Genomic DNA, 57,508 nt, shown 5'->3' with positions numbered 1-57,508 from the left:
CCACACGGGGCGCGCACGGCCATGGCGAAACTGCCGGGCACATCGGAGGGGATCACCTCGCCGGTGATCTGGGTGGTCATGGACGCGGCTTCGCGCAGCATGCCGGCGGCCAGCTTGACGTTGAAGCCGTACCAGTTGGCCATGGCCCCGGTCTCGCCGGCGGCGGTGATGAATTCGGCGGTGCGGGCCTGCAAGGCGTCGGCCGCCGCCAGCAGGCGGCTGCGCCGTTCGTTGGGCGCCAGTTGCGCCCAGGCCGGGAATGCAGCGTGGGCAGCGGCGACCGCGGCGTCGGCATCCTCGAGGGTGGCGGCAGCGACCTGCGACACCAGCTCGCCGGTTACCGGATTGCGCCGCTCGAACGTCCGTCCATCACTGGCGGGGCACGACCGCCCGCCTATCAGTAAAGGCACCTGCAACATGCTCATTCCTCTTTCTTGTCGTTATCGGGAATCATCGAAGGCTGGCAGAAACGGGCGGCGTCGCACAAACGCCGCCCATCGGCATCAACGCTTGTAGGCTTGCAGGCCCGGCTTGATGCTCTTGTCGTCGAGGAACTGCTTCATGCCCTGCTCGCGGCCGCCTTCGGTGTCCAGCAGGCGGGACTGGTCGAGCTTGGCGTACAGGTAGTCTTCGTTCTGCTCCCAGGTCAGCTCGCGGCAGCGCTTGAAGCCATGCTTGGCGGCGCGCAGGACCACCGGGTTTTTCTCCAGCAGGTTCAGCGCCAGTTCACGGGTGGTTTCGCGCAGTTGCGCCAGCGGCACGCTTTCGTTGACCAAGCCCATCTCGGCAGCTTTCGGCCCGCCGAAGGTCTTGCCGGTCATGATGTAGTACAGCGACTGGCGATGGCCCACGGTGTCGGCCATGGCCTTGCTCACCAGGTTGCCCGGCGGGATGCCCCAGTTGATTTCCGACAGGCCGAACGTGGCTTCGTCGGCGCAGATCGCCAGGTCACAGGCCACCAGCGGGCTGAAGCCGCCACCGAAGCACCAGCCGTTGACCATGGCGATGGTCGGCTTGGTGTACATGCGCAGCAGTTTCCATTGCCATTGCGAGGCTTCGCGGCGGATTTTTTCCTGGAGGATTTCCGGGCCGGCGTCCACTTCGCGGAAGTATTCCTTGAGGTCCATGCCTGCAGTCCAGGCTTCGCCAGCACCGGTCAGCACCAGCACGCCGGCTTCGGGATCCTGCTCCAGGGTTTCCAGCACGTCGACCATCTCGCGGTTGAGGGTCGGGCTCATGGCGTTGCGCTTTTCCGGGCGGTTCAGGGTGACCCAGGCGATACCGGATTCCAGTTCGACTTTGACGGTGGTCCAGCGGCCTTCGTAGTTGCTCATGTGTTTGCACTCTTGTTGTTCGTGGGCGATGTTCAGCAAGCTAATGGAGCAAATTAGTTATGTCAATTAACTATTATGAAAATTATCTTTCTTGCCGCCACCTCGGGCTCGCCCCTCGACAAATCCTGGCTAGCCAGATGCGGCTCATGCAGGCAGACTAGGTAATTTTCTTATCCATGGTTCAAGGAGTCTGCTTCCCGATGGCAAGGTCCGCCCGCAAAACCGACACCCTCCCCGAGTCCGATGCCCCCGCTGCGGCGCTGGATGCGTCCCTCGAAGACCTGATCGGTTATGCCCTGCGCCGAGCCCAGTTGAAGCTGTTCCAGAACCTGATCAGCCGCCTGGCGGTGCATGATTTGCGCCCGGCGCAGTTTTCCGCGCTGGCGATCATCGAACAGAATCCCGGGCTGATGCAGGCCGACCTGGCCCGCGCCCTGGCCATCGAACCGCCGCAGGTGGTGCCGCTGCTGAACAAGCTGGAAGAACGCGCGCTGGCGGTGCGCATCCGCTGCAAACCGGACAAGCGCTCCTACGGCATCTTCCTGAGCAAGAGCGGCGAGACGCTGCTCAAGGACCTCAAGCAGATCGCCTCCGACAGCGACCACGACGCCACCGCGGCGCTCGACGATGCCGAGCGCGCGGAGCTGTTGCGGTTGTTGAAGAAGGTTTATCAGTAGCAGGAATCCGCTGACTGGCGAGGACTGTGCAGGAGCGGCTTCAGCCGCGATCGACGCCCCCTTACCAGATCGGCAGCGTGTAGGTGACCAGGAAGCGGGTCTGGTTCTCATCGCGGAACGCCGCACCCGTGGGGAAGTCGTTGCGGTAGATCGACTTGCGCGCCAGCAGCCCAACGTTCTTCAACGGCCCGCTCTGGATCACATAACCCAGTTCCATCTGAAACTCGCGCTCCTTGCGATCGTCGGCGTTGAGCGACGCCAGTTCGATATGGTCCCCGCGCACATAGCGCAGCCGCCCCTTCAGCCCCGGCACGCCAACCGCGACAAAGTCGTAGTCGTAGATCGCCTGCCAGGTGCGTTCCTTGGCATTGAGAAAGTCCGAGCTCATGGTCAGCTCGCTCATGCCCATCAACTCGGTGCCCGAGACATAAGGCGTGGCGGTGTCGCCCGTTGAGTGCATGTAACCAATCCCCAGTTTGTGCCCACCCAGGCGGTAACTGAGCAGCGCCGAGAGGTTGCGGTTGTCCACCGCGCCGGCCCGCGCCTGGCCGTCTTCGCGGCTGAAGAAGCTGCGCAGGTCGGCGCTGAACGTGCCGTCGCCAATGCCCTGCTCGTAGAGCGCGGCCAGGGTGTCCTGCTGGTACAGGTCTTCGAGTTCAGCGTGATAAAGGCGCACGCCCAACGCCTTGTTGAGCTGGTAGTCGGCGCCGGCATAGGCCATGTGCGATGAGGTTTGCGCCCCCTTGAAACGGCCATTGGGCGAGGCGATAGCCATGCGCTCGTAGCTGGTGGAGTCGCGCTTGTTGATCCGGTCGAGGTAACCGGCGTTGACCGTCAGGCCGTCGATCTCCTTCGACACCAGGGTGGTGCCGCGGAAGGTCTGCGGCAGCAGGCGCGAGGGACTGGCGAAGGCGAACGGCAGGAAGATCAGGATGTCGCCGCTCTTCACCGTGGTCTGGCTCAAACGCAGCTTGGCGGTCAGCGCCAGCCGCGAATAGTCGTCGGCGGCCACGCCGTCGCTTTTCGAGACCGGCAACAGTTCGGTGCCACTGCGCGATGGCGCCGAGTCCAGTTTCACCCCCAGCAGGCCACGGGCATCCAGGCCGAAGCCCAGCGGCCCTTCGGTAAAGCCCGACTCGATATTCAGGTTGAAACCCTGCGCCCACTCGCGGGCCGCGCTCTTCGCGCCGCCGTCCTTGTAGTCGCGGTCGAGGTAGTAGTTTTTCAGGCCGAGGGTGGCGTGGCTGTCTTCAAAAAAGCCGGCGGCCATGGTGTGGCCGCTGGCCAGGGCGACAGCCAGGGCGAGGCTGCCGGACGCACGGAAGCCGGGCGTAGCGCGGGTGTCACGAACGCATTCATGCATGTTGGGTTGTCCACTCTTGTTGTTGTTTTTTTGGCATCGAGACAGCGTGTCAGGCGCCGTCTCGCAGCGGAGAATGGAAAGCCCTTGAGGCCTCGTCAACGGCCAATGACCGATAATCGAACATTAATTTTATTAACTATCTCGTACAGAGCAGGCTGCTTTCCCCTACCCGGCGCGTCTAGCACAGCGCTTTCAGATGCTAAAAGGCCAGCGAAAAAAAGCGCTGTAAATTTAGTTATATTTGTTAATCTTATTTTCGCGTTGGACATCACCGACGCAGCAAAACAACAACAAGAAATGAGGCCATGCCATGGACACTTCATCGCGTCGTCCGACGCTGACAATCGCTTTGTGTTTCATCGTCGCGCTGATCGAAGGTTTCGATCTGCAATCGGCCGGCACCGCAGCCGCCGGTCTGCGCCAGAGTTTCGAACTCGATCCGAAGATGCTCGGCTGGGTGTTCAGCGCGAGCATCATCGGCCTGTTGCCGGGCGCCTTCTTCGGCGGCTGGCTGGCCGACCGTATCGGGCGCAAGAAAGTGCTGGTGGCCGCGGTCATCCTGTTCGGCGTGTTTTCCCTGTGGACGGCCTATGTCGGCGACTACAGCCAGTTGCTGTTGGCGCGCCTGATGACCGGCCTGGGCCTCGGCGCCGCCCTGCCCAACCTCATCGCCCTGTGCGCCGAGGCGGTGGGTGAAAAACGCCGCAGCACCGCCATCAGCATCATGTATTCCGGTGTCCCCCTGGGCGGCGCCCTGGCCGCAGTGGTGGCAATGTTCGCCCACGACCACTGGCAAATGACGTTCATTATTGGCGGCCTGGCGCCCTTGCTGGCCGTGCCGCTGATGCTGGTGTTGCTGCCGGAATCGAGTGCGTTCCAGCGTGCCGCCGGCCCGGTGGAACGGCCGTCCACCTCGACCGCGCTGTTCGGCGACGGCCGCGGCAGCGCCACGCTGATGTTGTGGCTGAGTTACTTCTTCACCCTGACCGTGATGTACATGCTGCTCAACTGGCTGCCGTCACTGCTGATCGGCCAGGGCTTCAGCAAGCCTGAAGCCGGGCTGGTGCAGATGCTCTTCAACATCGGCGGAGCGGTCGGCTCGCTGCTGGGCGGCGTGCTGCTGGACCGCGGCAACCCGGTGCGGGTCACACTGTGCATCTACGCTGGACTGCTGGCGGCACTGGCCGGCCTGGGCCTGGCGGTGGGCGTGACCGCCATGGCCATCGCCGGCTTCGCCGCCGGGCTGTTCGTGCTGGCGGCGCAACTGGTGCTTTACGCCCTGGCGCCGCCGCTTTACCCGACCGCCGTGCGCGCCACCGGTGTTGGCGCGGCGGTCGCCATCGGTCGCCTGGGTTCAGTCAGCGGGCCGTTGGCGGCCGGGCAGATCCTGGCGGCGGGCGCCGGAACTGCCGGCGTGTTGCTGGCCGCATCGCCGGGCCTGGTGGTCGCGGCGCTGGCGGTGCTGCATGTGCTGCGGCGCTCGGGAGAGGGCGCCGGGTCGGCGGTGCCGGTGCAGAACGCTGGGTCCTGAGACCGCTTCGACGCTGATCGCGAGCAAGCTCGCTCCTACAACATCTCCGTAGGAGCGAGCTTGCTCGCGATTGCCGGGGTGTTGCTGGCGGCCTCGCCGGGCCTGGTGGTCGCGGCGCTGGCGGTGCTGCATGTGCTGCGGCGCTCGGGAGACGGCGCCGGGTCGGCGGTGACGGTGCAGAACGCTGGGTCCTGAGACCGCTTCGGCGCTGATCGCGAGCAAGCTCGCTCCTACAACATCCCCGTAGGAGCGAGCTTGCTCGCGATCCGGCCGCACCTAACCGCCGCCCACCACCTTCATCGCCAACCGCTGCCGCGCGCTGTGCAGCATGTGCAAGGTGATCTTGCGCACTTCCGCCTTGCTCACTTCGATGTGCGCGCGCAGCAACTGGCAAGCCTGTTCGCCGCGACGCTGGAGGATCGCGTCGAGGATGTCGCCATGCTCCTCGTAGGTGGCGGACACCCGCGGCGACTGGGTGAAATCCAGACGCCGGATGATGCGGATCTGCTCGGTCACTTCGCGGTGCACCCGGGCCATTTCCCGGTTGCCGGTGGCGGCCACCAGCGCGCAGTGGAATTCCTCGTCCAGGCGTGACACCGCGCGGCCATCCTGCAAACGCTGGCCCTCTTCGACCAGCCAGATGTTCACCAGATGCTCCAGGTGCCCGGCCAGTTCGACCTCCAGCCCGCACAGATGGCGAACCGAGGCCAGTTCCAGAACGATGCGCAAGTCATACAGTTCCTCAAACCGCGCGAAGTCGAACGGCCGGACCTGCCAGCCGCTGCGAAAATGCACCTCCAGATAACCCTCGCGTTCCAGGTGGTAGAGCGCCTGACGCACCGGCGTGCGGCTGACGGCCAGGCGCTTGGCAACATCGCCTTCGCTGAAGCGATCGCCCGGCAGCAGGCGGAATTCGAAAATGTCCTCCTTGAGCTGCTGGTAGATGCCTTCGGCGAGGTTTTCCGGCCGCTCACGGGCGGCCTTTTTTTCAGGGATGGGTAACATGATCAGACGTCCTCAAGCCACGGGATCCAGCAACAGCAATGCGTCGCCGGGCAGTACCGCCTTGCCCGGCTGGCAGCGGACGGCGCGTACCGTTCCGCTGACCGGCGCGAACACCGACAGCTCCATTTTCATCGCCTCCACGACCATCAACGGCGCCCCCGCCTCCACGGTCTGACCCGGCTGCACAAGGATTTTCCAGACGCTGCCGCACATGTCGGCGCTGACCACATGGGCATCGCCGTAGTCATCGGCGTCGTGCGGTGGGCGGATCGCGGCGGTGGCCTCTTCATCATCCTGCTCATGCCACCGGGCGATTTCCGCATTGAACGCCTGTTTCTGCCGCGCCTGGAAGTCGGTGATAGCCGCTTCATTGGCCTGGAGGAAACGCTGGTACTCAGCGAAGTCGAACACCGCGTCCTCGATGCGGATCTGCGCACGGCCTTCGCGGAAGGCGTCGCGGAAGATGTCCAGTTCAGCCTCGCTGACCGGATAGAAGCGCACCTGGTCGAAGAAGTGCAGCAGCCACGGCTGGCCGTCCTTGAACTGGGCGTTGCGCGAAAAGCGGTTCCAGATCGGCAGGGTCCGTCCCACCAGTTGATAGCCGCCGGGGGAATCCATGCCGTAGATGCACATGTACATGCCGCCGATACCGACGGTGCCCTCGGCGGTGAAGGTCCGCGCCGGGCTGTATTTGGAACTGAGCAGGCGATGGCGCGGGTCGAGCGGCACCGCGCACGGGGCGTCCAGATAAACATCGCCCAGGCCGAGGATCAGGTAACTGGCGTCGAAGAGGATGTCGCGCACCTCCTCGCGGGTCGCCAGGCCGTTGGCGCGCTGGATGAAGTCGACATTGTTCGGCAGCCAGGGCGCTTCGCTGCGCACGGTTTCGCTGTAGCGCTGCACGGCGCCGAGGGTGGCGCTGTCCTCAAAGGCCATCGGCAGGTGGAGGATGCGCGTGGGGATTTTCACCTCGTCGACGTCCGCCAGCCCGGCCTCCAGCTCCAGCAAATGCGCAATCAACGCCGACTGGTGCAGTTGCCGGCTGTTGTAGCGCAGTTGCAGCGAGCGCACCCCCGGCGCCAGCTCTTCCAGACCGCGCAACGGTTTGGCCTTGAGCGCTTCCATCAACAGGTGGATACGCAGGCGCAGGGCCAGGTCGAGCACGTTGTCGCCGTATTCCACCAGCACGTAGGCGTCGCCCGCCTGGCGATAGGTGACGTGCGGGCGCTTGCCGCTGGCGGGCAGCTCGGCGAGCACCGTGGCGGACACCGTGGTGGCCGGTTGCAGGCTGGGCGCCGGCAGGGTCACCGCGGCAATTGCCGCCAGCGCCGCGATGCTGCCCAGTTGCGCCTGCTCCAGGCTCTGCGCCTGCTTGAAGCTGATCGGGTGGAAGCGCACGGTGTCGCCGGGCTTGACCTGGCCGACCTTCCACAGCTCGGCCTTGGCGATGGTCACCGGGCAGACGAAACCGCCCAGGCTCGGGCCATCCTTGGTCAGGATCACCGGGAAGTCGCCGGTGAAGTTGATGGCGCCGATGGCGTATTCGCAATCGTGCACGTTCGACGGGTGCAGCCCCGCCTCGCCACCGTCGGCCCGCGCCCAGCCCGGCTTGGGCCCGGAAAGGCGCACGCCGAGGCGATTGGAGTTGTAGTGCACTTCCCATTCGGCGGCGAAGAATGCCTCGATGGATGCTTCGGTGAAAAAGTCCGGCGCGCCGTGCGGGCCGTAGAGCACGCCGATCTGCCAGGTGCGGCCGTAGGCGGGAATCAGGCTGGCGTCCAGCGCCTGCGGCGGGCTCACCGGCGCCGGCGTGGTGCAGGCGGCCAGCTCGGGACGGGACACGCTGAGGATATCGCCGGGGCGCAGGGTGCGCCCGGCATGACCGCCGAACTGGCCGAGGGCGAAGGTCGAGCGGCTGCCGAGATAGACCGGCACATCGAGGCCGTTGCGCACCGCCAGATAGGTGCGGCAGCCACTGGCGGCGCGACCCAGCCTGAGCACTTGTCCGGCCTTGACCGCGATCGGCGCCCAATAGGCGATGCCCTCGCCGTCCAGGGTCGCCGGGCAATCGGCGCCGGTCAGGGCGATCAGGCAGTCGTAGTGGAAACGCAGGGTCGGCCCCTGCAAGGTGAATTCCAGGCCCGCGGCGCTCTCGTGGTTGCCGACGATGCGGTTGGCCAGGCGAAAGGCAAAATCATCCATCGGCCCGGACGGCGGCACGCCGATGTCCCAGTAGCCGAGCCGGCCGGGAAAGTCCTGCACGCTGGAATAGGTGCCCGGCTCCAGCACTTCGATGGCCTGGGGCTGATAGTCGAAGCTGTCGAGCAGGCGGGTCCAGACGTCGCCGCTGTGGAAACGCGGCGCGGCCACCACCTGGCGCAGGTAGTCGAGGTTGGTGGCGATGCCGTGCAGGCGGGTCGCGGCCAGCGCCGCGGTCATCGCGGCGATCGCCTGCTCGCGGGTATCGGCGTGAACGATCAGCTTGGCGATCATCGGGTCATAGAAGGCCGAGACCTCACTGCCGGTGCTGACCCAGGTATCGATCCGCACGTCCGCCGGAAAATGCACGTCGGTCAACACACCCGGGCTCGGCTGGAAGTTCTTCAGCGGATCTTCGGCGTACAGGCGCACCTCGATCGCCGCGCCTTGCGGTTGCCGCTGCAGCGCCGGCCAGTCCAGCGCCTCGCCGGCGGCGACCTGGAGCATGCATTCGATCAGGTCCAGGCCGGTGACCATTTCGGTCACCGGGTGCTCGACCTGCAGGCGCGTATTGACCTCCAGGAAGTAGAAATCGTCGCGGGCGGCGTCATAAATGAACTCGACCGTGCCGGCGCTGCGGTAGGCCACCGACTCGCCGAGCTTCACCGCGGCGGCATGCAGGCGCTCGCGGGTCGCCTGTGGCAGGTTCGGCGCCGGGGTTTCTTCCACCACTTTCTGATTGCGCCGCTGCAACGAGCAGTCGCGCTCGCCGAGGGCCACCACGCGGCCCTGGCCGTCGCCGAAAATCTGCACCTCGACATGCCGCGCCTGATCGACAAAGCACTCCAGAAACACCCCGGCATCACTGAAGAACTGCTCGCCCATGCGCTTGACGCTGTCGTAGGCGCTGGCCAGCGCGGCGGCGTCGGCGCAACGGGTCAGGCCGATGCCGCCTCCGCCAGCGGTGGTTTTCAGCATCACCGGGTAACCGATGCGCTGCGCGGCCTGCAAAGCGTCGTCGAGGCTGTCGAGCAACCCAGTGCCGGGCGCCATCGGTACGCCGGCCAGCGCCGCCAGTTCACGGGCACGGTGCTTGAGGCCGAACTCGCGAATCTGCAACGCGGTCGGGCCGATAAAGGCGATGCCCTCGGCCTCGCAGGCCTCGGCGAACTCGGCGCTTTCCGAAAGAAAGCCATAGCCCGGATAGATGGCCTGGGCGCCGCTTTCACGGGCGGCTTCAAGAATGCGTTCGGCACGCAGGTAACTGTCGGCGGCTTTCTCGCCGCCCAGGGCGATGGCGAGGTCGGCATCGCGGACATGCTGGGCGTTGCGGTCGGCCTCGGAATACACCGCGACACTGCGCACCCCGAGTTTTTTCAAGGTGCGAATGGCACGGACGGCGATTTCGCCACGGTTGGCGATCAGGACGGTATGGAACATTGCGCTCTCTCCTTAAGCGGGTTTGCGGCTGGCGACAAAAGCGCGCCATCCGGCAAAGGCAGTGATGTCCTCGGCGCTTTCCAGCGCCCAGGCCTCGCAGATGAATCCTTTCACCCAGCGACCGTCGTTCAGTTGCACATTGCCGATGCCCAAGGGTAGTGGAATCTCCGCGACGAACTCACCGAAGCGCGCCAGCGGGATATCCCAGACCTCGACGATGATCGGGCTGCCGCTGCCGTCGGCGCTGCGCGCCAGGCCCGGCTTGGGCGGCACGGTGCCGGGCAGCGCGTACAGGCGGTAGTCGGCGCTGGTCAGGGTTTGCTCCACCAGCACCGCGTCGCGGGTCAGCAACTGGAAGTTCAGCGGCATGCCGGTGAGGTGCGCGCCCACTACCGCGAGACGCACGCAACCCGGCGCCTGCACGGCCGGCGCGGCAGGCGGCAGGGCGCGGCCGGTGGCGCCGAGCGGCAGCGCCAACGCCTGTTGCCAGCGCTTGCCCAACGAAGCCAGGGCGTGGTCGTGCCAGGCCGGCGCGATCAAGGTGATGCCCGCGGGCAAGCCGTCGTCGCGCAGGCCGGCGGGCAGCGCCAGGGCGCTGAGGTCGGCGAGGTTGGTGAAATTGGTGTAGGTGCCGAACTGGCTGTTGAACAGCACCGGCTCGGCCTGCATCTCGTCCAGCGTGCGCAGGGTCGGCGAGGTCGGCACCACCAGCGCATCGAAGCCGTCCAGGGCCAGTTCGATGGCGCGGCTCAGCTCGGCCCGCGCGTACTCGGCACGGAAGGCATCACAGGCGCTGAAGCCGAGGCCACTCTCGACGATGCCGCGCACCACCGGGTTGATCGCCTCGGGCGCCGCTGCCAGCATCGCCGACACCGCCACCGTGCGTTCCGCGACCCAAGGGCCTTGGTAAAGCTGGCTGGCCAGTTCACGGAACGGCGCGAAATCGACGGTCACCAGTTCCGCACCGAGTTCGCGCAGGCGCTCCAGCGACTGCTGGTAGACCGCCTCGTTGCCGTGGTCGCCAAAGAATTCCAGGCTATCCGGCACCGCCAGACGTGGCGTCGCGCCGATCGCCACGGGCGCCGTGCCGGGGTTGCGCCGGGAGTAGGCGTCACCCGCGTCAAAGCCGCCGGCGACGGTCAGCACCCGCTCGGCATCCGCCACGGTCAGGGCGAAGATCGAGATGCAGTCCAGGGTGCGGCAGGCCGGCACCAGTCCCTTGTTCGACAGCAGGCCCTTGGTCGGCTTCAGTCCGACGATATTGTTGAACCCCGCCGGCACCCGGCCCGAGCCCGCGGTGTCGGTGCCCAGCGAAAACGCCACCAGCCCGCGCGCCACCACCGACGCCGAGCCGGAACTGGACCCGCCGCTGACATAGGCCGGATCGAAGCTGTTGGGCACGGCGCCGTAGGGCGAGCGGGTGCCCACCAGGCCGGTGGCGAACTGGTCCAGGTTGGTCTTGCCCAGCAACACCGCGCCGGCCGCCTGCAGACGGGCGACCACCGTGGCGTCTTCGCCGGCGACATAAGCGAATTCCGGGCACGCGGCGGTGGTCGGCCAACCGGCGGCATCGATGTTGTCCTTGACCGCAAACGGCACCCCGTACAGCGGCAGCTTCGCCAGGTCGCCGTCCACCGCCGCCCGTTGCGCGGCCAGGCCCGCGAGGCGCGCGTTCAACTGTTCCGGCGACACCCGGGTGATCCACGCCGGGTCGCTGTCGGGGAACTGTTGCAGCAGTTCGAAAAGATAGTCCGGGGTCAGGTCGCCGCTTGCGTAGGCGTGCTGCCAATCACCGAGAGTCCAGCCGAGGGTTCGCAGAGGAAGGGATTGCATGGGGGTACTCCATCTTGTATCCAAGTTTGGATTCGGCTGGAGCAAAGGTCGGGCCAAGTGAAGGAATAGCTTGCAGATCAAGAGGTTATCGGAGCACTGGCTGTAGGAAAGATCACCACCCTGCTGCAGGGTGGTGCGGGGTGCTTGGTTGTGGTGCTGACAGGACCGCCGCGCGGTCCTTGCCGACGGTTCGGTGCGAAGAGCCGCAAAACGGTGCCGAACCCGCACTACCCCAAACCGCCCCGCCCCCGTAGAATGCGCTCCTTTTTTTCCTGGGGCAGAACGTCCATGAGCTCAATCGAACAAGGTCCCGGCGCACCGGCGCAGGCCAATGAACTGGTGCTTGGCCTGGAAGACCGGCCCCGCCTGTTGATCGGCCTGCTGGCCGCGTTGCAGCACCTGCTGGCGATCATCGTGCCGATCGTCACCCCGGGGCTGCTGATCTGCCAGGCGCTGGGCGTGTCGGCCCGCGATACCAACCTGATCGTGTCCATGTCGCTGGTCATCTCCGGCATCGCCACCTTCGTCCAGTGCCGCCGCTTCGGGCCGTTCGGCGCCGGGCTGCTGATCGTCCAGGGCACCAGCTTCAACTTCGTCGGCCCGCTGATCGCCGGCGGCGCACTGATGGTCAAGCAAGGCACGCCGGTGGAAGCGGTGATGGCGGCGATCTTCGGCGTGGTCATCGCCGGTTCGTTCGTGGAAATGGGCATCTCGCGCATCCTGCCGTTCGTCAAACGCCTGATCACCCCGCTGGTCACCGGCATCGTCGTGCTGATGATCGGCCTGACCCTGATCAAGGTCGGCCTGATCAGCATGGGCGGCGGTTTCGCCGCGATGGGCAACGGCACCTTCGCCAACGGCGAGAACCTGCTGCTGTCCGGCGTGGTGCTGGCGATCATCGTCGTACTCAACCGCATTCCGCTGGTGTGGATGCGCAGTTGCGCCATCGTCATCGCCCTGGCCGTCGGCTATGCCCTGGCCGGCTACATGGGCCGCCTGGACTTCACCGGCATGCACGAAGCGGCGCTGTTCCAGGTGCCGGTCCCGCTGCATTTCGGCCTCGGCTTCTCCTGGGCGCTGTTCATCCCGATGCTGGTGATCTACCTGGTCACGTCGCTGGAAGCCATCGGTGACGTCACCGCCACCAGCAAGGTCTCGCGCCAACCGGTGGAAGGCCCGTTGTGGATGCAGCGGATCAAGGGCGGCGTGCTGGTCAACGGCGCCAACTCGCTGCTGGCGGGCGTGTTCAACACCTTCCCCAGCTCGATCTTCGCGCAGAACAACGGCGTGATTCAGCTCACCGGCATCGCCAGCCGCCATATCGGCGTGTGGATTGCCCTGATGCTGGTGGTGCTGGGCCTGTTCCCGGCAGTCGCCGGGGTGATCCAGGCCGTGCCGGAACCCGTGCTCGGCGGCGCCGCCATGGTGATGTTCGGCGCGGTCGCGGCCTCGGGGATCAATATCCTCGCCAGCACCAGCCTCGACCGCCGCGCCCTGCTGATCATCGCCGTGTCCCTGGCGCTGGGCCTGGGCGTGGCGCAGGTGCCGGAGTTCCTCGCGCACATGCCGTCGGCGCTGCGCAACGTGCTGGAATCCGGCGTCGCCACCGGCGGTATCTGCGCGCTGGTGCTGAACTGGTTCCTCCCGGAAGCCCGTCGCGAAGACTGAAGCACGCGTCCGCGACGCCAAAGCCCGCAGCCTGCTGCGGGCTTTTTGTTTTATCATTCCCGCAGTTTTTTCCCACAGAGCCTGCCATGAAGTTCGCCATCGCAGTTTTTTCCCCAGGCCACGCGCCCTCCTCGCGCCGGGCCCTGCTCTTCGCCCAGGCGGCCCTGGCCGGCGGGCACGAGATTGTCCGGTTGTTCTTCTACCAGGACGGCGTGCACAGCGCCTCGGCCAACGTGGTCACGCCGCAGGACGAAGCCGATATCCCCGCGCAGTGGCGCGCCTTCGTCAGCGACCACCAACTCGACGCCGTGGTCTGCATCGCCGCCGCCCTGCGCCGTGGCGTGCTGAATGAAGAAGAAGCCACGCGCTACCAGCGCCCGGCGGTGAACCTGCCAGCGCCGTGGGAACTGTCCGGCCTCGGCCAGTTGCACGAAGCCGCGCAAACCGCCGACCGTCTGGTCTGCTTCGGAGGTGATTGAAATGGCCAAGTCCCTGTTGATCATCAGCCGCCAGGCGCCGTGGAGTGGCCCATCGGCCCGCGAAGCGCTGGATATCGCCCTGGCCGGCGGCGCCTTCGACCTGCCGCTGGGCATGCTGTTTCTCGATGACGGCGTGTTCCAGCTCGCCGCCGCTCAACAACCGGCGTTGCTGCAACAGAAGAACCTCGCGGCCAACCTCCAGGCGCTGCCGATGTTCGGCGTCGAAGAACTGTTCGCCGCCGCCAGCAGCCTGCGCGAGCGCGGCCTGGCCGCCGAGGGCCTGAGCCTGCCGGTGGAGGTGCTGGATGACATGGCCCTCGCCGCGCTGATCGACCGTTTTGACCAGGTGGTAACCCTCTGATGAGCACCCTGCACGTCATTTCCCATTCGCCCTTCAGCGACAACCGTCTCTACAGTTGCCTGCGCCTGCTGGGCCCCCACGATGGCCTGCTGCTGTGCGGCGACGCGGTCTACGCCCTGCAACCCGGCAGCGCGCCCCTCGCCGGGTTGCGCACCCTCGGCCCGCGCCTCTACGCCCTCGAAGAAGACCTGCAGGCCCGCGCCATCACCGAGAGTCCGGCCACCGCCGTCGACTACCCGGGTTTTGTGGCGCTGTCCTTGAACTACGACAAGGTCAATAGCTGGTTATGAGCACCCTTACCGTCAACGGCCGCGACATCGCCCTGGACAAGGACGGCTACCTGGTCGAGCTGAGCGACTGGTCCGAAGACGTCGCCCGGGCCCTGGCCGCCCGCGAGTCGCTGGAACTGAGCGCCGATCACTGGGAAGTGCTGACGCTGCTGCGCCAGTTCTACCAGGAGTTCGAGCTGTCGCCAGCGACCCGCCCGCTGATCAAGTACACCGCCCTCAAGCTCGGCGTGGAAAAAGGCAACAGCCTGCACCTCAACCGCCTCTTCAACGGCACTCCCGCCAAACTCGCCGCCAAGCTGGCGGGCCTGCCCAAGCCGACCAATTGCATATGAATTCACCACTCCCGCTCGTTACCGAAACCCCGGAAGAACACCCCTTCGCCCAGTTCGTGCGCATCCTCGGCAAGGGCAAGCGCGGCGCCCGCGGCCTGACCCGCGAGGAAGCCCGCGAGGCCATGGGCCTGCTGCTCGACGGCAAGGTCGAGGACACCCAGCTCGGCGCCTTCCTGATGCTGCTGCGGCACAAGGAAGAAAGCCCGGAAGAACTCGCCGGCTTCACCGAAGCCCTGCGCCAGCGCCTGAATGCCCCGACCATCGCCGTCGATATCGACTGGCCAAGCTACGCCGGCAAGAAGCGTCACCTGCCCTGGTACCTGCTGGCAGCGCGCTGCCTGGCGATCAATGACGTGCGCATCCTGATGCACGGCGGCGGCGCACATACCGCCGGGCGCCTGTATACCGAGCAGGTGCTGGATCTGGTCGGTATTCCGTTGTGCCGCAACTGGCGCGAAGTCGAGACGGCCCTTGAACAGCACAACCTTGCCTTCTTCCCGTTGCAGGACTGGGCGCCGGGCCTGCAACGCATGATCGACCTGCGCAACACCCTCGGCCTGCGCTCGCCGATCCACTCTCTGGCGCGGGTGCTCAATCCGCTGGGTGCGCGCTGCGGCCTGCAGAGCATCTTCCATCCCGGTTACCAGGCGGTGCACCGCGAAGCCAGTCGCTTGCTCGGTGACCGCGCCATAGTGGTCAAGGGCGACGGCGGCGAGATCGAGATCAACCCGGATGCCACCAGCCATCTCTACGGCACTGCCGACAGCTTGGACTGGGACGAGGAATGGCCGCAGATGTCGGAGCAGCGCCATGTGAAGCCGGCCAGCCTGGAGCCGGATCATTTGCTTCGGGTCTGGTGTGGTGAGGCCAGCGACAGTTATGGCGAGATGGCGGTGGTCGCGACCATGGCCCTGGCCCTGCGTGGCCTGGGCCACAGCCGGGACGACGCCTTCGCCAAAGCCCGTGAATACTGGGCAACGCGCCTGGCCTGATAACAACCCATCGAATCCATCGATCAAAAACCCGGGATCTTTGCGCTATTTGTTCGAACTGAAGTCCGTAGACTGGGCTCCAACTTCTATACGAATTGCCAAGGAGCCCCCTCATGGGCCTGTTGATCGACGGACGCTGGCACGACCAGTGGTACAAAAGCAGCAAGGACGGTGCCTTCGAACGGGAAAACGCCCAACGCCGCAACGCCCTGCCCGCCGCCGAGGCCGGGCGTTATCACCTCTATGTTTCGCTGGCCTGTCCGTGGGCGCATGGCACCCTGATCCTGCGCAAGCTCAAGGGCCTGGAAAGCCTGATCGACGTCTCGGTGGTCAGTTGGCTGATGGGCGAACAGGGCTGGACCTTCGACCAGAGCCAGGGCTCCACCGGCGACAAACTCGACGGCCTCGACTTCCTGCACCAGCGTTACACCCGCGACGACCCGAACTACACCGGCCGCGTCACCGTGCCGGTGCTGTGGGACAAGCAGGAGCAGCGCATCGTCAACAACGAGTCGTCGCAGATCATCCGCATCTTCAACAGCGACTTCGATGAACTCACCGGCAATCGCCTGGACCTCTACCCCGAACCGCTGCGGGCGAAGATCGACGCGCTCAACGAGCGGATTTACCCGGCGGTCAACAACGGCGTCTACCGCGCAGGCTTCGCCACCTCGCAGGCGGCCTACGAAGAAGCGTTCGATGCCTTGTTCGCGGAGCTGGATGCGTTGGAGCAGCTACTGGACGGGCAGCGTTACCTGGCCGGGGAATACCTGACCGAGGCTGATGTGCGCCTTTTCACCACCATCGTCCGCTTCGACGCGGTGTACCACGGCCACTTCAAATGCAACCTGCGGCGCATCGAGGATTATCCGAACCTGAGCAACTGGCTGCGAGAGCTGTATCAATGGCCGGGCGTGGCCGAGACGGTGGACATGGAGCATATCCAGCGCCACTACTACATGAGCCACAAGACGATTAACCCAAACGGCATCGTGCCCAAGGGGCCGCTGCAAGACTTTGGGCGGGCGCATGATCGGGAAAGGCTGGTTGGGCGGGGGATCTGGAGGAAGACCGGCGTCTGAATGATATTTGGGTCGCTGTGCGGCCTTCGCGAGCAAGCTCGCTCCTACACGGTCGGCGTAGGAGCGAGCTTGCTCGCGATGGCCCAAAAACGACTAGCCCTGAGCCCCTTCGAACCACTTCAGCTTGTCCCGCAACTGCACCACCTCCCCAACGATCACCAGCGTCGGCGCATGAACCTCATGCTCCGCCACCAGTTGCGGCAGGTCAGCCAGGGTGCCGGTGAAGACCCGCTGGTTCTTGGTGGTGCCCTGCTGGACCAGCGCCGCCGGCGTATCCGCCGCGCGACCGTGACGAATCAGCTCGGCGCAAATGGTCGGCAAGCCGACCAGCCCCATGTAGAACACCAGGGTCTGGGCCGGCGCGACCAGATCATCCCAAGGCAGATTGCTGGTGCCGTCCTTGAGGTGGCCGGTCACGAAACGCACCGATTGGGCATAGTCGCGATGGGTCAGCGGAATCCCGGCATACGCCGAGCAACCACTGGCCGCCGTGATCCCGGGCACCACCTGGAACGGAATGCCCTGCTCCGCCAACTCCTCGATTTCCTCGCCTCCGCGACCGAAGATGAACGGGTCGCCGCCTTTCAAGCGCAGCACCCGCTTGCCCTGACGGGCCAGGTCCACCAGTTGCTGGTTGATCTGGTCCTGCGGTACGGAGTGATCGGCGCGGCGCTTGCCGACATAGATACGCTCGGCATCACGCCGGCACATCTCGATGATCGCCGGAGCGACCAGGCGGTCGTAAAGCACCACGTCGGCCTGCTGCATCAGGCGCAGCGCGCGGAAGGTCAGCAGGTCCGGATCACCGGGACCGGCGCCGACCAGATAGACCTCGCCAGCATTCTGCTGGGTAGCGCCATCCACCTTGGCCTGCAACAGGCGTTCGGCTTCGGCGCCCTGCCCGGCCAGTTGCCGCTCGGCGATCGGGCCCTGGAACACTTCTTCCCAGAAACCGCGACGCTGATTGACGTCCAGGTAGAGCCCCTTGACCCGCTCGCGAAAACGCGCGGCCAGACCGGCAAGCTCACCATAGGCGGCAGGAATCCAGGTCTCCAGACGGGCGCGGATCAACCGCGCCAGCACCGGGGCGTCGCCGCCACTGGACACCGCGACCACCAGCGGCGAACGGTCGACGATAGCCGGGAAAATCACCGAGCACAGCGCCGGCGCGTCCACCACGTTGACCGGTACGCAACGACGCCGCGCATCCGCTGAAACCTGGGCGTTGAGCGCCGGGTCGTCGGTGGCGGCGATGATCAGTTGGCAGTCATCCAGATCGCTTTCCTGATAGCCGCGGTCCAGGGTCTGGCCTCCACTGTGCCGAGCCAGCTCGGCCAGTTGCCCTTCGATCTCGGGCGCGACCACGCGCAGCTTGGCCCCGGCATCGGCCAGCAGGCGAGATTTGCGCAAGGCAATCTCGCCGCCACCCACCACCAGCACCTGACTGCCACGCAAATTGTGGAACAGCGGCAAAAACTCCATTTAGCCGATGACCTCGAGGCCACCCATGTACGGCTTGAGGACTTCTGGCACACGGATGGTGCCGTCGGCCTGCTGGTAATTCTCCAGCACCGCGACCAGGGTACGGCCAACCGCCAGGCCCGAGCCGTTGAGGGTGTGCACCAGCTCCGGCTTGCCGGTTTCCGGGTTGCGCCAGCGGGCCTGCATACGGCGCGCCTGGAAGTCGCCACAGTTGGAGCACGAGGAAATCTCGCGGTACTTGTCCTGGCTCGGCACCCAGACTTCCAGGTCGTAGGTCTTCACCGCACTGAAGCCCATGTCGCCGGTGCACAGCGCCAGCACGCGGTACGGCAGCTCCAGCGCCTGCAGCACGCGCTCGGCATTGCGGGTCAGGCCTTCCAGGGCTTCCATCGACGTGCTCGGCTCGACGATCTGGACCATCTCGACCTTGTCGAACTGGTGCTGGCGGATCATGCCGCGGGTGTCACGGCCCGATGCACCGGCTTCGCTGCGGAAGCACGGGGTGTGGGCGACGAACTTGATCGGCAGTTGCTTGGCGTCGACGATTTCACCAGCGACGATGTTGGTCAGCGACACTTCAGCGGTCGGGATCAGGTAGAAATCGGCCTCGCCTTCACGGCTGATCTTGAACAGGTCTTCCTCGAACTTCGGCAACTGGCCGGTGCCTTGCAGCGCCGGCGCCTGGACCAGGTACGGGGTGTAGGCCTCTTCGTAACCGTGCTCGTTGATGTGCAGGTTGATCATGAACTGCGCGAGGGCGCGGTGCAGGCGGGCAATCGGGCCACGCAGCAGGGCGAAGCGCGCGCCGGACAGCTTGGCGGCGGTCTCGAAGTCCAGGTAGCCGTCGCGCTCGCCGAGGGCAACGTGGTCCTGGATCGGGAAGTCGAACGCGCGCGGAGTACCCCAGCGGCGCACTTCGACGTTGCCGTCTTCATCCGCGCCCACCGGGACGCTGGCGTCCGGCAGGTTGGGCAGGGTCAGCAGGATCTGGTCCAGCTCGGACTGGATCGCGTCCAGCTCGACCTTGCCGGCGGCCAGTTCGCCCGCCATGCGCTCGACGTCCGCCATCAGCGGCGCGATGTCCTCGCCCTTGGCCTTGGCCTGGCCGATGGACTTGGAACGGGCGTTACGCTCGGCCTGCAGTTGTTCGGTCCGGGTCTGCACCGTCTTGCGGCGCTCTTCCAGGGACTCGATGCGCGCGACATCCAGGCTGAAGCCACGGGAGGCCAGGCGGTCCGCCACTTCCTGAAGTTGGCCGCGTAACAGTTTGGAATCGAGCATATCGTTCTCTCGTTATGTAGGTGTGGTTCAGATTCGGGTCAATGCCAGGCCGGCCCATGTCGCGAGCAGGCCGCCCAGCACGCTGGCCGCGGCATAGCCGAAGGCCAACGGCGCCTGCCCGCTTTCGAGCAGGCGCACGGTATCCAGTGAAAAAGATGAAAACGTGGTCAGGCCGCCGAGGAACCCGACGATCAGGCCGGCACGCAGCTCGACCGGCACGAACGGGCGGTGCAGGAAAAGCCCGTAGAGCAGGCCGATCAGCAGACAGCCGATCAGATTGACCGCCAGCGTACCGAGATAAAAGTGGCGAGGCCAGTGGGCGTTGACCCAGTTGGCAGCGGCAAAACGCAGCAGTGTACCGGCAATCCCCCCGGCGCTGACGGCGGCAACGAGTGCAATCACGGTTTTCTCCGCTGCCGGGGACTGGTCCGGTCAAGCTCGGCCAGGTGCTTGAGCTTCTCGCCGATCTTCAGTTCCAGGCCCCGCGGCACCGGCTGGTAATACTGGCGCGGCTCGAGTTCGTCGGGGAAATAGTCTTCGCCGGCGGCATAAGCGTCCGGCTCGTCATGGGCGTAGCGGTACTCCTCGCCGTAGCCCAGTTGTTTCATCAGCTTGGTCGGGGCGTTGCGCAGGTGCAGCGGCACTTCCAGCGAACCGTGCTCGGCGGCTTCGCGCAGCGCAGTCTTGAAGCCCATGTACACGGCGTTGCTCTTCGGCGCGCAGGCGAGGTAGGTGATGGCCTGGGCCACCGCCAGCTCGCCTTCCGGGCTGCCGAGCCGCTCCTGCACGTCCCAGGCCGACAGGCACAGGCTCAGGGCACGCGGGTCGGCGTTGCCGATGTCTTCGCTGGCCATGCGCACCACGCGCCGGGCCAGGTACAGCGGGTCGCAGCCGCCGTCGAGCATCCGCGCAAACCAGTACAACGCCGCATCCGGGTTGGAGCCGCGGATGGATTTGTGCAAGGCCGAGATCTGGTCGTAGAACGCTTCGCCGCCCTTGTCGAAACGCCGACGGCTGTCACCCAGCAGGCTTTGCAGCAGATCGACGCCAATCTCGCCGCCGTCTTCGGCCAGGTCCGAGGCGTTTTCGAGGAAGTTGAGCAGGCGCCGGCCATCACCATCGGCGGCGGCAAGCAGCATCTTGAACGCCTCATCGCCGAGGCTCAGGTTGCGCTTGCCCAGTCCGCGCTCCTCGGTCAACGCACGCTGCGCCAGACGGCGCAGGGCTTCTTCATCGAGGCTTTTGAGCACATACACCCGTGCCCGCGACAGCAGCGCGTTGTTCAGCTCGAAAGAGGGGTTTTCGGTGGTCGCGCCGATGAAAATCAGCGTGCCATCTTCGACATAGGGCAGGAACGCATCCTGCTGGGACTTGTTGAAACGGTGCACTTCATCGACGAAGAGGATGGTCCGTCGCCCGTACTGGGCCGCCTGCTGCTTGGCGATTTCCACCGCATGGCGGATTTCCTTGACCCCGGCGAGGACCGCCGACACCGTTTCGAAATGCGCATCGCAGAACTGCGCCAGCAACCGCGCCAGGGTCGTCTTGCCGACGCCGGGCGGGCCCCAGAAAATCATCGAATGCAGCGCGCCCTGCTCCAGTGCCTCGCGCAGCGGCTTGCCGCGCGCCAGCAGGTGCTGCTGACCGACGTATTCATCCAGATTGAGCGCGCGCATGCGCGCGGCCAAGGGCTGGGATACCGGTTCACTGCGAAACAGGTCCATGGACGGCTGTACGACCTCTTACTCTTTGATCACATCCGCGCCAGCGGGGATGTCGAACTTGAACTTGCTGGCCGGTACCGGCTCGTTGGCCTTGACGCCGTTGAACAGGATATTGGTGCGCGAGCCGGTGGTGTCGACCAGTTGCATGTCATTCACCAGGCCGCGACGGAAGGACAGGCGCAGGGAATCGAACAGGCTGTCCTTGGTTTTCGGCTTGAGGGTGAAATCCATGACGTCGCCCTGCTCCTTCGAGGTGATATCGAAGCTCTGGCTGATCTTGGAAATATCACCGGAAAGCAACAGGGCCGGGGTCTGGGTCAGGCGTTCGTCGAGCTTCTTGACGGTGGCCTGCTCCAGGTCCGGGTCCCACAGGGTAACGTTCTTGCCATCGGACACCACCACCTGCTCCTGCGGCGCGTCGGTGTGCCAGTAGAACAGGCCCGGACGCTGGACCACCATCTGCCCGGCGGTTTCCTGCAACTGGGTGCCGCCGGCATCGAGGGTCAGCTGGGAGAAACGAGCTTCGATGGTCTTCGAGTTGTTCAACAACTGGCTCAGGCGAGCCACATCCGCCTCGGCGGCAAAGGCCGAAACGCTGGACAGGCTCAAAGCGGAAACCAACATCATGCGAATCAGGCGCATGGCAATCCTCGTTGCAGAATGAATGAACCGGCGGGCATCGCTGCCCGCCGGCTGAATGGGGTATCAGTCCCGCGAAGGTCCCGGTGCGAGGACTTCACGTGAGCCGTTGGTGTTCATGGCGGTGACCACACCGGCCATTTCCATCGCCTCGATCATCCGCGCGGCGCGGTTGTAGCCGATCTTCAGCTTGCGCTGTACTGCGGAAATCGACGCGCGGCGGCTCTCCAGAACGAACTGCACGGCTTCGTCGTAGAGCGCATCGGTCTCGGCGTCGTCGCCGCCATCGCCACCGCCGCCGCCATCGAAGCCGCTGCCGGCCTCCTCGACGCCGCTGAGAATGTCTTCGTTGTAGTCCGGCGCGCCACGCAGTTTCCAGGCTTCAACCACGCGATGCACCTCGTCGTCGGAGACGAAGGCGCCGTGCACGCGAATCGGCAGGCTGGTGCCGGGGGGCATGTAGAGCATGTCACCGTGACCGAGCAGTTGCTCGGCGCCACCCTGGTCGATGATGGTCCGCGAGTCGATCTTGCTGGAGACCTGGAACGCCATGCGGGTCGGGATGTTGGCCTTGATCAGACCGGTGATGACGTCCACCGACGGCCGCTGGGTCGCGAGAATCAGGTGGATACCCGCAGCACGCGCCTTCTGTGCGATCCGGGCGATCAGCTCTTCGACCTTCTTGCCGACGATCATCATCATGTCGGCGAACTCGTCCACCACCACCACGATGGTCGGCAGCGTCTTCAGCAGCGGCGGCACGTCGTCCATGCTCTCGCGGCGGAACATCGGGTCGTAGATCGGCTCGCCGGCTTCCTCGGCGTCCTTCACCTTGCGGTTGAAGCCCGCGAGGTTACGCACGCCCATGGCCGCCATCAGCTTGTAGCGCCGTTCCATCTCGGCAACGCTCCAGCGCAGGGCGTTGGCGGCGTCCTTCATGTCGGTGACCACCGGGCACAGCAGGTGCGGAATGCCTTCGTAGATCGACAGTTCGAGCATCTTCGGGTCGATCATGATCAGCTTGGCGTCTTCCGGGCCCGACTTGAACAAGATCGACAGGATCATCGCGTTCACACCGACCGACTTACCGGAACCGGTGGTACCGGCTACCAGCAGGTGCGGCATCTTCGCCAGGTCAGTGATCACCGGCTTGCCGCCGATGTCGTGCCCCAGGGCCATGGTGACCGGCGACTTGGCCTCGTCGTACTGCGGCGACGACAGCACTTCGGAGAAGCGCACGATCTGCCGGTCTTCGTTGGGGATTTCGATACCGACGGTGGTCTTGCCGGGAATCACCTCGACCACCCGCACACTGGTTACCGCCAGCGAGCGCGCAAGGTCCTTGGCGAGGTTAGCGATACGGCTGACCTTGACCCCGGCCGCCGGCTGGATTTCGTAACGGGTGATCACCGGCCCCGGATGAATCGAGTCCACCGAGACTTCCACACCGAATTCCTTCAGCTTGATTTCCAGCAGATGACCGACGGCCGCCAGGGATTCGGGCGAGCGGTTGACCTGCTTCTTCTCGGCGGGATCGAGAATGGAGATCGGCGGCAGCGTACCTTCCACGGCGCTGTCGACGAACAACGGCGCCTGCTTCTCTTTCTGCACGCGCTTGCTCGGTTCCGGCGCCGGAGCTGCGGCCGGCATGATGATTGGCGGGGCTTTCTGCTCGCGCTCGGCCACATGTTTGGTAAGGGCCTGATCGCGCTCAATGATGCGTTCGCGGGCTTTTACCTGCTCGCGGCGATCGGGGACGGAGGGGGCAACCACGTCATGGACCTGCTCGTCGACCTCGCGCAGTTGCGCAACCAGTTGCTTGCGTTCGTTGCGGGCGGTCCACCAGCGATTGGCGGCGCCCTGGATCAACTCGAAGAGATCGAGGGTGATCTTGCCGGTGATGTCCATCACCTTGAACCACGACAGGTCGGTGAACACCGTCAGGCCAAACAGGAACAGGGCGATGAACATCAGGGTGCTGCCCTGCACGTTCAGCGCGTTCTTGGCCAGGTCACCGAGGCTTTCGCCCAGCGCACCGCCCGCCGAGGCCGGCAGGCTGGGTGCGGAATGGAAATGAATGTGCGCCAGCGCGGCGCCGGACAGCACCAGGAACACCAGGCCGATCAGCCGCCAGGAGAACAGCCAGCCGCTCCACTGCCAGGGCTGGTGGCGCTCGCGGAAGATCTGCCAGGTCTTGATCGCCAGCAGCAGCGGGAAGATGTAGGCGAAATAACCCAGCACCATGAACAGGACGTCGGCAAAGAAGGCGCCTGCACGGCCAGCGGCGTTCTGCACCTGATCGACGTTGCTGGTATGGCTGAAGCCCGGGTCGGCCTGGTCGTAGGTCAGCAAAGCCATCCACAGGTAAAGGCACAAGGCGCCCATGGCAATCAGGGCACCTTCCTTGAGCCTGTAATGCAACTGCTGGCGCCAGAGCGGCTCGGGATTGGGTGTTGCTGTGGGTTTCTTCAAAACTGGTCTATTCCTGCGCTTTTTGCGCGTCCAACCGTGATTGACCAACGGGCGCGGTCAACAAATCACTACTTTTAACATTACTGCCGACCTATCGCTATCGCGGCTCGGCGGATCGAACAGTCAGGCGGGTCAATTTCCCATGCAACAATTTGAGCACGCATTTTCTTTTGTGACAAAGGCTTATGCGGGGTTTTTGCGTAGTTGGGACAACTGCCCCCTGGTTAAGTTGCGCAAGAAGCAATTCGCCATCAGTTGCGCCGGACAAAAGCCTCTGCCGCGCGGATTCCGCCAAGCGCCGGCAGGCTTGTCCCGCGGGGCTTTTTCGGGTCATGCTGGGCGCCCTCCCCTTCCCTCGGCGGCGTGACCGAATAACGATGCTGACCTGGCTCAACCGCAACACCCTGGACTTTCCACCTCTGGAAAAAGCCCTGCGGGAACCCAACGGCCTGCTCGCCGCCGGCGGCGACCTGCGCCCCGAACGCCTGGTGCAAGCCTATCGCCACGGCTGCTTTCCCTGGTATCAGGATGGCCAGCCGATCCTCTGGTGGTCGCCGGACCCTCGCACCGTGCTGTTTCCCGACGAGTTGCACGTGTCCCGCTCGCTGCGCAAGTTCATGCGCCAGGCGCGCTATGAGGTCAGTTTCGATCAGGACTTCAGCGCAGTAATCCAGGCCTGCGCCGCGCCGCGCAGCTACGCCGACGGCACCTGGATCACCGACAACATGCAGGCGGCTTATGTCGAGTTGCATCGCCAGGGCCTCGCGCACTCCGTGGAGGTGCGCCAGGACAGCGAACTGGTGGGCGGCCTCTATGGCCTGGCGATGGGCCGGTTGTTCTTCGGCGAATCCATGTTCAGTCGGGCCGATAACGCTTCCAAGGTCGGCTTCGTGACACTGGTCGAGCACTTGCGCGAGGCGGGGTTCGTTCTCATCGACTGCCAGATGCCGACCGAGCACCTGCACAGCCTCGGCGCCCGCGCTATCGCCCGCGCCACCTTCGCCGACTACCTGCGCCAATACCTGGACCAGCCCAATCGCGCCACCTGGATCTGCCAGCGAGCCGTTTGCTAGGCGAGTTTTCAGAGCTGGCTTACACTTAGAAAAAACACCTGCCGAGGGGTTGATCATGACTGAGTTGGCGCGGTTGAAGTTCTATGCCACTCAACCCCATGCCTGCAGCTACCTGCCTGACGAGCAAGCCACCACGCTGTTTCTCGATCCGAGCCAGCCGATGGACGCCAACGTCTACGCGGACCTGTCGGAAATGGGCTTTCGCCGCAGCGGCGACCACCTGTACCGGCCCCATTGCCAGAATTGCAATGCCTGCGTACCGGCACGCATCCCGGCTGCGCGCTTTACCCCCAATCGCCAGCAGAAACGCATCATCAAGCGCAACGCCGACCTGATGGTGAGCCCCGCCCGCCCTTCGTTCAACGAAGAGTACTTCGACCTCTACCGACGCTACATCGAGCAGCGCCATGCTGACGGTGACATGTACCCTCCCAGTCGCGACCAGTTCTCGACCTTTCTGGTCCGGGACCTGCCATTCTCCCGTTTCTACGAGTTCCGCCTGGACGGCAAACTGGTCGCTATCGCGGTGACCGACCTGCTGCCCAACGGACTTTCGGCGGTCTACACCTTCTACGAACCTACAGAAGAACGCCGCAGCCTCGGCCGTTATGCCATCCTGTGGCAGATCGGCGAAACCCTGCGCCTTGGTCTCGATGCCGTTTACCTTGGCTACTGGATCAAGAACTGCAAAAAAATGAACTACAAGACCCAATACCGCCCTATTGAACTGCTGATCAACCAGCGCTGGGTCACCCTGAACTGAAAACCTTGGCTTGACCTCCATTTTTCGGGCACAATGCACGCCACTTTTTGTAGCTGGGTACTTCTGTGCCGGGCCATAACTGAACACCGAGGGCTTTACTGCATGTCGAAAGAAGACAGCTTCGAAATGGAAGGCACTGTCGTCGACACCCTGCCCAACACCATGTTCCGCGTGGAGTTGGAAAACGGGCACGTCGTAACCGCGCACATCTCCGGAAAGATGCGCAAGAACTACATTCGTATCCTTACTGGTGACAAGGTCCGCGTCGAGCTGACGCCTTACGACCTCAGCAAAGGCCGCATCACCTACCGCGCCCGCTAAAGTCGATACGAAAAAAGCCCGGCAATCGCCGGGCTTTTTTTCGTGTCGAACAAAGCAGTGAACCTGCTGCGGGGGCGACCCCCCCGCGAGCAAGCCATCAGGCCATTTCGGCCGTGGTCTCGAAATCGAAGACCAGTTCGCCGTCGCGGATGTCGATGTGCACCACACCGCCATGGTCGGCCAGTTCCCCGAACAGGATTTCCTCGGCCAGTGGCCGCTTGATCTTGTCCTGGATAAGCCGCGCCATTGGACGAGCCCCCATCTGCGCATCGTAGCCGCCAACCGCCAGCCAGTTGCGTGCTGCATCGGACACTTCCAGCAGGACACGCTTGTCCTCCAGTTGCGCCTGCAGCTCGGTGAGGAACTTGTCCACCACGCTCTTGATCGTCTCGTGAGTCAGGCGACCAAACTGGATGATGGTGTCCAGACGGTTGCGGAACTCCGGCGTGAAGCTCTTCTTGATCACTTCCATCGCATCGGACGAGTGGTCCTGATGCGTGAAACCGATGGAAGCACGCGCCGCAGTTTCGGCGCCGGCGTTGGTGGTCATGATGACGATCACGTTGCGGAAGTCCGCCTTGCGCCCGTTGTTGTCCGTCAAGGTGCCGTGGTCCATGACCTGCAGCAGCAGGTTGAAGACTTCCGGATGCGCCTTTTCGATCTCGTCGAGCAACAGCACGCAATGCGGCTGCTTGGTGATGGCTTCGGTCAGCAGACCACCCTGGTCGAAGCCGACATAGCCCGGAGGCGCACCGATCAGGCGCGACACGGTATGCCGTTCCATGTACTCCGACATGTCGAAGCGAACCAGCTCGACACCCAGCGCCTTGGCCAGTTGCCGTGCCACCTCGGTCTTGCCCACCCCGGTCGGACCGGAGAACAGGAAGGAACCGACAGGCTTGTCAGGCGCTTTCAGACCCGCACGAGAGAGCTTGATAGCAGTGGCCAGCGAATCGATCGCCGCATCCTGACCGAACACGGTCAGTTTCAGGTCGCGCTCCAGGTTGCGCAGCAGTTCCTTGTCGGAGCTGCTGACATGCTTCGGCGGAATACGGGCGATCTTCGCCACGATGTCTTCGACCTGCTGCACCTCGATGCGCTTGACCCGAGCCTCGACCGGCTGCAGACGCTGATAGGCACCCGCCTCGTCGATCACATCAATGGCTTTGTCCGGCATGTGCCGGTCATTGATGTAGCGCGCTGCCAACTCGGCCGCTGCACGCAGGGCCTCGTCGCTGTACTCGATGCTGTGGTGGGACTCGAAACGCCCCTTCAGCCCGCGCAGGATGCCCACGGTGTCTTCGACCGACGGCTCGCTGACATCGACCTTCTGGAAGCGCCGCGCCAAGGCACGGTCCTTCTCGAAGATGCCACGGAACTCCTGGAAGGTCGTGGAACCGATGCAGCGGATGTCGCCAGAGGACAACAGCGGCTTGAGCAGGTTGGAGGCATCCATGACACCGCCGGATGCCGCGCCGGCACCGATGATGGTGTGGATTTCATCGATGAACAAAATTGCCTGCGGACGTTTGCGCAGTTCACCCAGGAGCGCCTTGAAGCGCTTCTCGAAGTCGCCGCGGTACTTGGTGCCGGCCAGCAAAGCGCCGAGGTCTAGCGAATAGACCACGCTCTGGGACAGCAGATCAGGCACTTGGCCGTCGACGATGCGCTTGGCCAGGCCTTCGGCGATCGCCGTCTTGCCGACACCGGCCTCGCCCACCAGCAGCGGGTTGTTCTTGCGCCGACGCGCGAGAATCTGTGCCACGCGCTCGACTTCGCTCTCACGCCCGACCAGCGGATCGATACGGCCCTGACGAGCGAGTTCGTTGAGGTTGCTGGCGTAGGCATCCAGGGGATTACTCGACGACGAGGTTTCGCCGCCGTCTTCGTCCTGCATTTCCTGCTCGCCTTCGGGGTGTTCGCCGTGGCCGGGCACTTTGGAAATGCCGTGCGCGATGTAGTTGACTACATCGATGCGAGCCACGCTTTGTTGCTTGAGAAGGAATACCGCCTGGCTTTCCTGCTCACTGAAAATGGCCACCAGTACGTTGGCGCCGGTCACTTCACGCTTGCCCGAGCTCTGTACATGGAAGACGGCACGCTGCAGCACACGCTGGAAGCCCAGGGTTGGCTGGGTTTCACGGTCCTCGTCATGGACGGGGATCAGTGGCGTGGTGGAGTCGATGAACTCCTGCAGATCGTGTTTGAGTTTGTCGAGATTCGCACCGCACGCGCGCAAAACAGTCGCGGCGGCCTCGTTATCCAGCAATGCCAGCAGAAGGTGTTCAACCGTCATGAACTCATGACGCTTGGAACGGGCCTCCTTGAAGGCCAGATTGAGGGTGACTTCGAGCTCGCGGTTTAACATAGCTTCACCTCATACCCAAGTGGTCGGCGATTAACCGTCCTTCTCGATTTCACAGAGTAGCGGATGCTGGCTTTCCCTTGCGTATTGGTTGACCTGCATGGCCTTGGTCTCGGCGATGTCACGGGTAAACAATCCGCACACTGCCCGTCCCTCGGTGTGGACGGCCAGCATGACCTTGGTCGCCAGCTCGCGGTTCAGGTTAAAAAACACCTCGAGCACTTCGACGACGAAATCCATCGGCGTGTAGTCATCGTTGAACAAAACCACCTTGTACATCGGTGGCGCCTGCAGCGCCGGCTTGGCTTCCTGTACGGCCAGGCCAGCACCATCGTCCTCATGCGATTGCGGGCGATCCTGATTGAATGTTAGTCGAATCTGGCTATGTGCATGCATGGAAAGAATTTCATCATTTCGACAGGTTAGGGTTGAGGGTTGACCGCTTGAACCGACGCCAGGCAACGGCCGTCGCCTGACCTTGACTATCAGCAAAACGGTGTTACAACCAATAAGAACCCACCGTGGTCAATAAAGGTCCGCGCAGTCAACCAGAATTTTCGCAGGTTATATGCGGATGGAGTGGATGATACTCCAGTGATGGAGTCCTTTGCAGAGGGATATGAGGATGGCAAGCGGTAAAGTCAAGTGGTTCAACAATGCCAAGGGCTATGGCTTCATCAATGAAGAAGGCAAGACCGAGGATCTGTTCGCTCACTATTCGGCAATCAAGATGGACGGTTATAAAACACTGAAAGCCGGACAAGCCGTGACTTTCGACATCATCCAGGGCCCCAAGGGACTTCATGCCGTGAACATCGGTGACAGCACCAGCACGACAGAGGTCAAGACCACAAACCCGATCACCGCCGACGCCTGACCTTCAACGCGGCGAAAAAAAACCGGCCAACCTCGTCATACGGGGCTGGCCGGTTTTTCATGCCGCTTACATGTGCTTGATCAGCGCTTCACCGAAGCCCGACGACGAAACCAGGGTCGCGCCTTCCATCAGACGTTCGAAGTCATAAGTCACCGTCTTGGCCCGGATGGCGCCGTTGGTGCCCTTGATGATCAGGTCGGCCGCTTCGGTCCAGCCGAGGTGGCGCAGCATCATTTCAGCGGAGAGGATCACCGAACCCGGGTTCACCTGGTCCTTGCCCGCGTATTTCGGCGCGGTGCCGTGGGTGGCTTCGAACATCGCCACGGTGTCGGACAGGTTGGCACCCGGCGCAATGCCGATACCACCGACCTCGGCCGCCAGGGCGTCGGACAGGTAGTCACCGTTGAGGTTGAGGGTCGCGATCACGTCGTACTCGGCCGGGCGCAGCAGGATCTGCTGCAGCATGGCGTCGGCAATGGCGTCCTTGACGATCACTTCACGGCCGGTGTTCGGGTTCTTGAACTTCATCCACGGGCCGCCATCGAGCAGCTCGGCGCCGAATTCGTTCTTCGCCACCTCGTAGCCCCAATCCTTGAAGGCACCTTCGGTGAACTTCATGATGTTGCCTTTATGGACGATGGTCAGCGACTTGCGGTCGTTGTCCACGACGTATTGCAGGGCTTTGCGCACCAGGCGCTGGGTGCCTTCCTTGGAGACCGGCTTGATGCCGATGCCGCAATCCTGGTCGAAACGGATCTTGGTGACACCCATTTCTTCCTTGAGGAATTTGATGACCTTGTTGGCCTCAGGCGAACCGGCTTTCCATTCGATACCGGCGTAGATGTCTTCAGAGTTCTCGCGGAAGATCACCATGTCGACGTCGCCCGGCTTCTTCACAGGGCTCGGGACACCGTCGAACCAGACGACAGGACGCAGACAGACATACAGGTCAAGTTGCTGGCGCAGCGCTACGTTCAGCGAGCGGATGCCGCCACCGACCGGCGTGGTCAGCGGGCCCTTGATGGAAACCACGTAATCCTTCACCGCGTCGAGGGTTTCCTGGGGCAGCCAGGTGTCCTGGTCATAGACCTGGGTGGCCTTTTCGCCGGCGTAGACTTCCATCCAGGAAATCTTGCGCTTGCCGCCGTAAGCCTTCTCGACCGCAGCGTCGACCACCTTGATCATGACCGGGGAAACGTCTACCCCGATACCGTCGCCTTCAATGAACGGGATGATCGGATTGTCTGGAACATTGAGAGAATGGTCTGCGTTGACGGTGATTTTGTCGCCGACTGCCGGAACCTCGATTTTCTGGTATCCCATGCTGCACTCCGCTTTTTTTGGTTTGTAGTCTTCATGCAATCCCCAGAGCCTAACCCAGTTGACGGCGAACGGAAACCTTGCCCACAAAACCGTCACAAAGCCGAAAAAAGCTCTACATCTTTCGTCTATAAATGGTCATCCGACATCTTCGTCTTGATGATTAGGACCAAGGAATTGGTATACTGCGCCGGTGACTCAAGGGTCACTTGGGGGCGAGATGTCCGCTACAGGTCCCGCTGCCCCGACAAGACTGAGCTGTTACCGCGGTTCAGCCGTTTGACACTCGACTGATGCAATCCACCATCACAGCCCTGGATCCTCGACTTTCCGCTCATGGATGTGTCTGAGCGAAGCGCTTACCCTGCGCGCCCTACCGAGATCCCGAGCACGCTCAGCAAAACAGAGAGTTAACCCGAATATGTCCACCCGATCCAAGATCATCTACACCTTCACCGACGAAGCCCCGGCACTCGCCACCTACTCGCTGCTCCCCATCGTCGAAGCCTTCACCGCTACTGCCGACATCGCAGTAGAAACCCGGGACATCTCTCTCGCTGCCCGCCTCCTCTCCGCCTTCCCAGAACAACTCGGCGCCGAAAAGCAAGTGGCCGACCATCTGGCGGAACTGGGACAACTGGCGACGACCCCGGAAGCCAACATCATCAAGCTGCCGAACATCAGCGCCTCGGTTCCACAACTGAAGGCCGCGATCAAGGAGCTGCAAGCCAAGGGCTTCAACATTCCGGACTACCCGGAAGCACCGGCCAACGACGCTGAGAAAGAAGCCAAGGCACGCTACGACCGCATCAAGGGCAGCGCCGTGAACCCGGTTCTGCGCGAGGGCAACTCTGACCGCCGCGCACCACTGTCGGTCAAGAACTACGCCCGCAAACACCCGCACAAGATGGGTGCCTGGGCCGCTGACTCGAAGTCCCATGTCGCTCACATGAGCAACGGCGACTTCTACGGCAGCGAAAAAGCCGCCCTCATCGAAGCCGATGACAGCCTGCGTATCGAATTGCTGAGCAAAGACGGTTCCACCACCGTCCTGAAAGAAAAAACCTCGGTCAAGGCCGGCGAAATCATCGATTGCGCCGTACTGAGCACCAAGGCCCTGCGCGCCTTCATCGCCGCTGAAATCGAAGACGCCAAGGCTCAGGGCGTGCTGCTGTCGGTTCACCTGAAAGCCACCATGATGAAAGTCTCCGACCCAATCATGTTCGGCCAGATCGTTGCCGAGTACTACGCGGACGCGCTGAACAAGAACGCCGCCATCCTTGAGCAGATCGGTTTCAACCTGAACAACGGCATCGGCGACCTGTACGCCCGCATCAAGAACCTGCCAGCCGAGCAGCAGGCGCAGATCGAAGCCGACATCCAGGCTGTCTATGCCATCCGCCCTGCGCTGGCCATGGTCAACTCCGACAAGGGCATCACCAACCTGCACGTGCCGAGCGACGTTATCGTCGACGCCTCGATGCCGGCGATGATCCGTGACTCGGGCAAGATGTGGAACACCGAAGGCCAGCTGCAAGATACCAAGGCTGTCATTCCTGACCGCTGCTACGCGACCATCTACCAGGCCGTGATCGAAGACTGCAAGAAACACGGCGCCTTCGACCCGACCACCATGGGCAGCGTACCGAACGTCGGCCTGATGGCGCAGAAAGCCGAAGAGTACGGTTCTCACGACAAGACCTTCCAGGCCAAGGCCGATGGCGTCATCCGCGTACTGGACGGCCAGGGCAACCTGCTGCTGCAACAGGACGTCGAAGCCGGCGACATCTTCCGCATGTGCCAGACCAAGGACGCGCCGATCCAGGATTGGGTCAAGCTCGCCGTCAACCGCGCTCGCGCCAGCAACACCCCGGCGCTGTTCTGGCTCGACCCGCAACGCGCCCACGACGGCGTGCTGATCGAGAAAGTCCAGAAGTACCTGAAAGACCACGACACCGCTGGCCTGGACATCCGCGTCCTGTCGCCGGTCGAGGCAATGAAGGTCTCGCTGCAGCGTATCCGCGCCGGCCAGGACACCATCTCGGTGACCGGTAACGTGCTGCGCGACTACCTGACCGACCTGTTCCCGATCATGGAACTGGGCACCAGCGCCAAGATGCTGTCGATCGTTCCGCTGATGAACAACGGCGGCCTATTCGAAACCGGCGCCGGTGGTTCGGCTCCGAAACACGTACAGCAACTGGTCGAAGAGAACTTCCTGCGCTGGGACTCGCTGGGCGAATTCCTGGCACTGGCTGCTTCCCTGGAACACCTGGGCAACACCTACGCCAACCCGAAAGCCAAGGTACTGGCTGCCACCCTGGACCAGGCCACCGGCCAGTTCCTGGACAGCAACAAGTCCCCTGCGCGCAAGGTCGGCAGCATCGACAACCGCGGCAGCCACTTCTACCTGACCCTGTACTGGGCCCAGGCACTGGCTGCACAGACTGAAGATGCCGCACTGCAGGCACGCTTCGCCCCGCTGGCCAAAGCCCTGGCTGAGAACGAAGCGACCATCGTCGCCGAGCTCAACGCCGTTCAAGGCAAGCCCGTCGAAATCGGTGGCTACTACTTCCCCGACGCCGAGCTGACCAGCAAGGTGATGCGCCCAAGCCAGACCCTGAACAGCGCGATTGCCGCACTCTAAGGTTCGCTTGACGTAACATCGGAAGCCCCGGCCACGCACCGGGGCTTCTGCTTTCTGCGCTCGCCACACAGGAACCTTTCATGACCTGGCAACCCCATATCACCGTCGCCACCATCGTCGAAGACCAGGGCCGCTTCCTGCTGGTCGAAGAATTCAAGGCCGGCAAGCACGTGTTCAACCAGCCCGCCGGCCACCTCGAAGCCAACGAAACCCTGCTTGAAGCCGCCCTGCGCGAAACCCTCGAAGAGACCGCCTGGGACGTCGAGCTGACCGGACTGGTCGGCATCTACCTCTATACCGCCCCCAGCAACGGCGTGACCTACCAGCGAATCTGCTTCGCCGCCCGCCCTGTCAAGCACCATGCCGATCGCGCCCTGGACAGCGATATCGTCCGCGCAGTGTGGATGACCCCGGAAGAACTGGCCGCGGACCCCGAGCGCTGGCGCAGCGAGCTGGTCCCGCGCTGCATCGAGGACTACCTGGCGGGGCCTTTGCACAGCCTTGAGCTGATCCGCAACTGAGCAGGTTTTCGCCTTGAAGGACGCAGCCTGATAGAATCGTCGTCTTTTTCCAGATACGCACCCATACCTATGTCCGAACCAGCTCTCCAAAAGGCACGCGTCATCGTCGGCATGTCCGGCGGCGTGGACTCTTCCGTTTCCGCCCTCCTGCTGATGGAGCAGGGCTACCAGGTGGAAGGCCTGTTCATGAAGAACTGGGAAGAGGACGATGGCACCGAGTACTGCACCGCCCGCGAAGACCTGGCCGACGCCCAGGCCGTGTGCGACCGCATCGGCATCAAGCTGCACACCGCCAACTTCGCCGCAGAGTACTGGGACAACGTCTTCGAGCACTTCCTTGAGGAATACAAGGCCGGCCGCACGCCGAACCCGGACATACTCTGCAACCGCGAAATCAAGTTCAAAGCCTTTCTGGACTACGCCCTGGCCCTCGGCGCCGACCTGATCGCCACCGGCCACTACGTGCGCCGCCGCGATATCGACGGACGCACCGAACTGCTCAAGGGCCTGGACCCGAACAAGGACCAGAGCTACTTCCTCCACGCCGTCGGCGGCGAGCAGATCGCCCGCACCCTGTTCCCGGTCGGCGAACTGGAAAAACCCGAAGTCCGTGCAATTGCCGAAAAACACGGCCTGGCCACGGCCAAGAAGAAAGATTCCACCGGTATCTGCTTCATCGGCGAACGTCGCTTCAGCGATTTTCTCAAGCAATACCTGCCGGCCCAGCCCGGCGAGATCCAGACCACCGACGGCGAAGTCATCGGCCAGCACCACGGCCTGATGTACCACACCATCGGCCAGCGCCAGGGTCTCGGCATCGGCGGCCTGAAAGACGCCGGCGACGAGCCTTGGTACGTGCTGGAAAAAGACCTCGGCCGCAACGTGCTGGTGGTCGGCCAAGGCAATGAACACCCATGGCTGTTCTCCCGCGCCCTGCTCGCCTCGGAAATCTTCTGGGTCAATCCGATCGATCTGTCCGCGCCACGCCGCCTGACCGCCAAGGTCCGTTACCGCCAGAGCGATCAGGACTGCACCCTGGAGCGCACCGAGAACGGCTACCGCGCCGTGTTCGACGAACCTCAGCGCGCCGTGACGCCCGGCCAGTCCGTGGTGTTCTACGACGGCGAAATCTGCCTCGGCGGCGGCGTGATCGAAACCGCCGAGCCGTGGAGCGCCCGCGGATGAGCCCGACCCAGGAGCAACTGATCGCCCTTGGCGGAGTTTTCCAGGCCGCAGTGCTGGTTGACCGCATCGCCCGCACCGGTTCGGCCAGCGAGGCCAATATCGGCTGCATGCTCGGCAGCCTGCTGGTGCGCGACCCGAAGGACACCCTGGAGGTGTTCGGCGGCGATGACATCAATCTGCGCGATGGCTACCGCGCCCTCGCCAGCGCCCTGGAACGCGATCCCGGCAGCCTGCAGCGCGAACCGCTGCGCTATGCCCTGTCGATGCTCGGCCTGGAGCGGCAACTGGCCAAGCGCGGCGACATGCTGGAAACCATCGGCAACCGCTTGCCGCAGATCCAGTCCCAGGCCGAGCATTTCGGCCTGGTTCACGAAAACGTCATCGCCTCCAGCGGCGCGCTGTATCAGGATACGTTGAGTACCCTGCGCCAACGCATCCAGGTGCATGGCGACATGCGCCACCTGCAACAACCGAACAATGCGTCGAAAATTCGCGCCCTGCTGCTCGCCGGCATTCGCGCCGCGCGCCTCTGGCGTCAGCTTGGCGGCCATCGCTGGCAGCTGGTTTTCAGCCGGCGCAAGCTGCTCAGCGAGCTGTACCCGATGCTGCGCGGCTAAGACGTAAAAGGTCGGCGCGAAGCCCGCGCCGACCCAGCGAAATACACGATCCGGCCGGCAATACCTTTTGTCAGCCACCCGACCCGGGGGCATTTTTCATGTATGATATGCGCCCTTTTCAAAGCCTGACTGTCCGAGAACACCCCATGCAGCTCTCCTCGCTCACTGCGGTTTCCCCTGTAGACGGCCGCTACGCCGGCAAAACCCAGGCCCTGCGCCCCATTTTCAGCGAATACGGCCTGGTCCGTTTCCGCGCCCTGGTCGAAGTTCGCTGGTTGCAGCGCCTGGCCGCCCACCCGCAAATCGCCGAGGTTCCAGCGTTCTCCGCCGAAGCCAACGCCGTACTCAATGGCCTGGCCGATGAGTTCGCCCTTGAGCACGCCGAGCGCGTCAAAGAGATCGAGCGCACCACCAACCACGACGTCAAGGCCATCGAATACCTGCTCAAAGAGCAGGCGGCCAAGCTGCCGGAACTGGCCAAGGTCAGCGAGTTCATCCACTTCGCCTGCACCAGCGAGGACATCAACAACCTGTCCCACGCCCTGATGCTGCGCGAAGGCCGCGATACCGTGCTGCTGCCGCTGATGCGCCAGATCGCCGAATCCCTGCGTGAACTGGCCCACCGCTTCGCCGACGTGCCGATGCTGTCGCGCACCCACGGCCAACCGGCCTCGCCGACCACCCTGGGCAAAGAGCTGGCCAACGTCGTCTACCGCCTCGAGCGGCAGATCGCGCAAGTTGCCGCCGTCCCGCTGATGGGCAAGATCAACGGCGCCGTGGGCAACTACAACGCCCACCTGTCGGCCTACCCGCAGATCGACTGGGAAGCCAACGCCCGCGCCTTCATCGAAGACGAGCTGGGCCTGGTGTTCAACCCTTACACCACCCAGATCGAGCCGCACGACTACATCGCCGAGCTGTTCGACGCCATCGCGCGCTTCAACACCATCCTGATCGACTTCGACCGTGACATCTGGGGCTACATCTCGCTGGGCTACTTCAAACAGAAGACCATCGCAGGTGAAATCGGCTCCTCGACCATGCCGCACAAGGTCAACCCAATCGACTTCGAGAACTCCGAAGGCAACCTGGGCATCGCCAACGCGCTGTTCCAGCACCTGGCCAGCAAACTGCCAATTTCCCGCTGGCAGCGCGACCTGACCGACTCCACCGTACTGCGCAACCTCGGTGTCGGCTTTGCCCACAGCGTGATCGCCTACGAAGCCAGTCTCAAAGGCATCAGCAAGCTGGAGATCAACACCGCGCGCATCGCCGAAGACCTGGACGCCTGCTGGGAAGTCCTGGCCGAGCCAATCCAGACCGTGATGCGCCGCTACAACATCGAGAACCCCTACGAGAAGCTCAAAGAGCTGACCCGTGGCAAAGGCATCAGCCCAGAGGCGCTGCTGACCTTCATCGATGGCCTGGACATGCCAGCCGAAGCTCGCGAAGAGCTGAAGAAGCTGACCCCTGCCAACTACATCGGCAACGCTGCGGCGCAAGCCAAACGCATCTGATCCATTTCCCGCGTTTTAACGCCCGGCCGAGCCGGGCGTTTTTATTGCTGAAAGAAATTTACTTTTTTTCAATAGGTTAACCATGAATTCTGATACTCCACTGCAACTGTTGGGCGGCTTGACTGCTCGCGAATTCATGCGCGATTACTGGCAGAAGAAACCGCTGCTGGTGCGCCAGGCGTTCACCGACTTCGAAAGCCCGATCGACGCTGACGAACTGGCCGGCCTCGCACTGGAAGAAGAAGTCGAATCGCGCATTGTCATCGAGCATGGCGAGACCCCGTGGGAACTGCGCCGCGGCCCGTTTACCGAAGAAACCTTCGGCACCCTGCCCGAGCGCGACTGGACCCTGCTCGTGCAATCCGTCGACCAGTTCGTCCCGGAAGTCGCCGAGCTGCTGGAGCACTTCCGCTTCCTGCCGAGCTGGCGCATCGACGATGTGATGATCAGCTTCGCCACGCCTGGCGGCAGCGTCGGCCCGCACTTCGACAACTACGATGTGTTCCTGCTGCAAGGGCACGGCAAGCGCAACTGGAAAGTCGGCCAGATGTGCAACAGCGACAGCCCGCTGCTGGAACACCCCGACCTGCGCATCCTCGCCGACTTCGAGCAAAGCGACGAATGGAGCCTTGAGCCGGGCGACATGCTTTACCTGCCGCCGCGCCTGGCCCACTACGGCGTCGCCGAAGACAACTGCCTGACGTACTCGGTAGGCTTCCGCGCCCCGAGCGCCGCTGAAGTGCTGACTCACTTCACCGACTTCCTCAGCCAGTTCCTGACCGACGAAGAACGCTACAGCGACGCCGATGCCCAGCCAGTCAGCGACCCGCATCAGATCCAGCACGACGCACTCGGTCGCCTGAAGAGCCTGCTCAACGAGCACATGGGCGACGAGCGCCTGCTGCTGACCTGGTTCGGCCAGTTCATGACCGAACCGCGCTACCCGGAAATGGTCGCCGGCGAAGCGCTGAGCGAAGAAGAACTGATCGACAGCCTGGAACAGGGCGCGATCATTATCCGCAACCCAAGCGCACGCATGGCCTGGTCGGAAGTCGACGACAACCTGCTGCTGTTCGCCAGCGGCCAGAGCCGCCTGCTGCCGGGCGAATTGCGCGAGCTGCTGAAGCTGATCTGCTCGGCCGACGCCCTGCACGCCGAGAACCTGGCGCAATGGCTCGGTGACGAAGCCAGCCTGGAACTGATCTGCGAGCTGATCAAGCAAGGAAGCCTGGGGTTTGCCAATGAATAAGATCAAGGTGCGGCTTGCCGACTGGAACAAGGACAACGCTGATATCCGCAGGATTCGCGAAGCCGTGTTCATTGCCGAGCAGAACGTTCCGCCAGAGCTGGAATGGGATTCGGACGACAACGATGCCATCCATTTCCTCGCCGTCGAAGACGACTACGCCATCGGCACCGCCCGCCTGCTGCTGGACGGGCAGATCGGTCGCGTGTCGGTGCTCAAGGACTGGCGCGGACTGAAAGTCGGCGACGCGCTGATGCAAGCCGCCATCGTCGAAGCGCAGGACCGCGACCTGAGCCAGCAGATGCTGACCGCCCAGGTCCATGCCACGGCGTTCTATGAGCGCCTGGGTTTCCGCGTGGTCAGTGAAGAGTTCCTGGAAGCGGGAATTCCTCACGTTGACATGGTTCGCGATTCGAAAGCGGTGTAACTCACGGGTCCATCGCGACAGTTCGGCGCGATGGACCCGCACACAACCCCCGGAAACTTTGCCATCATGTCCACTCCACCCGCGGAGATCATGGACATGCCGCTACGCCCCCTGCTCGCCTCCCTGCTTCTGTCGCTCAGCCTGAATGCGCTGGCTGCCACCGAAGTCCTGCCCCTGAACCACCGCACCAGCGCGGAAATGCTGCCCGCCGCGCAAGCCTTTCTCGGCAAGGACGGCACCGTCAGCAGTTTCGAGAACAAGCTGATCGTCAAAGCCGAACCCGGCAAGATCGACGAACTTCGCACCCTTCTTCGCGATCTGGACACCGCGCCGAAACGCCTGCTGATCAGCGTCGACAACAACGACAGCAATTTCCAGGACAACCGCGGCAATGCGCGGATCATCCGCTATGGCACCGCCAACCGCGAAGGCGGACTGCAGCAGATCCAGGCCAGCGAAGGCACCCCCGCACTGATCCAGGTCGGCCAGAGCATCCCCATCACCAGCACGCAGACCGACAATTACGGTCGCGTACAAAGCCAGACCGAGTACCGCAACGTCACGCAAGGCTTCTACGTCACCGCCAGCGTCTCCGGCGACACCGTTCACCTGAACATCAGCACCAACAATGACCGGATGAGCCAGGAACGCCCGGATGTAGTGAAAGTACAAAGTACCGACACGAAGGTCACCGGCAAGCTGGGTGAGTGGATCACGTTGGCGGGTGTGAATGCTCAAAGTCAGGCCGACCGCTCTGCCTCGACCCTGAGCTACTCGACTCAACGGGGTGAAAACATGACTTTGCGGGTAAAAGTCGACGCATTGGACTGAAGCCACGGAAATCAAGGCCTCGACCAACGGCCTTGAAACTGACTGATGAGTCGTATTAGACCAAAGATGTAGTGGAGTGAAAAAACCACTACAAAACATTTGACGACCTCAAATCGCAGAGGCATGATGGCCCCGCTCCCGCTAATCAGGGGCCCTGGCAAGGGCCTTCGGATCGCGCTCTAACCTACCCACCTGAGCCGAGTCCGTGTCTGTACAGCCCACAAGGCGGTTTGACGAGATTGCGACTGGAACGAAGTTGTCCCGAGGGACGGAAGCGCATCAACGGTACATGGCAAAACCTGATCGACGTAGCACGGCAACCACGAGCCAACCTGCCCGACAGTCCGCCAGCACCTGCTCACTTCCCCTTTTCGAGCACCATCGTTCAACGTCGTAACTTCGCCAGACTAGACTGAGTCGCCAGCGTCCTCTGACCAGCGAGCATTCGGTGCTGCCCCTGTATCAACAGCGCAGCCGACAGAGCGAACATTTTTCACAAGACCTATGCGACGAGGCTTATTTCCATGGCACTGACACGCGAACAGCAAATTGCAGCCCTCGAAAAAGACTGGGCCGAGAACCCGCGCTGGAAAGGCGTGACCCGTACCTACACCGCTGCCGATGTCGTCCGTCTGCGTGGTTCCGTTCAGCCAGAGCACACCCTGGCCCGCATGGGTGCGGAAAAACTGTGGAACCTGGTCACCAAGGGCGCCCACCCGTCCTTCCGCCCTGAAAAAGATTTCGTCAACTGCATGGGCGCCCTGACCGGCGGCCAGGCTGTTCAACAGGTCAAGGCCGGCATCCAGGCTATCTACCTGTCCGGCTGGCAAGTGGCTGCCGATAACAACTCGGCCGAGTCCATGTACCCAGACCAGTCGCTGTACCCGGTGGATTCGGTTCCAACTGTGGTCAAGCGCATCAACAACTCGTTCCGTCGCGCCGACCAGATCCAGTGGAAAGCCGGCAAGAACCCAGGCGATGACGGCTACATCGATTACTTCGCACCAATCGTGGCTGACGCTGAAGCCGGTTTCGGCGGCGTACTGAACGCCTACGAACTGATGAAGAACATGATCGAAGCAGGCGCTGCCGGCGTTCACTTCGAAGACCAACTGGCTTCCGTGAAGAAATGCGGCCACATGGGCGGCAAGGTTCTGGTTCCGACCCAGGAAGCCGTTCAAAAGCTGAGCGCTGCCCGTCTGGCGGCCGACGTTGCCGGCGTACCGACCATCATCCTGGCCCGTACCGACGCCAACGCCGCTGACCTGCTGACCAGCGACTGCGACCCGTACGACCAACCGTTCGTGATCGGCGAGCGTACCCAGGAAGGCTTCTACAAAGTACGTGCCGGCCTGGACCAAGCCATCGCTCGCGGCCTGGCCTATGCGCCTTACGCCGACCTGATCTGGTGCGAAACCGCCAAGCCAGACCTGGACGAGGCTCGTCGCTTCGCCGAAGCGATCAAGAAGGAATACCCGGACCAGATCCTGTCCTACAACTGCTCGCCTTCCTTCAACTGGAAGAAGAACCTGGACGACGCAACCATCGCCAAGTTCCAGCGCGAACTGTCGGCAATGGGCTACAAGCACCAGTTCATCACCCTGGCCGGCATCCACAACATGTGGCACGGCATGTTCAACCTGGCGCACGACTACGCCCGCAACGACATGACCGCCTACGTGAAGCTGCAAGAGCAGGAATTCGCTGACGCATCGAAAGGCTACACCTTCGTTGCGCACCAGCAGGAAGTGGGCACCGGCTACTTCGACGACATGACCACTGTGATCCAGGGTGGCAAGTCTTCGGTTACCGCGCTGACCGGTTCCACCGAAGAAGAGCAGTTCCACTGATCTGATCGGCTGTTGATGTTCGGGTGACACGCAAGGCCCGGGACCTGTGATGGGGTTCCGGGCCTTGTTCTTTGCGTATCCGGCAACCGGATGCCCAGCGATCCTTCGACTATGCTTGGACGCACGCCAACAACAAGGACCGGCCATGCCCCGCTCCGTGACCCTTTGCGCCCTCGCGCTGCTCAGCGGCGCCTTCTATTTATATGCAGTGTCCAGCGCCGACCTCTGGCTCGCCCTGGCGGCCAAGCCGATTCCGGTACTGATACTGCTGCTCTGGTTGACCACCGCGCCAGCCACACCCTATCGCCAGCGAATCATGCTCGGCCTGGGCTTCTCGATCATCGGCGACATAGCCCTGGCGTGGCCGGGCGATCTGTTCGTTGCAGGCCTGGCGGCGTTTCTCTGCGCGCACCTGGCCTACCTCTGGGCCTATCTCCACAGAACCCGCGCGCCGGCCTTCGGCGCCCTGCTGCTGGCGGCCCTCTGCGGCGCAGGTTTGTTCGGCCTGCTGGCCTATCACGGCCTGGGCGCGCTGCTCATCCCGGTGGCGCTCTACGCCCTGACCATCAGCGCCATGCTTTGGCGGGCGCTGGCCTGTGGCGGCGTCGCAGCGTTTGGCGCCATGAGCTTCGTGCTGTCGGACAGCCTGATCGGCATCGATCGCTTCGTCAGCGCCTTCGCCGCCGCGCCGTACCTGATCATCCTGTTCTACTGGCTTGGCCAGTGGGCCATTGCACTGTCGGCGCAACACGCGCAATCGGCACAATCTAGTGAAGCGTTGACCCAAGCCCCGACCCCGGTCGGAAAAAGCGTCTAGAACAAGGGATACCAATAACTTGCAGGCAAACAGTCGATGAACTTTGTAGTTGACTTGAACAGTAGGAATAACAACAGACCTTCAAATGATATTAATTATCATTACGAAACTTGCAATTCATTACGCCGTGAAAGAAACATAATTAACGAAACAAGGGACAATCCCCGTATTACGGGGCCTGCAGCGAGTCGGGAAAGATTTTTGTTCTTAATGCTACGAATAAATTTGCAGCAGAAATTTTACTTGCACCAGGTTTACCCATAAAATCAGCGCGATAGATTTCGCTGCGACATATCGTCACTGCTCTACTTCTTTTCAAGCTCAGAGACTACGTGCTCTGTTAAGGATTTTCAGCATGCCCGATTCGACTGGACTCATCGCCCACAACTGGGGCTTTGCCATTTTCCTTTTGGGTGTCGTCGGCCTCTGCGCCTTCATGCTCGGTCTGTCCAGCCTGCTCGGTAGCAAGGCATGGGGCCGTAGCAAGAACGAACCCTTCGAGTCCGGCATGCTGCCCACTGGCGGTGCCCGCCTGCGCCTTTCGGCAAAATTCTATCTGGTCGCGATGCTGTTCGTGATCTTCGATATCGAAGCCCTCTTTCTCTTTGCATGGTCTGTGTCGATTCGCGAAAGCGGCTGGACCGGATTCGTCGAAGCTCTCGTTTTCATAGCAATTCTGTTGGCAGGTCTTGTCTACCTTTGGCGGGTCGGGGCGCTCGATTGGGCTCCCGTGGGTCGTCGCAAGCGGCAAGCGAAGCTGAAACAATGAGGCTTTGGCAATGCAATACAATCTCACCAGAATCGATCCGGATGCGCCCAACGAGCAGTATCCAATCGGAGACCGGGAAACCGTCTCCGATTCGCTGCTAGAGGACCAGGTCCACAAGAACATCTTCATGGGCAAGCTCGAAGATGTACTCAGTGGTGCGGTCAACTGGGGTCGCAAGAACTCCCTGTGGCCCTACAACTTCGGCCTGTCCTGCTGCTACGTGGAGATGACCACGGCGTTTACCGCGCCGCACGACATCGCCCGTTTCGGCGCTGAAGTTATCCGGGCATCACCGCGCCAGGCCGACTTCATGGTCATCGCTGGCACCTGCTTCATCAAGATGGCACCCATCATCCAGCGTCTTTACGAGCAGATGCTCGAGCCGAAATGGGTCATTTCCATGGGTTCGTGTGCCAACTCCGGTGGCATGTACGACATTTACTCGGTCGTTCAGGGGGTCGACAAGTTCCTCCCCGTGGATGTCTACGTGCCTGGCTGCCCGCCTCGCCCTGAAGCATTCCTGCAAGGCTTGATGCTGTTGCAGGAATCGATTGGCAAGGAGCGTCGCCCTCTTTCCTGGGTCGTTGGCGACCAAGGCGTGTATCGCGCCGAAATGCCAGCGCAGAAAGAGCTGCGTCGTGAACAGCGCATGCAGGTCACCAACCTGCGCAGCCCCGACGAAGTCTGATCCAGCGAACCGCTGCCTGTTCACAAGACCAGGCGGCCTGGCTTCATTCTCTACGTTGACCGAAAGCGACCGAGACCATGACCGCGGACACCGCTATTTATATTCCGCCTTACAAGGCTGACGACCAGGATGTGGTCGTCGAACTGAACAATCGTTTTGGCCCCGAGGCGTTCACCGCCCAGGAGACCCGTACCGGCATGCCGGTGCTGTGGGTTGCCCGCGCCAAACTGATCGAAGTACTCACCTTCCTGCGCAACGTGCCCAAGCCGTACAGCATGCTGTATGACCTGCACGGCGTGGACGAGCGCCTGCGCACCCAGCGTCGCGGCCTGCCTGGCGCCGACTTCAGCGTTTTCTACCACTTGCTCTCGGTAGAACGAAACAGCGACGTGATGATCAAGGTCGCGCTGAACGAAAATGACCTGAACCTTCCGACCGTGACCGGCATCTGGCCAAACGCCAACTGGTACGAGCGTGAAGTCTGGGACATGTTCGGCATCGACTTCGCCGGCCACCCGCACCTGACCCGCATCATGATGCCGCCGACCTGGGAAGGTCACCCGCTGCGCAAGGACTTCCCGGCGCGCGCCACCGAGTTCGACCCGTTCACCCTGAACCTCGCCAAGCAACAGCTCGAGGAAGAAGCCGCGCGCTTCAACCCGGAAGCCTGGGGCATGAAACGTCAGGGCGCGAACGAGGACTACATGTTCCTCAACCTCGGCCCCAACCACCCGTCCGCCCACGGTGCGTTCCGTATCGTCCTGCAACTGGACGGTGAAGAGATCGTCGACTGCGTCCCGGACATCGGCTACCACCACCGTGGTGCCGAGAAGATGGCCGAGCGCCAGTCCTGGCACAGCTTCATTCCCTACACCGACCGTATCGACTACCTCGGCGGGGTGATGAACAACCTGCCGTACGTACTGGCCGTCGAGAAGCTGGCGGGCATCCAGGTGCCGCAAAAGGTCGACACCATCCGCATCATGCTGGCCGAGTTCTTCCGGATCACCAGCCACCTGCTGTTCCTGGGTACCTATATCCAGGACGTCGGCGCCATGACCCCGGTGTTCTTCACCTTCACCGACCGCCAGCGCGCCTACACCGTGATCGAAGCCATCACCGGTTTCCGTCTGCACCCGGCCTGGTACCGCATCGGTGGCGTCGCCCATGACCTGCCGCGCGGCTGGGACAAACTGGTGAAAGACTTCGTCGAATGGCTGCCAAAGCGCCTCGACGAGTACACCAAGGCTGCCCTGCAGAACAGTATCCTCAAAGGCCGTACCATCGGTGTTGCCCAGTACAACACCAAGGAAGCGCTGGAATGGGGCGTCACCGGCGCCGGCCTGCGTTCCACCGGCCTGGACTTCGACCTGCGCAAGGCCCGTCCTTACTCCGGCTACGAGAACTTCGAGTTCGAAGTACCGCTGGCCCACAACGGCGATGCCTACGATCGCTGCATGGTCCGTGTCGAAGAGATGCGCCAGAGTATCCGCATCATCGACCAGTGCATGCGCAACATGCCGGAAGGCCCGTACAAGGCGGATCACCCGCTGACCACGCCGCCGCCGAAAGAGCGCACCCTGCAGCACATCGAAACCCTGATCACCCACTTCCTGCAGGTTTCGTGGGGCCCGGTCATGCCGGCCAACGAGTCCTTCCAGATGATCGAGGCGACCAAGGGCATCAACAGTTATTACCTGACGAGCGATGGCGGCACCATGAGCTACCGCACCCGGATTCGTACCCCGAGCTATCCGCACCTGCAGCAGATCCCGTCGGTGATCCGCGGCAGCATGGTCGCGGACCTGATCGCGTACCTGGGCAGTATCGACTTCGTTATGGCTGACGTGGACCGCTAAGCATGAACAGCACGCTTATCCAGACTGACCGTTTCGCCCTGAGCGAAACCGAGCGCTCGGCCATCGAGCACGAAATGCATCACTACGAGGACCCGCGCGCGGCGTCCATCGAAGCCCTGAAGATCGTCCAGAAACAACGTGGCTGGGTGCCGGACGGCGCCATCTATGCCATCGGCGAAATCCTCGGCATCCCGGCCAGCGACGTCGAAGGCGTGGCCACCTTCTACAGCCAGATCTTCCGCCAACCTGTTGGGCGCCACATCATCCGCGTCTGCGACAGCATGGTCTGCTACATCGGTGGCCACGAGTCCGTGGTCGGCCAGATTCAGAGCGAACTAGGCATCGGCCTCGGCCAGACTACCCCGGACGGTCGTTTCACCCTGCTGCCGGTGTGCTGCCTGGGCAACTGCGACAAGGCCCCGGCCCTGATGATCGATGACGACACCTTCGGCGACGTTCAGCCGACCGGTGTAGCCAAACTGCTGGAGGGTTACGCATGACCATCACTTCCTTCGGCCCGGCCAACCGCATCGCGCGCAGCGCCGAGACCCACCCACTGACCTGGCGCCTGCGTGACGACGGCGAACCGGTCTGGCTTGACGAGTACCAGGCCAAGAACGGCTATGCCGCTGCCCGCAAGGCACTGGCGCAGATGTCCCAGGACGATATCGTCCAGACCGTGAAGGACTCCGGCCTCAAGGGCCGTGGCGGTGCGGGCTTCCCCACCGGCGTCAAATGGGGCCTGATGCCCAAAGACGAATCCATGAACATCCGCTACCTGCTGTGCAACGCGGATGAAATGGAGCCGAACACCTGGAAGGACCGCATGCTGATGGAGCAGCAGCCCCATCTGCTGGTCGAGGGCATGCTGATCAGCGCCCGCGCCCTCAAGGCCTACCGTGGCTACATCTTCCTGCGCGGCGAATACACCACCGCCGCACGCAACCTGAACCGCGCCATCGATGAAGCCAAGGCCGCTGGCCTGCTGGGCAAGAACATCCTCGGCAGCGGCTTCGATTTCGAGCTGTTCGTCCACACCGGCGCCGGTCGCTACATCTGTGGCGAAGAGACCGCGCTGATCAACTCGCTGGAAGGCCGTCGCGCCAACCCGCGCTCCAAGCCGCCCTTCCCTGCCGCCGTTGGCGTCTGGGGCAAGCCGACTTGCGTGAACAACGTCGAGACCCTGTGCAACGTGCCGGCCATCGTTGGCAACGGCGTTGACTGGTACAAGGCGCTGGCACGCGAAGGCAGCGAAGACCACGGCACCAAGCTGATGGGCTTCTCCGGCAAGGTGAAGAACCCGGGTCTGTGGGAACTGCCATTCGGCGTCACCGCCCGCGAGCTGTTCGAAGACTACGCCGGTGGCATGCGCGATGGCTTCAAGCTCAAGTGCTGGCAGCCAGGCGGCGCAGGTACCGGCTTCCTGCTTCCCGAGCACCTGGATGCGCAGATGTATGCCGGCGGCATCGCCAAGGTGGGCACCCGGATGGGTACTGGCCTGGCCATGGCGGTGGACGACAGCGTCAACATGGTTTCGCTGCTGCGCAACATGGAAGAGTTCTTCGCCCGCGAATCCTGCGGCTGGTGCACTCCGTGCCGCGACGGCCTGCCATGGAGCGTGAAGATGCTGCGCGCCCTCGAGAAGGGCCAGGGCCAGCAGAGCGATATCGAGACCCTGCTGGGCCTGGTCAACTTCCTCGGCCCTGGCCGCACCTTCTGCGCCCACGCACCGGGCGCCGTCGAGCCGCTGGGCAGTGCCATCAAATACTTCCGCCACGAGTTCGAGGCCGGTGTCGCCGCCCCTGGCAGCGCCGCCCTGAGCCCGAACCTGGCCAAGCCAATCCCGGCCCCGATCGTGGTTGGCGCATAACAAGATGAAACGCGGATGGTCCGTGCCATCCGCCAGCCTCGCAGGCTCGCCCGGCAATTGTCGCGCGAGCCGCGGGCACACCGATTTCCATTAGCCACGCCCGCACACGCGGGCCAACGAAGAACTTTGAACCATGGCCACTATCCACGTAGACGGCAAAGCGCTCGAAGTCAACGGTGCGGACAACCTGTTACAGGCTTGTCTGTCGCTCGGCCTCGACATCCCTTATTTCTGCTGGCACCCGGCGCTCGGCAGCGTCGGCGCCTGCCGGCAGTGTGCGGTCAAGCAGTACAACGACGAGAACGACACCCGTGGTCGTATCGTCATGTCCTGCATGACCCCCGCCTCCGACGGCACCTGGATTTCCATCGAAGACGATGAGTCCAAGGCGTTCCGCGCCAGCGTCGTCGAATGGCTGATGACCAACCACCCGCACGACTGCCCGGTCTGCGAGGAAGGCGGTCACTGCCACCTGCAAGACATGACGGTCATGACCGGCCACAACGAGCGCCGCTACCGTTTCACCAAGCGTACCCACCAGAACCAGGAACTCGGCCCGTTCATCGCTCACGAGATGAACCGCTGCATCGCCTGCTATCGCTGCGTGCGTTACTACAAGGACTACGCCGGCGGCACCGATCTGGGCGTCTATGGCGCGCACGACAACGTGTACTTCGGCCGTGTCGAAGACGGTACCCTGGAGAGCGAATTCTCCGGCAACCTGACCGAGGTCTGCCCTACCGGTGTATTCACCGACAAGACCCACTCCGAGCGCTACAACCGCAAATGGGACATGCAGTTCGCCCCGAGCATCTGCCATGGCTGCTCCAGCGGTTGCAACATCAGCCCGGGTGAGCGCTACGGCGAACTGCGCCGGATCGAGAACCGCTTCAACGGTTCGGTCAACCAGTATTTCCTCTGCGACCGCGGCCGCTTCGGCTACGGCTATGTCAACCGTACCGATCGCCCACGCCAGCCACTGCTGGCCGACGGCTCCAAGCTGAGCGTGGACGCTGCCCTCGACCAGGCCGCCGATCTGTTGCGCGGCCGCACCATCGTCGGTATCGGCTCGCCACGCGCCAGCCTGGAAAGCAACTACGGCCTGCGCGAGCTGGTCGGTGCCGAGTACTTCTATTCGGGTATGGAAGCCGCTGAACTGGAGCGCGTGCGCCTGGTTCTGCAAGTGCTCAACGACAGCCCGCTGCCAGTGCCGACCCTGCGCGAGATCGAAGATCACGACGCCGTGTTCGTGCTTGGCGAAGACCTGACCCAGACCGCTGCCCGCGTCGCCCTGTCCGTGCGTCAGGCTACCAAGGGCAAGGCCGAGGCCATGGCCGAGTCGATGAAAGTCCAGCCATGGCTCGACGCCGCGGTGAAGAACATCGGCCAGCACGCCCTGTACCCGCTGTTCATCGCCAGCCTGGCCGAAACCAAGCTGGATGACGTCGCCGAAGAATGCGTTCACGCAGCGCCCGCCGACCTGGCGCGCCTCGGCTTCGCCGTGGCCCACGCCATCGATCCAAGCGCCCCGGCCGTCGAAGGCCTGGACGCCGACGCACTGGAACTGGCCAAGCGCATCGCCGATGCCCTGGTCGCCGCCAAGCGTCCGCTGATCGTTTCCGGTGGTTCGCTGGGTTCCAAGGCGCTGATCGAAGCTGCCGCCAACATCGCCAAGGCCCTCAAGCTGCGCGACAAGGCCGGCTCCCTGAGCCTGGTGGTGCCGGAAGCCAACAGCATCGGCATGGCCATGTTCGGTGGTGACTCGGTGGATGCCGCGCTGGACGCGGTGATCTCGGGCAAGGCCGACGCCATCGTCGTGCTGGAAAACGACCTGTACAGCCGCGTCCCGGCCGCCAAGGTCGACGCCGCGTTCGCCGCTGCCAAAGTGATCATCGTTGCCGATCACTCCAAGACCCCGACCACCGACCGCGCCCACCTGGTGCTGCCAGCCGCCTCCTTCGCCGAAGGCGACGGTACTCTGGTCAGCCAGGAAGGCCGTGCCCAGCGCTTCTTCCAGGTCTTCGATCCGACTTACCTGGACAGCAGCATCCTGGTTCACGAAGGCTGGCGCTGGATGCACGCCCTGCGTGCGACCCTGCTGAACCAGCCGGTGGACTGGACCCAACTGGACCACGTCACCAGCGCCTGCGCCAGTGTCACCCCGCAACTGGCCGGCATCGTCAACGCCGCACCGTCCGCCGCGTTCCGCATCAAGGGCATGAAACTCGCCCGCGAACCGCTGCGCTACTCCGGTCGTACCGCCATGCGCGCCAACATCAGCGTGCACGAACCGCGTACCCCGCAGGACAAGGACACCGCCTTCGCCTTCTCCATGGAAGGTTACTCGGGCTCCGCCGAACCGCGTTCGCAAGTGCCGTTCGCCTGGTCGCCGGGCTGGAACTCGCCGCAAGCCTGGAACAAGTTCCAGGACGAGGTCGGTGGCCACCTGCGCGCCGGTGACCCGGGCACTCGCCTGATCGAGTCCCAGGGTGATCGCCTGAACTGGTTCGCCAGCGTTCCGGGCGCCTTCGCCCCGGCCCGCGGCACCTGGCAGGTCGTGCCGTTCTACCACCTGTTCGGCAGCGAGGAGAGTTCGTCCCGTGCAGCACCGGTGCAAGAGCGCATCCCGCAAGCCTACGTCGCACTGGCCAAGGCCGAAGCCGACCGCCTGGGTGTCAACGAAGGCGCCCTGCTCAGCCTGAACGTCGCGGGTCAGACCCTGCGTCTGCCGCTGCGCATCAATGAAGAACTGGGCGTTGGCCTGGTTGCGCTGCCGAAAGGCCTGGCCGGTATCCCGCCAGCCATCTTCGGTGCATCCGTCGAAGGCCTGCAGGAGGCAGCACAATGACCTGGTTCACCCCCGAAGTGATCGATGTGATCATTACCGTCGTCAAGGCCGTCGTGGTCTTGCTGGCGGTGGTGGTCTGCGGTGCGCTGCTCAGCTTCGTCGAGCGGCGCCTGCTGGGCTGGTGGCAGGACCGCTACGGTCCGAACCGCGTCGGCCCGTTCGGCATGTTCCAGATCGCTGCCGACATGCTGAAGATGTTCTTCAAGGAAGACTGGAATCCGCCCTTCGTCGACAAGATGATCTTCACCCTGGCGCCGGTCGTGGCCATGAGCGCGCTGCTGATTGCCTTCGCGATCATCCCGATCACCCCGACCTGGGGTGTCGCGGACCTGAACATCGGCCTGCTGTTCTTCTTCGCCATGGCCGGTCTGTCGGTGTACGCCGTACTGTTCGCCGGCTGGTCGTCGAACAACAAGTACGCCTTGCTCGGCAGCCTGCGCGCCTCGGCCCAGACCGTGTCCTATGAAGTGTTCATGGGCCTGGCGCTGATGGGCATCGTGGCCCAGGTCGGCTCGTTCAACATGCGCGACATCGTCGACTACCAGGCGCAGAACCTGTGGTTCATCATTCCGCAGTTCTTCGGCTTCTGTACCTTCTTCATCGCTGGCGTCGCCGTGACTCACCGTCACCCGTTCGACCAGCCGGAAGCGGAACAGGAACTGGCCGACGGTTACCACATTGAATACGCCGGCATGAAATGGGGCATGTTCTTCGTGGGCGAGTACATCGGCATCATCCTGATCTCGGCGCTGCTGGTAACCCTGTTCTTCGGTGGCTGGCACGGTCCGTTCGGCATCCTGCCGCAGATCCCGTTCATCTGGTTCGCCCTGAAAACCGGCTTCTTCATCATGCTGTTCATCCTGCTGCGCGCCTCCATCCCGCGCCCACGCTATGACCAGGTGATGGACTTCAGCTGGAAGTTCTGCCTGCCGCTGACCTTGATCAATTTGCTGGTGACCGCTGCGCTCGTGTTGCTCAACACGCCAGCTGTTGCGGCCCAGTGAGGATTTGACCCATGTTCAAATATATTGGCGACATCGTTAAGGGCACCGGCACCCAGCTGCGCAGCCTGGTAATGGTGTTCTCCCACGGGTTCCGCAAACGCGACACCCTGCAATACCCGGAAGAAGCGGTCTACCTGCCGCCACGCTACCGTGGCCGTATCGTGCTGACCCGCGACCCCGATGGCGAAGAGCGCTGCGTAGCGTGCAACCTGTGTGCCGTGGCCTGCCCGGTCGGTTGCATCTCGCTGCAGAAAGCCGAAACGGAAGACGGACGCTGGTATCCGGAGTTCTTCCGCATCAACTTCTCGCGCTGCATTTTCTGCGGCCTCTGCGAGGAAGCCTGCCCGACCACCGCGATCCAGCTCACGCCGGATTTCGAAATGGCCGAGTTCAAACGTCAGGACCTGGTGTACGAGAAGGAAGATCTGCTGATCGCCGGACCAGGCAAGAACCCTGATTACAACTTCTACCGTGTTGCAGGTATGGCGGTTGCCGGCAAGCCGAAAGGCTCCGCGCAGAACGAAGCCGAGCCGATCAACGTGAAGAGCTTGCTCCCTTAAGGAAGAAAGATGGAATTCGCTTTCTATTTCGCATCCGGTGTCGCTGTGGTGTCCACCCTTCGGGTGATCACCAACACCAACCCCGTGCACGCCCTGCTCTACCTGATCATTTCGCTGATCTCCGTGGCGATGACCTTCTTCGCCCTCGGCGCTCCGTTTGCCGGCGCGCTGGAAGTGATCGCCTACGCTGGCGCCATTATGGTGCTGTTCGTCTTCGTGGTGATGATGCTCAACCTGGGTCCGGCTTCGGTCGCCCAGGAACGCGGCTGGCTCAAGCCCGGCATCTGGACCGGCCCCGTGGTCCTCGGCACGCTGCTGTTGCTCGAACTGCTGTATGTGCTGTTCAGCCACCAGAGCGGTGCTGCCATCGGTCATACCACCGTCGACGCCAAGGCGGTCGGCATCAGCCTGTTTGGTCCTTACCTGCTGGTAGTGGAACTGGCCTCCATGCTGCTGCTCGCCGCGGCGGTAACGGCTTTCCATCTCGGCCGCAACGAGGCGAAGGAGTAATCACATGCCTGCTATCCCACTCGAACACGGCCTGGCCGTCGCCGGCATCTTGTTCTGCCTCGGTCTGGTCGGCCTGATGGTCCGCCGCAACATTCTCTTCGTGCTGATGAGTCTGGAAATCATGATGAACGCCTCGGCACTGGCCTTCATCGTCGCTGGCGCCCGCTGGGCGCAGCCGGATGGACAGATCATGTTCATCCTGGTGATCAGCCTGGCAGCCGCCGAGGCCAGTATCGGCCTGGCGATCCTGCTGCAGCTGTATCGCCGCTTCCACACTCTCGATATCGATGCAGCCAGTGAGATGCGCGGATGAATCTTCTCTTTCTGACTTTCGTATTCCCCCTGATCGGCTTCCTGCTGCTGTCGTTCTCCCGTGGTCGTTTCTCGGAGAACCTGTCGGCGCTGATCGGTGTCGGCTCGGTCGGTCTGTCGGCGATCGTCGCAGCCTGGGTGATCTGGCAATTCAACGTCGCGCCACCGGAAGGCGGCGTGTACAGCCAACTGCTATGGCAGTGGATGTCGGTTGACGGCTTCGCACCTACCTTCACCCTGCACCTGGATGGCCTGTCGGTCACCATGCTGGGCGTGGTGGTCGGCGTCGGCTTCCTGATCCACCTGTTCGCGTCCTGGTACATGCGCGGTGAAGCCGGTTACTCGCGCTTCTTCTCCTACACCAACCTGTTCATTGCCAGCATGTTGTTCCTGATCCTGGGCGACAACCTGCTGTTCATCTACTTCGGTTGGGAAGGCGTGGGCCTGTGCTCGTACCTGTTGATCGGTTTCTACTACAGCAACCGCAACAACGGTAACGCGGCACTCAAGGCGTTCATCGTCACCCGTATCGGCGACGTGTTCATGGCCATCGGCCTGTTCATCCTGTTCCAGCAGCTCGGCACCCTGAACGTGCAGGAACTGCTGGTGCTCGCGCCGCAGAAGTTCCAGGCGGGCGACACCTGGATGGTCCTGGCGACCCTGATGCTGCTCGGTGGTGCCGTCGGTAAATCCGCGCAACTGCCGCTGCAGACCTGGCTGGCGGACGCGATGGCCGGTCCTACCCCGGTTTCGGCACTGATCCACGCCGCGACCATGGTGACCGCAGGCGTCTACCTGATCGCCCGTACCCACGGCCTGTTCGCCCTGGCGCCGGATGTACTGCACCTGGTTGGCGTGGTCGGCGGTGTGACCCTGGTCCTGGCCGGTTTCGCCGCGCTGGTCCAGACCGACATCAAACGTATCCTCGCCTACTCCACCATGAGCCAGATCGGCTACATGTTCCTGGCCCTGGGCGTCGGTGCCTGGGACGCGGCGATCTTCCACCTGATGACCCACGCCTTCTTCAAGGCCCTGCTGTTCCTCGCCTCCGGTGCGGTGATCGTTGCCTGCCACCACGAGCAGAACATCTTCAAGATGGGCGGCCTGTGGAAGAAACTACCTCTGGCCTACACCAGCTTCGTGGTCGGTGGCGCTGCGCTGGCTGCCTTGCCGCTGATCACCGTTGGCTTCTACTCCAAGGACGAGATCCTCTGGGAAGCCTTCGCCAGCGGTAACACCGGTCTGCTGTACGCTGGCCTGGTGGGTGCGTTCATGACCTCGCTGTACACCTTCCGCCTGATCTTCATCGCCTTCCACGGCGAAGCCAAGACCGAAGCCCATGCCGGCCACGGCATTTCGCACTGGCTGCCACTGAGCGTGCTGATCGTCCTGTCGACCTTCGTCGGTGCCTGGATCCATCCACCACTGGCCGGCGTTCTGCCGGAAAGCGCTGGCCATGCCGGCGGCGAAGCCAAGCACAGCCTGGAAATCGCCTCGGGCGCCATCGCCATCGCGGGTATCCTGCTGGCCGCGGTGCTGTTCCTGGGCAAGCGTCGCCTGGTCACCGCCATCGCCAACAGCGGCATCGGCCGCGTCCTCTCGGCCTGGTGGTTCGCCGCCTGGGGCTTCGACTGGATCTACGACAAGCTGTTCGTCAAACCTTACCTGTTGATCAGCCACATCCTGCGCAAGGATCCGGTTGACCGCGGCATTGGCCTGATTCCGCGTATGGCTCGGGGCGGTCACGCCGCCATGAGCAAAACCGAAACCGGTCAGCTGCGCTGGTACACCGCTTCGATCGCCGTGGGTGCCGTCCTTGTACTCGGCGCCGTTTTGATGGCTGCGGTCTGATATGAACCTTGCGACTTTGCGAAAGGAATTGATCCCGTCATGATTTTGCCTTGGCTGATCCTGATCCCCTTTATCGGCGGCCTGCTGTGCTGGCTGGGTGAGCGCTTCGGCGCCACCCTGCCGCGCTGGATCGCGCTGCTGACCATGTCCCTCCTGCTTGGTATCGGCCTCTGGCTGTGGGCCAACGGGGACTACACCCTCGCCCCCGCTCCCGGCGCCGCGCCGCAGTGGGCGGTTGAATTCAAAGTGCTGTGGATCGAGCGCTTCGGCATCAGCCTGCACCTGGCCCTCGACGGCCTGTCGCTGCTGATGATCCTGCTCACCGGCCTGCTCGGTGTGCTTTCGGTGCTCTGCTCGTGGAAAGAGATCCAGCGCCACGTCGGCTTCTTCCACCTCAACCTGATGTGGATCCTCGGCGGCGTGGTCGGGGTGTTCCTGGCCCTGGACCTGTTCCTGTTCTTCTTCTTCTGGGAAATGATGCTGGTGCCGATGTATTTCCTCATCGCGCTCTGGGGTCACAGCTCCTCCGACGGCAAGAAGACCCGGATCTACGCAGCAACCAAGTTCTTCATCTTCACCCAGGCCAGCGGCCTGATCATGCTGGTGGCGATCCTTGGCCTGGTACTGGTCAACTTCAACAACACCGGGGTGATCACCTTCGATTACACCCAGTTGCTGAAAGCCGACCTGCCGGCCGGCACCGAATACCTGCTGATGCTCGGCTTCTTCATCGCCTTCGCGGTCAAGCTGCCGGTGGTGCCGTTCCACTCCTGGCTGCCTGACGCTCACGCTCAGGCACCGACCGCCGGTTCCGTGGACCTCGCCGGTATCCTGCTGAAGACTGCGGCCTACGGCCTGCTGCGTTTCGCCCTGCCGCTGTTCCCGAACGCCTCGGCCGAGTTCGCGCCGATCGCCATGACCCTGGGTCTGATCGGGATCTTCTACGGTGCGTTCCTGGCGTTCGCCCAGACTGACATCAAGCGTCTGATCGCCTTCTCCAGCGTTTCGCACATGGGCTTCGTGCTGATCGGTATCTACTCCGGCAGCCAGCAAGCCCTGCAAGGCGCGGTGATCCAGATGCTGGCCCACGGTGTTTCGGCTGCCGCACTGTTTATCCTCAGCGGTCAACTCTACGAGCGCCTGCACACCCGTGACATGCGTCAGATGGGTGGCCTGTGGCACCGCATCGCCTACCTGCCGGCCATCAGCCTGTTCTTCGCGGCCGCGTCGCTGGGTCTGCCGGGCACCGGTAACTTCGTCGGTGAGTTCCTGATCCTGATCGGCAGCTTCGTCAGTGCCCCGTGGGTCACCGTCATCGCCACCTCCGGCCTGGTGTTCGGCTCGGTCTACTCGCTGATCATGATCCACCGCGCCTACTTCGGCCCGTCGAAATCCGACGAGGTCCTGGCCGGCATGGACAACCGCGAACTGATCATGGTGCTGGGCCTGGCTGGCCTGCTGATCCTGCTGGGCGTGTACCCGCAACCGTTCCTCGACACTTCTGCCGCCACCATGAGCGGTGTGCAGCAGTGGCTCGGTACCGCTTTCACTCAACTCGCTTCGGCCCGGTAAGAGCGCTATGGACCTGACGATTCAACACTTTATCGCGCTTGCGCCGCTGCTGATTACCACCATCACCGTTGTCGTGGTGATGCTGGCAATCGCCTGGCGCCGCAATCACTCGCAAACCTTCCTGCTGTCGACCGTGGGCCTTAACCTGGCCCTGCTGTCGATCCTGCCGGTCCTGAAGATCGTTCCTCTGGCGGTCACCCCGCTGCTGACCATCGACAAGTTCGCCTGCCTGTACATGGCGCTGATCCTGATCGCCACCCTGGCCTGCGTCACCCTCGCCCACGCTTATCTGGGTGATGGCGGCAAAGGCTACCCGGGCAACCGCGAAGAACTGTACCTGCTGATCCTCATGGCAGCGCTCGGCGGTCTGGTTCTGGTCAGCGCGCAACACCTGGCGGGCCTGTTCATCGGCCTGGAACTGCTGTCGGTGCCGGTCTACGGCCTGGTCGCCTATGCCTTCTTCAACAAGCGCTCGCTGGAAGCCGGCATCAAGTACATGGTGCTCTCGGCCGCAGGCTCCGCGTTCCTGTTGTTCGGTATGGCGCTGCTGTACAGCGATGCCGGCAGCCTGAGCTTCGACGGCATCGGCAAGGCGCTGGCCGCCACCAACATGCCTAGCCTGCTCGCGCAACTGGGCCTGGGCATGATGCTGGTCGGTCTGGCATTCAAGCTGTCGCTGGTGCCGTTCCACCTGTGGACCCCGGACGTCTACGAAGGGGCTCCGGCACCAGTCGCGGCCTTCCTGGCCACCGCGTCGAAGGTTGCCGTGTTCGCTGTCGTGGTGCGTCTGTTCATGCTCTCCCCTGCTGCCAGCAGCGGCGTGCTGACCACCGTACTGTCGGTGATCGCGGTCGCCTCGATTCTGGTCGGTAACCTGCTGGCCCTGACCCAGAGCAACCTCAAGCGTCTGCTCGGTTACTCGTCGATCGCCCACTTCGGTTACCTGCTGATCGCCCTGGTGGCCAGCAAGGGCCTGGCGGTGGAAGCCATCGGCGTCTACCTGGTCACCTACGTGATCACCAGCCTCGGCGCCTTCGGCGTGATCACCCTGATGTCCTCGCCGTACAACGGCCGTGACGCGGACGCCCTGTACGAGTACCGCGG

52 protein-coding genes (2 of these 52 only partly in view) are annotated in these 57,508 nt (G+C 63.2%); 37 read left to right on the top strand and 15 right to left on the bottom strand.

The features are described from left to right. Positions 1–419 carry the 5' end (the start) of an aldehyde dehydrogenase gene (locus CKW37_RS19175; protein WP_095157540.1) on the bottom strand. 1,030 nt of this gene lie to the left of the window's left edge, so only the first 419 of its 1,449 coding nucleotides appear in the window; the start codon lies at positions 417–419; the stop codon falls past the left edge of the window. An 84-nt stretch (positions 420–503) separates the two neighbouring features. Beyond that, positions 504–1,334 (bottom strand): p-hydroxycinnamoyl CoA hydratase/lyase, encoded by an 831-nt coding sequence (locus CKW37_RS19170; protein ID WP_095157332.1) that lies wholly within the window; start codon positions 1,332–1,334, stop codon positions 504–506. Between the two features lie 200 nt (positions 1,335–1,534). Between CKW37_RS19170 and CKW37_RS19165 the strand changes: the two genes are divergently transcribed. Further along, a complete protein-coding gene (locus CKW37_RS19165) occupies positions 1,535–2,011 on the top strand; it encodes a MarR family winged helix-turn-helix transcriptional regulator (RefSeq protein ID WP_095157330.1) in 477 nt (158 codons plus the stop codon). A 61-nt stretch (positions 2,012–2,072) separates the two neighbouring features. Here the strand turns inward: CKW37_RS19165 and CKW37_RS19160 are convergent, their stop codons facing one another. Next, positions 2,073–3,281, bottom strand: coding sequence for an OprD family porin (locus tag CKW37_RS19160; protein ID WP_256587813.1), 1,209 nt, complete (start codon positions 3,279–3,281; stop codon positions 2,073–2,075). A gap of 403 nt (positions 3,282–3,684) precedes the next feature. Between CKW37_RS19160 and mhpT the strand changes: the two genes are divergently transcribed. Both mhpT and CKW37_RS33280 read left to right on the top strand, forming a co-directional pair. Then, positions 3,685–4,905 carry a 3-(3-hydroxy-phenyl)propionate transporter MhpT gene (gene mhpT / locus CKW37_RS19155; RefSeq protein ID WP_095157326.1) on the top strand — a complete coding sequence of 407 codons (1,221 nt, stop codon included), beginning with the start codon at positions 3,685–3,687 and terminating at the stop codon, positions 4,903–4,905. 60 nt (positions 4,906–4,965) lie between these two features. Next, complete coding sequence (locus CKW37_RS33280) at positions 4,966–5,100, top strand: hypothetical protein (protein ID WP_256587805.1); 135 nt, start codon at positions 4,966–4,968, stop codon at positions 5,098–5,100. Positions 5,101–5,181: 81 nt separating this feature from the next. Here CKW37_RS33280 and CKW37_RS19150 read toward each other — a convergent pair whose 3' ends face one another. From CKW37_RS19150 to atzF, 3 genes are read right to left on the bottom strand one after another with little or no spacing between them, the layout of a single operon-like run. Beyond that, positions 5,182–5,910, bottom strand: coding sequence for a GntR family transcriptional regulator (locus CKW37_RS19150; RefSeq protein WP_095157325.1), 729 nt, complete (start codon positions 5,908–5,910; stop codon positions 5,182–5,184). Between the two features lie 12 nt (positions 5,911–5,922). Then, positions 5,923–9,549 carry an urea carboxylase gene (gene uca, locus CKW37_RS19145; RefSeq protein ID WP_095157323.1) on the bottom strand — a complete coding sequence of 1,209 codons (3,627 nt, stop codon included), beginning with the start codon at positions 9,547–9,549 and terminating at the stop codon, positions 5,923–5,925. Between the two features lie 12 nt (positions 9,550–9,561). Next, on the bottom strand, positions 9,562–11,382 hold the full coding sequence (gene atzF / locus CKW37_RS19140) for an allophanate hydrolase (RefSeq protein ID WP_095157322.1): 1,821 nt from the start codon (positions 11,380–11,382) through the stop codon (positions 9,562–9,564). 288 nt (positions 11,383–11,670) lie between these two features. Between atzF and CKW37_RS19135 the strand changes: the two genes are divergently transcribed. The 7 genes from CKW37_RS19135 to CKW37_RS19105 all read left to right on the top strand — a co-directional run bounded on the left by CKW37_RS19135 (position 11,671) and on the right by CKW37_RS19105 (position 16,586). After that, positions 11,671–13,050 carry a nucleobase:cation symporter-2 family protein gene (locus CKW37_RS19135; RefSeq protein WP_095157320.1) on the top strand — a complete coding sequence of 460 codons (1,380 nt, stop codon included), beginning with the start codon at positions 11,671–11,673 and terminating at the stop codon, positions 13,048–13,050. Positions 13,051–13,136: 86 nt separating this feature from the next. Further along, the gene (tusD, locus tag CKW37_RS19130; RefSeq protein ID WP_095157318.1) at positions 13,137–13,529 is read left to right on the top strand and encodes a sulfurtransferase complex subunit TusD; all 393 of its coding nucleotides are present in this window, start codon (positions 13,137–13,139) and stop codon (positions 13,527–13,529) included. Position 13,530: 1 nt separating this feature from the next. Further along, complete coding sequence (gene tusC, locus CKW37_RS19125; RefSeq protein ID WP_095157316.1) at positions 13,531–13,890, top strand: sulfurtransferase complex subunit TusC; 360 nt, start codon at positions 13,531–13,533, stop codon at positions 13,888–13,890. After that, a complete protein-coding gene (gene tusB / locus CKW37_RS19120; RefSeq protein ID WP_095157314.1) occupies positions 13,890–14,180 on the top strand; it encodes a sulfurtransferase complex subunit TusB in 291 nt (96 codons plus the stop codon). The genes tusC and tusB overlap by 1 nt, the downstream gene beginning before the upstream one ends. After that, positions 14,177–14,512 carry a TusE/DsrC/DsvC family sulfur relay protein gene (locus tag CKW37_RS19115; protein ID WP_095157312.1) on the top strand — a complete coding sequence of 112 codons (336 nt, stop codon included), beginning with the start codon at positions 14,177–14,179 and terminating at the stop codon, positions 14,510–14,512. Before tusB ends, CKW37_RS19115 begins: the two co-directional genes overlap by 4 nt. After that, positions 14,509–15,504 carry a glycosyl transferase family protein gene (locus tag CKW37_RS19110; RefSeq protein WP_095157310.1) on the top strand — a complete coding sequence of 332 codons (996 nt, stop codon included), beginning with the start codon at positions 14,509–14,511 and terminating at the stop codon, positions 15,502–15,504. The genes CKW37_RS19115 and CKW37_RS19110 overlap by 4 nt, the downstream gene beginning before the upstream one ends. Before the next feature lie 113 nt (positions 15,505–15,617). After that, positions 15,618–16,586, top strand: a complete 969-nt coding sequence (locus CKW37_RS19105; protein ID WP_095157308.1) for a glutathione S-transferase family protein — start codon at positions 15,618–15,620, stop codon at positions 16,584–16,586. Between the two features lie 93 nt (positions 16,587–16,679). On the opposite strand, the gene cysG is transcribed toward CKW37_RS19105, so the two are convergent. The 6 genes from cysG to ftsK form a co-directional block, all read right to left on the bottom strand. Further along, complete coding sequence (cysG, locus tag CKW37_RS19100) at positions 16,680–18,068, bottom strand: siroheme synthase CysG (RefSeq protein WP_095157306.1); 1,389 nt, start codon at positions 18,066–18,068, stop codon at positions 16,680–16,682. Continuing rightward, positions 18,069–19,349 carry a serine--tRNA ligase gene (gene serS / locus CKW37_RS19095; RefSeq protein ID WP_095157304.1) on the bottom strand — a complete coding sequence of 427 codons (1,281 nt, stop codon included), beginning with the start codon at positions 19,347–19,349 and terminating at the stop codon, positions 18,069–18,071. A 27-nt stretch (positions 19,350–19,376) separates the two neighbouring features. After that, on the bottom strand, positions 19,377–19,751 hold the full coding sequence (gene crcB / locus CKW37_RS19090; RefSeq protein ID WP_095157302.1) for a fluoride efflux transporter CrcB: 375 nt from the start codon (positions 19,749–19,751) through the stop codon (positions 19,377–19,379). After that, positions 19,748–21,073, bottom strand: a complete 1,326-nt coding sequence (locus CKW37_RS19085; protein ID WP_095157300.1) for a replication-associated recombination protein A — start codon at positions 21,071–21,073, stop codon at positions 19,748–19,750. The genes crcB and CKW37_RS19085 overlap by 4 nt, the downstream gene beginning before the upstream one ends. 18 nt (positions 21,074–21,091) lie before the next feature. Then, positions 21,092–21,715, bottom strand: a complete 624-nt coding sequence (gene lolA, locus CKW37_RS19080) for an outer membrane lipoprotein chaperone LolA (protein ID WP_095157298.1) — start codon at positions 21,713–21,715, stop codon at positions 21,092–21,094. A 63-nt stretch (positions 21,716–21,778) separates the two neighbouring features. Further along, a complete protein-coding gene (gene ftsK, locus CKW37_RS19075; RefSeq protein ID WP_095157296.1) occupies positions 21,779–24,184 on the bottom strand; it encodes a DNA translocase FtsK in 2,406 nt (801 codons plus the stop codon). Between the two features lie 377 nt (positions 24,185–24,561). On the opposite strand from ftsK, the gene aat reads away from it, so the two are divergent. The 3 genes from aat to infA all read left to right on the top strand — a co-directional run bounded on the left by aat (position 24,562) and on the right by infA (position 26,341). After that, positions 24,562–25,257, top strand: a complete 696-nt coding sequence (gene aat, locus CKW37_RS19070) for a leucyl/phenylalanyl-tRNA--protein transferase (protein WP_095157294.1) — start codon at positions 24,562–24,564, stop codon at positions 25,255–25,257. Positions 25,258–25,312: 55 nt separating this feature from the next. Continuing rightward, entirely contained in the window at positions 25,313–26,020 is a 708-nt protein-coding gene (locus CKW37_RS19065; protein WP_095157292.1) for an arginyltransferase, read from the top strand. Between the two features lie 102 nt (positions 26,021–26,122). Next, the gene (gene infA / locus CKW37_RS19060; protein ID WP_002553999.1) at positions 26,123–26,341 is read left to right on the top strand and encodes a translation initiation factor IF-1; all 219 of its coding nucleotides are present in this window, start codon (positions 26,123–26,125) and stop codon (positions 26,339–26,341) included. Positions 26,342–26,438: 97 nt separating this feature from the next. Here infA and clpA read toward each other — a convergent pair whose 3' ends face one another. Continuing rightward, positions 26,439–28,709 carry an ATP-dependent Clp protease ATP-binding subunit ClpA gene (gene clpA, locus CKW37_RS19055; RefSeq protein ID WP_095157290.1) on the bottom strand — a complete coding sequence of 757 codons (2,271 nt, stop codon included), beginning with the start codon at positions 28,707–28,709 and terminating at the stop codon, positions 26,439–26,441. A gap of 30 nt (positions 28,710–28,739) precedes the next feature. Beyond that, positions 28,740–29,102: an ATP-dependent Clp protease adapter ClpS gene (gene clpS, locus CKW37_RS19050; protein ID WP_045188377.1), complete on the bottom strand. Its 363-nt coding sequence runs from the start codon at positions 29,100–29,102 to the stop codon at positions 28,740–28,742. A gap of 229 nt (positions 29,103–29,331) precedes the next feature. Here clpS and cspD point away from each other — a divergent pair, with 229 nt between their 5' ends. Next, entirely contained in the window at positions 29,332–29,583 is a 252-nt protein-coding gene (gene cspD, locus CKW37_RS19045; protein WP_095157288.1) for a cold shock domain-containing protein CspD, read from the top strand. Positions 29,584–29,649: 66 nt separating this feature from the next. On the opposite strand, the gene icd is transcribed toward cspD, so the two are convergent. Then, positions 29,650–30,906, bottom strand: coding sequence for an NADP-dependent isocitrate dehydrogenase (gene icd / locus CKW37_RS19040; protein WP_095157286.1), 1,257 nt, complete (start codon positions 30,904–30,906; stop codon positions 29,650–29,652). A gap of 418 nt (positions 30,907–31,324) precedes the next feature. Here icd and CKW37_RS19035 point away from each other — a divergent pair, with 418 nt between their 5' ends. The 23 genes from CKW37_RS19035 to nuoN form a co-directional block, all read left to right on the top strand. Beyond that, positions 31,325–33,550: an NADP-dependent isocitrate dehydrogenase gene (locus CKW37_RS19035; protein ID WP_095157284.1), complete on the top strand. Its 2,226-nt coding sequence runs from the start codon at positions 31,325–31,327 to the stop codon at positions 33,548–33,550. Positions 33,551–33,630: 80 nt separating this feature from the next. Next, on the top strand, positions 33,631–34,071 hold the full coding sequence (locus tag CKW37_RS19030) for an NUDIX hydrolase (protein WP_095157282.1): 441 nt from the start codon (positions 33,631–33,633) through the stop codon (positions 34,069–34,071). Positions 34,072–34,140: 69 nt separating this feature from the next. Then, positions 34,141–35,256 (top strand): tRNA 2-thiouridine(34) synthase MnmA, encoded by a 1,116-nt coding sequence (gene mnmA, locus CKW37_RS19025; protein ID WP_095157280.1) that lies wholly within the window; start codon positions 34,141–34,143, stop codon positions 35,254–35,256. Continuing rightward, a complete protein-coding gene (gene hflD, locus CKW37_RS19020; protein WP_095157278.1) occupies positions 35,253–35,873 on the top strand; it encodes a high frequency lysogenization protein HflD in 621 nt (206 codons plus the stop codon). Before mnmA ends, hflD begins: the two co-directional genes overlap by 4 nt. A 146-nt stretch (positions 35,874–36,019) precedes the next feature. After that, positions 36,020–37,390 carry an adenylosuccinate lyase gene (gene purB / locus CKW37_RS19015; RefSeq protein WP_095157276.1) on the top strand — a complete coding sequence of 457 codons (1,371 nt, stop codon included), beginning with the start codon at positions 36,020–36,022 and terminating at the stop codon, positions 37,388–37,390. Between the two features lie 82 nt (positions 37,391–37,472). After that, positions 37,473–38,639, top strand: coding sequence for a cupin domain-containing protein (locus CKW37_RS19010; RefSeq protein ID WP_095157274.1), 1,167 nt, complete (start codon positions 37,473–37,475; stop codon positions 38,637–38,639). After that, positions 38,632–39,063, top strand: a complete 432-nt coding sequence (locus CKW37_RS19005; protein ID WP_095157273.1) for a GNAT family N-acetyltransferase — start codon at positions 38,632–38,634, stop codon at positions 39,061–39,063. Before CKW37_RS19010 ends, CKW37_RS19005 begins: the two co-directional genes overlap by 8 nt. 66 nt (positions 39,064–39,129) lie before the next feature. Then, positions 39,130–39,894 carry a secretin N-terminal domain-containing protein gene (locus tag CKW37_RS19000; RefSeq protein WP_095157272.1) on the top strand — a complete coding sequence of 255 codons (765 nt, stop codon included), beginning with the start codon at positions 39,130–39,132 and terminating at the stop codon, positions 39,892–39,894. A 524-nt stretch (positions 39,895–40,418) separates the two neighbouring features. Continuing rightward, entirely contained in the window at positions 40,419–41,744 is a 1,326-nt protein-coding gene (gene aceA, locus CKW37_RS18995; RefSeq protein WP_095157271.1) for an isocitrate lyase, read from the top strand. 145 nt (positions 41,745–41,889) lie between these two features. Further along, positions 41,890–42,561 carry a lysoplasmalogenase gene (locus CKW37_RS18990; protein ID WP_095157270.1) on the top strand — a complete coding sequence of 224 codons (672 nt, stop codon included), beginning with the start codon at positions 41,890–41,892 and terminating at the stop codon, positions 42,559–42,561. Between the two features lie 355 nt (positions 42,562–42,916). Beyond that, entirely contained in the window at positions 42,917–43,330 is a 414-nt protein-coding gene (locus CKW37_RS18985) for an NADH-quinone oxidoreductase subunit A (protein ID WP_095157269.1), read from the top strand. Positions 43,331–43,340: 10 nt separating this feature from the next. Continuing rightward, positions 43,341–44,018, top strand: a complete 678-nt coding sequence (locus tag CKW37_RS18980; RefSeq protein WP_095157267.1) for an NADH-quinone oxidoreductase subunit B — start codon at positions 43,341–43,343, stop codon at positions 44,016–44,018. A 77-nt stretch (positions 44,019–44,095) separates the two neighbouring features. Continuing rightward, a complete protein-coding gene (nuoC, locus tag CKW37_RS18975; RefSeq protein WP_095157265.1) occupies positions 44,096–45,877 on the top strand; it encodes an NADH-quinone oxidoreductase subunit C/D in 1,782 nt (593 codons plus the stop codon). A 2-nt stretch (positions 45,878–45,879) separates the two neighbouring features. Then, entirely contained in the window at positions 45,880–46,377 is a 498-nt protein-coding gene (gene nuoE / locus CKW37_RS18970; RefSeq protein ID WP_095157263.1) for an NADH-quinone oxidoreductase subunit NuoE, read from the top strand. Beyond that, positions 46,374–47,747: an NADH-quinone oxidoreductase subunit NuoF gene (nuoF, locus tag CKW37_RS18965; protein WP_095157261.1), complete on the top strand. Its 1,374-nt coding sequence runs from the start codon at positions 46,374–46,376 to the stop codon at positions 47,745–47,747. Before nuoE ends, nuoF begins: the two co-directional genes overlap by 4 nt. 133 nt (positions 47,748–47,880) lie before the next feature. Then, positions 47,881–50,595: an NADH-quinone oxidoreductase subunit NuoG gene (gene nuoG, locus CKW37_RS18960; RefSeq protein ID WP_095157259.1), complete on the top strand. Its 2,715-nt coding sequence runs from the start codon at positions 47,881–47,883 to the stop codon at positions 50,593–50,595. Beyond that, entirely contained in the window at positions 50,592–51,599 is a 1,008-nt protein-coding gene (gene nuoH, locus CKW37_RS18955) for an NADH-quinone oxidoreductase subunit NuoH (protein WP_095157257.1), read from the top strand. Before nuoG ends, nuoH begins: the two co-directional genes overlap by 4 nt. An 11-nt stretch (positions 51,600–51,610) precedes the next feature. Beyond that, the gene (gene nuoI / locus CKW37_RS18950; RefSeq protein ID WP_095157255.1) at positions 51,611–52,159 is read left to right on the top strand and encodes an NADH-quinone oxidoreductase subunit NuoI; all 549 of its coding nucleotides are present in this window, start codon (positions 51,611–51,613) and stop codon (positions 52,157–52,159) included. A 9-nt stretch (positions 52,160–52,168) separates the two neighbouring features. Then, positions 52,169–52,669, top strand: a complete 501-nt coding sequence (gene nuoJ, locus CKW37_RS18945) for an NADH-quinone oxidoreductase subunit J (protein ID WP_095157254.1) — start codon at positions 52,169–52,171, stop codon at positions 52,667–52,669. 4 nt (positions 52,670–52,673) lie between these two features. After that, complete coding sequence (nuoK, locus tag CKW37_RS18940) at positions 52,674–52,982, top strand: NADH-quinone oxidoreductase subunit NuoK (protein WP_042125487.1); 309 nt, start codon at positions 52,674–52,676, stop codon at positions 52,980–52,982. After that, a complete protein-coding gene (gene nuoL / locus CKW37_RS18935) occupies positions 52,979–54,832 on the top strand; it encodes an NADH-quinone oxidoreductase subunit L (RefSeq protein ID WP_095157253.1) in 1,854 nt (617 codons plus the stop codon). The genes nuoK and nuoL overlap by 4 nt, the downstream gene beginning before the upstream one ends. A gap of 39 nt (positions 54,833–54,871) precedes the next feature. After that, complete coding sequence (gene nuoM / locus CKW37_RS18930; protein ID WP_095157252.1) at positions 54,872–56,404, top strand: NADH-quinone oxidoreductase subunit M; 1,533 nt, start codon at positions 54,872–54,874, stop codon at positions 56,402–56,404. Positions 56,405–56,411: 7 nt separating this feature from the next. Further along, on the top strand, positions 56,412–57,508 hold the 5' portion of the coding sequence (gene nuoN, locus CKW37_RS18925; RefSeq protein ID WP_095157251.1) for an NADH-quinone oxidoreductase subunit NuoN. Its footprint extends 373 nt past the window's final position; the window shows 1,097 of its 1,470 coding nt (coding positions 1–1,097); its start codon is at positions 56,412–56,414; its stop codon lies off the right edge, out of view.

It is taken from the genome of Pseudomonas sp. Irchel 3E13 (genome assembly GCF_900187455.1).
GTDB lineage: Bacteria > Pseudomonadota > Gammaproteobacteria > Pseudomonadales > Pseudomonadaceae > Aquipseudomonas.
Note: the sequence above shows the minus strand (reverse complement) of the source record. Positions and strands in the feature narration are given on the sequence as shown.

Bases quoted from the DNA above. Each gene is read 5' to 3' on its own strand.
- cysG (WP_095157306.1), bottom strand. From the start codon at position 18,068: ATGGAGTTTTTGCCGCTGTTCCACAATTTGCGTGGCAGTCAGGTGCTG.
- atzF (WP_095157322.1), bottom strand. From the start codon at position 11,382: ATGCAATCCCTTCCTCTGCGAACCCTCGGCTGGACTCTCGGTGATTGG.
- mhpT (WP_095157326.1), top strand. From the start codon at position 3,685: ATGGACACTTCATCGCGTCGTCCGACGCTGACAATCGCTTTGTGTTTC.
- CKW37_RS19160 (WP_256587813.1), bottom strand. From the start codon at position 3,281: ATGGCCGCCGGCTTTTTTGAAGACAGCCACGCCACCCTCGGCCTGAAA.
- tusD (WP_095157318.1), top strand. From the start codon at position 13,137: ATGAAGTTCGCCATCGCAGTTTTTTCCCCAGGCCACGCGCCCTCCTCG.
- nuoL (WP_095157253.1), top strand. From the start codon at position 52,979: ATGAATCTTCTCTTTCTGACTTTCGTATTCCCCCTGATCGGCTTCCTG.
- purB (WP_095157276.1), top strand. From the start codon at position 36,020: ATGCAGCTCTCCTCGCTCACTGCGGTTTCCCCTGTAGACGGCCGCTAC.
- aat (WP_095157294.1), top strand. From the start codon at position 24,562: ATGCTGACCTGGCTCAACCGCAACACCCTGGACTTTCCACCTCTGGAA.
- clpA (WP_095157290.1), bottom strand. From the start codon at position 28,709: ATGTTAAACCGCGAGCTCGAAGTCACCCTCAATCTGGCCTTCAAGGAG.
- CKW37_RS19085 (WP_095157300.1), bottom strand. From the start codon at position 21,073: ATGGACCTGTTTCGCAGTGAACCGGTATCCCAGCCCTTGGCCGCGCGC.
- nuoM (WP_095157252.1), top strand. From the start codon at position 54,872: ATGATTTTGCCTTGGCTGATCCTGATCCCCTTTATCGGCGGCCTGCTG.
- CKW37_RS19150 (WP_095157325.1), bottom strand. From the start codon at position 5,910: ATGTTACCCATCCCTGAAAAAAAGGCCGCCCGTGAGCGGCCGGAAAAC.
- nuoE (WP_095157263.1), top strand. From the start codon at position 45,880: ATGAACAGCACGCTTATCCAGACTGACCGTTTCGCCCTGAGCGAAACC.
- CKW37_RS19165 (WP_095157330.1), top strand. From the start codon at position 1,535: ATGGCAAGGTCCGCCCGCAAAACCGACACCCTCCCCGAGTCCGATGCC.
- nuoI (WP_095157255.1), top strand. From the start codon at position 51,611: ATGTTCAAATATATTGGCGACATCGTTAAGGGCACCGGCACCCAGCTG.
- lolA (WP_095157298.1), bottom strand. From the start codon at position 21,715: ATGCGCCTGATTCGCATGATGTTGGTTTCCGCTTTGAGCCTGTCCAGC.
- nuoG (WP_095157259.1), top strand. From the start codon at position 47,881: ATGGCCACTATCCACGTAGACGGCAAAGCGCTCGAAGTCAACGGTGCG.
- cspD (WP_095157288.1), top strand. From the start codon at position 29,332: ATGGCAAGCGGTAAAGTCAAGTGGTTCAACAATGCCAAGGGCTATGGC.
- CKW37_RS19005 (WP_095157273.1), top strand. From the start codon at position 38,632: ATGAATAAGATCAAGGTGCGGCTTGCCGACTGGAACAAGGACAACGCT.
- CKW37_RS19065 (WP_095157292.1), top strand. From the start codon at position 25,313: ATGACTGAGTTGGCGCGGTTGAAGTTCTATGCCACTCAACCCCATGCC.
- CKW37_RS19030 (WP_095157282.1), top strand. From the start codon at position 33,631: ATGACCTGGCAACCCCATATCACCGTCGCCACCATCGTCGAAGACCAG.
- uca (WP_095157323.1), bottom strand. From the start codon at position 9,549: ATGTTCCATACCGTCCTGATCGCCAACCGTGGCGAAATCGCCGTCCGT.
- clpS (WP_045188377.1), bottom strand. From the start codon at position 29,102: ATGCATGCACATAGCCAGATTCGACTAACATTCAATCAGGATCGCCCG.
- hflD (WP_095157278.1), top strand. From the start codon at position 35,253: ATGAGCCCGACCCAGGAGCAACTGATCGCCCTTGGCGGAGTTTTCCAG.
- aceA (WP_095157271.1), top strand. From the start codon at position 40,419: ATGGCACTGACACGCGAACAGCAAATTGCAGCCCTCGAAAAAGACTGG.
- CKW37_RS18980 (WP_095157267.1), top strand. From the start codon at position 43,341: ATGCAATACAATCTCACCAGAATCGATCCGGATGCGCCCAACGAGCAG.
- CKW37_RS19110 (WP_095157310.1), top strand. From the start codon at position 14,509: ATGAATTCACCACTCCCGCTCGTTACCGAAACCCCGGAAGAACACCCC.
- CKW37_RS19170 (WP_095157332.1), bottom strand. From the start codon at position 1,334: ATGAGCAACTACGAAGGCCGCTGGACCACCGTCAAAGTCGAACTGGAA.
- serS (WP_095157304.1), bottom strand. From the start codon at position 19,349: ATGCTCGATTCCAAACTGTTACGCGGCCAACTTCAGGAAGTGGCGGAC.
- mnmA (WP_095157280.1), top strand. From the start codon at position 34,141: ATGTCCGAACCAGCTCTCCAAAAGGCACGCGTCATCGTCGGCATGTCC.
- CKW37_RS19105 (WP_095157308.1), top strand. From the start codon at position 15,618: ATGGGCCTGTTGATCGACGGACGCTGGCACGACCAGTGGTACAAAAGC.
- nuoJ (WP_095157254.1), top strand. From the start codon at position 52,169: ATGGAATTCGCTTTCTATTTCGCATCCGGTGTCGCTGTGGTGTCCACC.
- CKW37_RS19135 (WP_095157320.1), top strand. From the start codon at position 11,671: ATGAGCTCAATCGAACAAGGTCCCGGCGCACCGGCGCAGGCCAATGAA.
- nuoF (WP_095157261.1), top strand. From the start codon at position 46,374: ATGACCATCACTTCCTTCGGCCCGGCCAACCGCATCGCGCGCAGCGCC.
- CKW37_RS19035 (WP_095157284.1), top strand. From the start codon at position 31,325: ATGTCCACCCGATCCAAGATCATCTACACCTTCACCGACGAAGCCCCG.
- icd (WP_095157286.1), bottom strand. From the start codon at position 30,906: ATGGGATACCAGAAAATCGAGGTTCCGGCAGTCGGCGACAAAATCACC.
- nuoH (WP_095157257.1), top strand. From the start codon at position 50,592: ATGACCTGGTTCACCCCCGAAGTGATCGATGTGATCATTACCGTCGTC.
- nuoK (WP_042125487.1), top strand. From the start codon at position 52,674: ATGCCTGCTATCCCACTCGAACACGGCCTGGCCGTCGCCGGCATCTTG.
- CKW37_RS19010 (WP_095157274.1), top strand. From the start codon at position 37,473: ATGAATTCTGATACTCCACTGCAACTGTTGGGCGGCTTGACTGCTCGC.
- CKW37_RS18985 (WP_095157269.1), top strand. From the start codon at position 42,917: ATGCCCGATTCGACTGGACTCATCGCCCACAACTGGGGCTTTGCCATT.
- tusC (WP_095157316.1), top strand. From the start codon at position 13,531: ATGGCCAAGTCCCTGTTGATCATCAGCCGCCAGGCGCCGTGGAGTGGC.
- CKW37_RS19000 (WP_095157272.1), top strand. From the start codon at position 39,130: ATGTCCACTCCACCCGCGGAGATCATGGACATGCCGCTACGCCCCCTG.
- tusB (WP_095157314.1), top strand. From the start codon at position 13,890: ATGAGCACCCTGCACGTCATTTCCCATTCGCCCTTCAGCGACAACCGT.
- CKW37_RS18990 (WP_095157270.1), top strand. From the start codon at position 41,890: ATGCCCCGCTCCGTGACCCTTTGCGCCCTCGCGCTGCTCAGCGGCGCC.
- nuoC (WP_095157265.1), top strand. From the start codon at position 44,096: ATGACCGCGGACACCGCTATTTATATTCCGCCTTACAAGGCTGACGAC.
- infA (WP_002553999.1), top strand. From the start codon at position 26,123: ATGTCGAAAGAAGACAGCTTCGAAATGGAAGGCACTGTCGTCGACACC.
- CKW37_RS19115 (WP_095157312.1), top strand. From the start codon at position 14,177: ATGAGCACCCTTACCGTCAACGGCCGCGACATCGCCCTGGACAAGGAC.